At 64.4% G+C, this 44,576-nt stretch carries 42 protein-coding genes; 25 read left to right on the plus strand and 17 right to left on the minus strand.

Going from position 1 to position 44,576, the window contains the following annotated elements:
- Window positions 1-216: 216 nt before the first annotated feature.
- Window positions 217-1,275 (minus strand): Rpn family recombination-promoting nuclease/putative transposase, encoded by a 1,059-nt coding sequence (locus RKP46_RS18075; RefSeq protein ID WP_311107913.1) that lies wholly within the window; start codon window positions 1,273-1,275, stop codon window positions 217-219.
- A gap of 72 nt (window positions 1,276-1,347) precedes the next feature.
- Window positions 1,348-3,021, minus strand: coding sequence for a hypothetical protein (locus tag RKP46_RS18080; protein WP_311107914.1), 1,674 nt, complete (start codon window positions 3,019-3,021; stop codon window positions 1,348-1,350).
- A gap of 132 nt (window positions 3,022-3,153) precedes the next feature.
- Between RKP46_RS18080 and mutL the strand changes: the two genes are divergently transcribed.
- The 3 genes from mutL (at window position 3,154) to RKP46_RS18095 (ending at window position 6,509) form a co-directional block, all read left to right on the plus strand.
- Window positions 3,154-5,088 carry a DNA mismatch repair endonuclease MutL gene (gene mutL, locus RKP46_RS18085; RefSeq protein ID WP_311107915.1) on the plus strand — a complete coding sequence of 645 codons (1,935 nt, stop codon included), beginning with the start codon at window positions 3,154-3,156 and terminating at the stop codon, window positions 5,086-5,088.
- Complete coding sequence (gene miaA, locus RKP46_RS18090) at window positions 5,085-6,041, plus strand: tRNA (adenosine(37)-N6)-dimethylallyltransferase MiaA (RefSeq protein ID WP_311107916.1); 957 nt, start codon at window positions 5,085-5,087, stop codon at window positions 6,039-6,041. The genes mutL and miaA overlap by 4 nt, the downstream gene beginning before the upstream one ends.
- Window positions 6,042-6,212: 171 nt before the next feature.
- Entirely contained in the window at window positions 6,213-6,509 is a 297-nt protein-coding gene (locus tag RKP46_RS18095) for a DUF3579 domain-containing protein (RefSeq protein ID WP_311100687.1), read from the plus strand.
- Window positions 6,510-6,600: 91 nt separating this feature from the next.
- Here RKP46_RS18095 and murA read toward each other — a convergent pair whose 3' ends face one another.
- The 10 genes from murA to RKP46_RS18145 all read right to left on the minus strand — a co-directional run bounded on the left by murA (window position 6,601) and on the right by RKP46_RS18145 (window position 13,607).
- Window positions 6,601-7,866 carry a UDP-N-acetylglucosamine 1-carboxyvinyltransferase gene (gene murA / locus RKP46_RS18100; RefSeq protein ID WP_311107917.1) on the minus strand — a complete coding sequence of 422 codons (1,266 nt, stop codon included), beginning with the start codon at window positions 7,864-7,866 and terminating at the stop codon, window positions 6,601-6,603.
- A complete protein-coding gene (locus tag RKP46_RS18105; RefSeq protein ID WP_311107918.1) occupies window positions 7,859-8,104 on the minus strand; it encodes a BolA/IbaG family iron-sulfur metabolism protein in 246 nt (81 codons plus the stop codon). The genes murA and RKP46_RS18105 overlap by 8 nt, the downstream gene beginning before the upstream one ends.
- Before the next feature lie 3 nt (window positions 8,105-8,107).
- Window positions 8,108-8,860, minus strand: coding sequence for an ABC transporter permease (locus RKP46_RS18110; RefSeq protein ID WP_311107952.1), 753 nt, complete (start codon window positions 8,858-8,860; stop codon window positions 8,108-8,110).
- Window positions 8,860-9,786 carry an ABC transporter ATP-binding protein gene (locus RKP46_RS18115; protein ID WP_311107919.1) on the minus strand — a complete coding sequence of 309 codons (927 nt, stop codon included), beginning with the start codon at window positions 9,784-9,786 and terminating at the stop codon, window positions 8,860-8,862. Before RKP46_RS18115 ends, RKP46_RS18110 begins: the two co-directional genes overlap by 1 nt.
- A 32-nt stretch (window positions 9,787-9,818) precedes the next feature.
- The gene (locus tag RKP46_RS18120; RefSeq protein WP_311107920.1) at window positions 9,819-10,112 is read right to left on the minus strand and encodes an STAS domain-containing protein; all 294 of its coding nucleotides are present in this window, start codon (window positions 10,110-10,112) and stop codon (window positions 9,819-9,821) included.
- Complete coding sequence (locus RKP46_RS18125) at window positions 10,109-10,723, minus strand: ABC transporter substrate-binding protein (protein ID WP_311107921.1); 615 nt, start codon at window positions 10,721-10,723, stop codon at window positions 10,109-10,111. Before RKP46_RS18125 ends, RKP46_RS18120 begins: the two co-directional genes overlap by 4 nt.
- Window positions 10,724-10,790: 67 nt before the next feature.
- Window positions 10,791-11,501: a VacJ family lipoprotein gene (locus tag RKP46_RS18130; RefSeq protein ID WP_311107922.1), complete on the minus strand. Its 711-nt coding sequence runs from the start codon at window positions 11,499-11,501 to the stop codon at window positions 10,791-10,793.
- Window positions 11,502-11,518: 17 nt separating this feature from the next.
- Window positions 11,519-11,989, minus strand: coding sequence for an outer membrane lipid asymmetry maintenance protein MlaD (mlaD, locus tag RKP46_RS18135; RefSeq protein WP_311107923.1), 471 nt, complete (start codon window positions 11,987-11,989; stop codon window positions 11,519-11,521).
- On the minus strand, window positions 11,989-12,801 hold the full coding sequence (gene mlaE / locus RKP46_RS18140; protein ID WP_311107924.1) for a lipid asymmetry maintenance ABC transporter permease subunit MlaE: 813 nt from the start codon (window positions 12,799-12,801) through the stop codon (window positions 11,989-11,991). The genes mlaD and mlaE overlap by 1 nt, the downstream gene beginning before the upstream one ends.
- A complete protein-coding gene (locus tag RKP46_RS18145; protein WP_409194165.1) occupies window positions 12,798-13,607 on the minus strand; it encodes an ABC transporter ATP-binding protein in 810 nt (269 codons plus the stop codon). The genes mlaE and RKP46_RS18145 overlap by 4 nt, the downstream gene beginning before the upstream one ends.
- Window positions 13,608-13,737: 130 nt before the next feature.
- Between RKP46_RS18145 and RKP46_RS18150 the strand changes: the two genes are divergently transcribed.
- The 12 genes from RKP46_RS18150 (at window position 13,738) to RKP46_RS18205 (ending at window position 28,516) form a co-directional block, all read left to right on the plus strand.
- The gene (locus RKP46_RS18150; RefSeq protein ID WP_311107926.1) at window positions 13,738-15,210 is read left to right on the plus strand and encodes a sigma-54 dependent transcriptional regulator; all 1,473 of its coding nucleotides are present in this window, start codon (window positions 13,738-13,740) and stop codon (window positions 15,208-15,210) included.
- Window positions 15,210-16,556, plus strand: coding sequence for an AAA family ATPase (locus tag RKP46_RS18155; protein WP_311107927.1), 1,347 nt, complete (start codon window positions 15,210-15,212; stop codon window positions 16,554-16,556). The genes RKP46_RS18150 and RKP46_RS18155 overlap by 1 nt, the downstream gene beginning before the upstream one ends.
- An 85-nt stretch (window positions 16,557-16,641) precedes the next feature.
- Window positions 16,642-18,462 carry a type II and III secretion system protein gene (locus tag RKP46_RS18160; protein WP_311107928.1) on the plus strand — a complete coding sequence of 607 codons (1,821 nt, stop codon included), beginning with the start codon at window positions 16,642-16,644 and terminating at the stop codon, window positions 18,460-18,462.
- Window positions 18,459-19,766 carry a tetratricopeptide repeat protein gene (locus RKP46_RS18165; protein ID WP_311107929.1) on the plus strand — a complete coding sequence of 436 codons (1,308 nt, stop codon included), beginning with the start codon at window positions 18,459-18,461 and terminating at the stop codon, window positions 19,764-19,766. The genes RKP46_RS18160 and RKP46_RS18165 overlap by 4 nt, the downstream gene beginning before the upstream one ends.
- 51 nt (window positions 19,767-19,817) lie before the next feature.
- Window positions 19,818-21,530 carry an ATPase, T2SS/T4P/T4SS family gene (locus RKP46_RS18170; protein WP_311107930.1) on the plus strand — a complete coding sequence of 571 codons (1,713 nt, stop codon included), beginning with the start codon at window positions 19,818-19,820 and terminating at the stop codon, window positions 21,528-21,530.
- A gap of 4 nt (window positions 21,531-21,534) precedes the next feature.
- Window positions 21,535-22,737, plus strand: coding sequence for a type II secretion system F family protein (locus RKP46_RS18175; protein WP_311107931.1), 1,203 nt, complete (start codon window positions 21,535-21,537; stop codon window positions 22,735-22,737).
- A 7-nt stretch (window positions 22,738-22,744) separates the two neighbouring features.
- A complete protein-coding gene (locus RKP46_RS18180) occupies window positions 22,745-24,289 on the plus strand; it encodes a hypothetical protein (RefSeq protein ID WP_311107932.1) in 1,545 nt (514 codons plus the stop codon).
- A complete protein-coding gene (locus tag RKP46_RS18185; RefSeq protein WP_311107933.1) occupies window positions 24,286-24,888 on the plus strand; it encodes a hypothetical protein in 603 nt (200 codons plus the stop codon). The genes RKP46_RS18180 and RKP46_RS18185 overlap by 4 nt, the downstream gene beginning before the upstream one ends.
- An 87-nt stretch (window positions 24,889-24,975) precedes the next feature.
- Window positions 24,976-25,410 carry a hypothetical protein gene (locus RKP46_RS18190; RefSeq protein WP_311107934.1) on the plus strand — a complete coding sequence of 145 codons (435 nt, stop codon included), beginning with the start codon at window positions 24,976-24,978 and terminating at the stop codon, window positions 25,408-25,410.
- Window positions 25,411-26,355: a hypothetical protein gene (locus RKP46_RS18195; protein ID WP_311107935.1), complete on the plus strand. Its 945-nt coding sequence runs from the start codon at window positions 25,411-25,413 to the stop codon at window positions 26,353-26,355.
- Entirely contained in the window at window positions 26,352-27,107 is a 756-nt protein-coding gene (locus RKP46_RS18200; RefSeq protein WP_311107936.1) for a prepilin-type N-terminal cleavage/methylation domain-containing protein, read from the plus strand. Before RKP46_RS18195 ends, RKP46_RS18200 begins: the two co-directional genes overlap by 4 nt.
- Before the next feature lie 125 nt (window positions 27,108-27,232).
- Window positions 27,233-28,516 carry an adenylate/guanylate cyclase domain-containing protein gene (locus tag RKP46_RS18205; RefSeq protein WP_311107937.1) on the plus strand — a complete coding sequence of 428 codons (1,284 nt, stop codon included), beginning with the start codon at window positions 27,233-27,235 and terminating at the stop codon, window positions 28,514-28,516.
- Here the strand turns inward: RKP46_RS18205 and RKP46_RS18210 are convergent.
- Entirely contained in the window at window positions 28,507-30,240 is a 1,734-nt protein-coding gene (locus RKP46_RS18210) for an ATP-binding protein (protein ID WP_311107938.1), read from the minus strand. The two genes, RKP46_RS18205 and RKP46_RS18210, sit on opposite strands and share 10 nt — an antisense overlap.
- Window positions 30,241-30,425: 185 nt before the next feature.
- On the opposite strand from RKP46_RS18210, the gene RKP46_RS18215 reads away from it, so the two are divergent.
- The 7 genes from RKP46_RS18215 to RKP46_RS18245 all read left to right on the plus strand — a co-directional run bounded on the left by RKP46_RS18215 (window position 30,426) and on the right by RKP46_RS18245 (window position 35,522).
- Window positions 30,426-31,145: a prepilin-type N-terminal cleavage/methylation domain-containing protein gene (locus RKP46_RS18215; protein WP_311107939.1), complete on the plus strand. Its 720-nt coding sequence runs from the start codon at window positions 30,426-30,428 to the stop codon at window positions 31,143-31,145.
- Between the two features lie 234 nt (window positions 31,146-31,379).
- Window positions 31,380-32,363 (plus strand): KpsF/GutQ family sugar-phosphate isomerase, encoded by a 984-nt coding sequence (locus tag RKP46_RS18220; RefSeq protein WP_311107940.1) that lies wholly within the window; start codon window positions 31,380-31,382, stop codon window positions 32,361-32,363.
- Entirely contained in the window at window positions 32,364-32,918 is a 555-nt protein-coding gene (locus tag RKP46_RS18225) for a phenylphosphate carboxylase subunit delta (protein ID WP_311107941.1), read from the plus strand.
- The gene (lptC, locus tag RKP46_RS18230; RefSeq protein WP_311107942.1) at window positions 32,915-33,493 is read left to right on the plus strand and encodes an LPS export ABC transporter periplasmic protein LptC; all 579 of its coding nucleotides are present in this window, start codon (window positions 32,915-32,917) and stop codon (window positions 33,491-33,493) included. The genes RKP46_RS18225 and lptC overlap by 4 nt, the downstream gene beginning before the upstream one ends.
- 11 nt (window positions 33,494-33,504) lie before the next feature.
- Window positions 33,505-34,119 (plus strand): lipopolysaccharide transport periplasmic protein LptA, encoded by a 615-nt coding sequence (gene lptA, locus RKP46_RS18235; protein ID WP_311107943.1) that lies wholly within the window; start codon window positions 33,505-33,507, stop codon window positions 34,117-34,119.
- Window positions 34,120-34,388: 269 nt separating this feature from the next.
- Complete coding sequence (locus RKP46_RS18240) at window positions 34,389-34,940, plus strand: phasin family protein (RefSeq protein ID WP_300331631.1); 552 nt, start codon at window positions 34,389-34,391, stop codon at window positions 34,938-34,940.
- A gap of 33 nt (window positions 34,941-34,973) precedes the next feature.
- On the plus strand, window positions 34,974-35,522 hold the full coding sequence (locus RKP46_RS18245) for a phasin family protein (protein ID WP_311107944.1): 549 nt from the start codon (window positions 34,974-34,976) through the stop codon (window positions 35,520-35,522).
- A gap of 75 nt (window positions 35,523-35,597) precedes the next feature.
- Here RKP46_RS18245 and RKP46_RS18250 read toward each other — a convergent pair whose 3' ends face one another.
- Window positions 35,598-36,353 (minus strand): molybdopterin-binding protein, encoded by a 756-nt coding sequence (locus tag RKP46_RS18250; RefSeq protein WP_311107945.1) that lies wholly within the window; start codon window positions 36,351-36,353, stop codon window positions 35,598-35,600.
- A 35-nt stretch (window positions 36,354-36,388) separates the two neighbouring features.
- The gene (gene hrpA / locus RKP46_RS18255) at window positions 36,389-40,363 is read right to left on the minus strand and encodes an ATP-dependent RNA helicase HrpA (RefSeq protein ID WP_311107946.1); all 3,975 of its coding nucleotides are present in this window, start codon (window positions 40,361-40,363) and stop codon (window positions 36,389-36,391) included.
- A gap of 507 nt (window positions 40,364-40,870) precedes the next feature.
- On the opposite strand from hrpA, the gene yiaA reads away from it, so the two are divergent.
- The 3 genes from yiaA to ahpF all read left to right on the plus strand — a co-directional run bounded on the left by yiaA (window position 40,871) and on the right by ahpF (window position 43,739).
- Window positions 40,871-41,326, plus strand: a complete 456-nt coding sequence (gene yiaA, locus RKP46_RS18260; protein WP_311107947.1) for an inner membrane protein YiaA — start codon at window positions 40,871-40,873, stop codon at window positions 41,324-41,326.
- Between the two features lie 166 nt (window positions 41,327-41,492).
- On the plus strand, window positions 41,493-42,056 hold the full coding sequence (ahpC, locus tag RKP46_RS18265) for an alkyl hydroperoxide reductase subunit C (protein ID WP_311107948.1): 564 nt from the start codon (window positions 41,493-41,495) through the stop codon (window positions 42,054-42,056).
- A gap of 123 nt (window positions 42,057-42,179) precedes the next feature.
- The gene (gene ahpF, locus RKP46_RS18270) at window positions 42,180-43,739 is read left to right on the plus strand and encodes an alkyl hydroperoxide reductase subunit F (RefSeq protein WP_311107949.1); all 1,560 of its coding nucleotides are present in this window, start codon (window positions 42,180-42,182) and stop codon (window positions 43,737-43,739) included.
- Here ahpF and RKP46_RS18275 read toward each other — a convergent pair.
- Together RKP46_RS18275 and RKP46_RS18280 are read right to left on the minus strand one after the other, a co-directional pair.
- On the minus strand, window positions 43,732-43,872 hold the full coding sequence (locus RKP46_RS18275; protein WP_311107950.1) for a hypothetical protein: 141 nt from the start codon (window positions 43,870-43,872) through the stop codon (window positions 43,732-43,734). The two genes, ahpF and RKP46_RS18275, sit on opposite strands and share 8 nt — an antisense overlap.
- 216 nt (window positions 43,873-44,088) lie before the next feature.
- Window positions 44,089-44,576, minus strand: a 488-nt coding sequence (locus tag RKP46_RS18280; RefSeq protein WP_409194166.1) for a nicotinate-nucleotide diphosphorylase, incomplete at its 5' end; no start/stop codon positions are given.

Genomic DNA, 44,576 nt, shown 5'->3' on the forward strand with positions numbered 1-44,576 from the left:
GGCCTGGCGCAACTCGTCGCCAGTCAAGCGATCGACGCTCGCCGCCTGCGCCAGGGAGCGCAGCAACGTGCGTCGCCCTTTCTTCCCCCAGAATACAAGCAGCGAGAGGTGGTGCCTGAACGCCTATGACATGGTGAAAGACGTGAGCGAAGAGGGCGCGCGGCGGGCTCCTGCGACAGCCTCGGCGGCGTCGCCGGCAAGCGCGGCCGAAGGCGCTCAGCCACGCTCGTCGAACACCGCCTCCAGGCTCGCTGCGTCGAGCACGCGCCGCGCCCAGGTCTCCAGCCGCGCCGGTTCGGCGTCGGCCAGGCGGGTCTCGACCCAGGGCGGCAAAGCACCGAAACGGCAATTCAGCAACTGCCTGAGCAGCCGTGCCTGACCCTGCCCGATGCCTTGCTCGATGCCTTGCTCGATGCCTTGCTCGATGCCTCGTTCGATGCCTCGTTCGATGCCTTGCTCGATGCCTTGCTCGATGCCTTGGCGAATCCACTTCTCTCTGGCCTGCTGTTCCCATTCCTCGGCTATCGTCAGCATCAGTTGTCCTCCATCGATGAAAGTTTGCGTCACGGCCTGGCGCAACTCGTCGCCAGTCAAGCGATCGACGCTCGCCGCCTGCGCCAGGTAGCGCAGCAGCGTGCGCACGTAGTCCAGCCCGCTCGAACTCTGCGCCAAGTCGCGCAGCAGCGCCAGGATTCCCGGCAGGCGCTGGCGCAACTCGTCGCGCAGGACGTATTTCAGCGTGAGCAGCGCAGTGTGCAGGACGACCGCGCCTTGCAGTTCGTCATCGCGGTACTGGCTCAGGTCGACCAGTTCGTACACACACGCCGGAACATACGCCTGCAATCCCGGCACGGCGTCCACCTCCTCGGCAAACTGGCGGCTGATGCGCCAGCGCGTCGCGCCATGGTAGACGACAACCGGTAAGACCAGCGGCAGACGGCCCGAATTCCCTGCGTTCAACCACTGTTCCCAGATGCGGACGCGGTAGCGCAAAAGGTCGAGGCTGATGCGTGGCTCGAGGTAGCTCTTGTGTTCGAACAGTACATGCACAAAGCTGACCCCGCCAGCGCATTGATCGACCGCGTACAGCAGGTCGGCCGGGTGCAGCGCCAGATCGACATCGAGAAACGAGTCCCTGGCCGCGCGCAGAGTCTTCCAGTCGAGCGCTGCACTCGCCGCCACCGGCAGAAAACGCTGCAGAAATTCCGCTGCCACCTCGGTACGTCCGAACACCGCCTTGAAAAAGCGATCGTGCGGGCTGTGCAAAGCCGTCATGCGTGCATGCTCCGTTCATCCGCTGCAGCTTCGATGCTAGCACGGCGCGCGCGACGCTGCCGGTTGGCGCGCTCAGCGCAGCGTGCGGCGCCCTTTCTTCCCCCAGACGGCAAGCAGTGAGGCCAGCTTTTGGCGCTGCGTCAGGCGTTCGTCGGAAAGCGCTTCGAGGAAGTCGGACAGCGCCTTCGATTTGACGACGGCGAAGCCGGTGAGCAGAGCCGAGGGGATGGCGACGGCGGTGAAGAAGACGATCTTTTCGAGCAAGGACGAGGCGGCAGCGTCGATCAGGTTGATTCCCAGGAAACCGGTGGTGATCGTTGCGACCAGTCCGGCGGTGGTGACGACGGTCAGGCGGACGACGGTATTGGCTTGTCGGCGCAGGCTGTCGCTGTCGAGGTACTGGCTCATGTCCTGGATTTCTTCGCGCAGTTCGCGGTAGAGCTGCTCGCTGCCCAGATGGTCGCGCGTCATCGTGAAAATGGCGCGCGCCTGCGCCTGGTCGGAGATCTCGGTAAACCAGTAGCGATGCGTGAAACGCAGGAAGACTTCGAGGATTTGGCGAATCGCCCGCTTGAAGCGCTTGACCGACTCGGCGTTGCCGATCTGCAGCCGGTTGAGTTCGCTGACCAGACGGTCGGAGAGCATCAGCAGCGCCGCCTTGTGGAAGTGCGGGATGAGCGCGAGCAGGAAGAACTGGTGGCGAAACTGGCCGAGCAGGCCGTTCTCGCTGCCGGTGAAGTAGGCGTCGCGCGCGCTGCCGACCATGACGAAGGCGTGCCCGCAGGAGAGCAGCCGGGTACCCGGTTCGGCCGCTTGCGGGTGCCAGTAGCGATCGTGGCAGTACCGCGCTTCGAAGCCGGCGAGATGCTGGTCCGAATAGGGCAGCGAGCCTTTGCGGCCAGGCCCGGCGACGAATACCAGACGAGCGAAATCGCCCCGGCTGAGGCTTGCCGGGTCGTCGAGCGCCAGGTAGGCGAGCAGCGGCATGCGGTGGTATTCGATCTGCCGGTAACGGACCGGGCCCGCTTCGTCGGAGTGGTGAAAGACCAGAGGCCGGAGAAGGAATTCCCAGTGCGCGGCGATGCACGGAGCGCGGAAGCGGCTGACGAAAGCGAGGTATTTCTGCCGTTCCTCGTAGTCGGAAACGGCAAGCACACGCCCGTCGGCGGCGATCCATTCGCTGCGCCGCAGGCAATGGCCGCGGCTCCCATCTTCGTCCCAGTACGGCGGATAGGCGCGCCCGAAGCGGAAAAGCGTGTCCTGCACGCGCGCCAGGCCGAGATCGTCGGCGGCGATTTCGAGCGCCAGGATGACGACGTCGATGTCGTAGAAGAAATAGAGGTCGAGATGGACGACGGTGAAATCGAGCGGCTGTTCGCTGTCCTTGAAGCTCATGCGCGCGAACGCGATGTCGTAGCGGCGAAAGACACGGATCGGCGACTCGCCGGCGCGCCGGTCGCCCGCCTCGCCGCCGCTTTCGCCATACAGGAAGCGCTGGACGTAGGGCAGGAAGGTGACGAATTCGCTGTAGTGGCGTTGCTGAAACGCCTGCGCGTCGCCGGAAAATTCGTCGAGCAACTCGCGCCAGGGATTGTCGGGGCCGCCTGCGAGCAGCAGCTCGTAGGGCTCGGTGAACGGTGCGTCGTCGGCGAGCGGCATCAGTTGCAGCGGCCAGAGCAGGATCTGGCGGAAGTGTCGCACGCGCTGCTCGGCCTCGGGCTGTGCGGGGGCGCTACTCAGTTCCATCGACTTCTCCTCCTGAGCGAGATGCCGCCGGACGGGTTCCCGGCGAACCGACTTCGCGCCGCGCATTGTATCGCCGGCAGCCCGGCACGCGGACCGACGGCGCGTCTGTGGCCCTGCCGGTATAATCCGCGCATGCCCGCCGCACCCCGCATTCATCTGCTGCCCGAGCTGCTGATCAGCCAGATCGCCGCCGGCGAGGTCGTCGAACGGCCTGCTTCGGTGCTCAAGGAACTGCTCGAGAACGCGCTCGATGCCGGCAGTTCGGCGATCCGCATCGAGCTCGAGGAAGGCGGCGTCAAGCTGATCCGGGTCAGTGACGACGGCTGCGGAATCGCGCGCGACGAGCTGACGCTGGCGCTCACTCGACACGCAACGTCGAAAATTGCTTCGTTGGACGACCTCGAACGCGTCGCCACACTCGGTTTTCGCGGCGAGGCGCTAGCCTCGGTAGCGGCCGTTGCGCACCTGACGCTGACCAGCCGGTCAAGCGGCGAGCGCGACGCCGGCGGGCACGCCTGGCGGCTCGCCGGCCAGCCCGGCGCGGCGCTCGAACCAGCGGCGCTGGCCGCCGGGACGGTCGTCGAAATGCGCGACCTGTATTACAACACGCCGGCACGGCGCAAGTTCCTCAAGTCGGACAACACCGAATTCGCGCACTGCGCGGAAATCGTCCGGCGCACCGCGCTGGCGCATCCGGCGGTCGCTTTCACGCTGACGCACAACGGCCGGCAAAGTTTCCGGCTCACCGCCGGCGAGGCGCGCGAGCGTGTCGGCGCCATCCTCGGCGACGACTTTCTCGCCGAATCGCGTTCCGTCGACGTCGCCGGCGCCAGCCTGCGCGTCGCCGGCCACTGTGCCCTGCCCGCCTATTCGCGGGCCCGCGCCGACGCACAGTATTGTTACGTCAACGGCCGCTTCGTGCGCGACAAGCTGCTCGCGCACGCCGTGCGCGAAGCCTACCAGGACCTGCTGCACGGTAGCCGCTACCCAGCTTACTGCCTGTTCATCGAAGTCGACCCGGCGACCGTCGACGTCAACGTCCACCCGCAGAAAACCGAGGTCCGCTTCCGCGATCCGCGCAGCGTCCATCAACTGGTCTATCACGCGGTACAGCGCGTCCTCGCCAGCCCCTTGGCCGATGGCGGAGGCGCTGCGCGCGCGCTGGCGACCCCTGGCGCGCCAGACGCTTCCTCGGCCGCCACGTCGGATTCGTCGGCTGCTCGCGCAAACCCGGTCCTCGGGGCGTCAGCCGGCGTTTTCGGCACCCGCTTCGGCAGCGCTTTCGGTGGTCCGTTCAAGCCGCTGCCCGAGCGCGCCGCGAGTCTGCCATTTGCCGGGCGTTCTGCCGCCTCGAGCAGCCAGCGACCGACCTTCAGCACACCGCCGGTCGCCGCCGAACCCCCGCTGGCGGCCGATTACGCGGCCTTCGCCCGCGCGCCGGCCGATGCGACGAACGGCGACGGCGCGCCGGAACTGGCGGCGACGCCGCTTCTCGGCTACGCGCTGGGCCAGTTGCACGGCGTCTATATCCTGGCTCAGAACAGCCAGGGGCTGGTCGTCGTCGACCTGCACGCGGCGCACGAGCGCATCCTCTACGAGAAGCTGAAACAGGCGCTGGACGGGCAGAAGCTGGCGACCCAGGCGCTGCTGATTCCAGCGGTGATTCACCTCGAACCACTTGATCTGGCGGCAGCCGACGAGAACGCCGAGACGCTACGCGAGCTGGGTTTCGATCTGGCGGTGGTCGGACCACGCCAGCTTGCCGTCCGCAGTCTGCCCACGCTGCTCGTCGGCGCCGATCCCGCGCCGCTGGTGCGCACCTTGCTCGGCGAACTGCGCACGCACGGCGTGACGCAACTGATGACGACGCGGCGTAACGAGTTTCTCGCCGAACTGGCCTGCCACGGCGCCGTGCGTGCCCGGCGCCAGCTTGCACCGGCCGAAATGAACGCCCTGCTGCGCCAGATGGAAGCCACCGAGCGCGCCGGCCATTGCAATCACGGCCGCCCGACATGGATGCAACTGACGCTGGCCGATCTCGACCGCCAATTCCTGCGCGGCCGATGAACGCGGGCGCGCCGCCTGCTCCGGCGCTGCCGCCGGCGATCCTGCTGATGGGGCCGACCGCCGCCGGAAAGACCGCGGTCGCGCTCGAGCTTGCCCGCCGCTTTCCGGTCGAGCTGATCAGCGTCGATTCGGCGCAGGTCTTCCGTGACATGGTGATCGGCACGGCGAAGCCCGACGCGGCAACGCTGGCCGCTTTTCCACATCGCCTGATCGACCTGATCAGCCCGGAAGAAGCGTATTCGGCGGCGCGCTTCCGGCGCGATGCGATCGCGGCGATGGACGAAATCAGCCAGGCCGGACGCGTGCCGCTGCTCGTCGGCGGAACGATGCTGTACTTCAAGGCGCTGCTCGACGGCCTCGCCGAACTCCCGGCGGCCGACGCCGCGCTGCGCGCAGCGCTCGATCTGAAGGCCGCGGCGCACGGTTGGCCGGCGCTGCACGCCGAGCTTGCCGCGGTCGACCCGGCCACCGCCGCACGCCTGCCGACTACCGACGCGCAGCGCATTCAACGCGCGCTCGAAGTCTTCCAGCTCACCGGACGCCCGCTATCTGCGCTGCTCGCGAGGCGCGAACGGCCACCGCCGACGCACCAGTGTCTCGCCGTCGGTCTGCTCCCGAGCGCGCGCAGCGACTTGCATCAACGCATCGCCGAGCGCTTCGACGGCATGCTGGCGGCGGGTCTGGAAAGCGAAGTCGAACGTCTGCGCAGCACCTATCGACTGCACGGCGAGCTGCCGGCGATGCGCTGCGTCGGCTACCGACAGGTCTGGGAGGTCATCGAGGGGAAAGCGCCACGCGATGAACTGCGCGAGCGCGGGATCTACGCCACGCGCCAACTGGCCAAGCGCCAGATCACCTGGCTGGCCAATACGCTGCGGCCACAGGTCGTCGATTGCCTGGCGAGAGATCTGCCGGCGCGCGTCATGCGGCTGGTCGCGCCACTCTTCGGCTGAGCCGCGGACCGGCATTGCTCCGGCGCGCGTTCCGTCCAGGCGGCATGAGACGGTGAGCGGCCATTCTTTCTGGTAGAATCCGGCGCTCGATGCTGTTTCCGGCCGAACGACGGCAGGCAAGACGCGCCATTGAGACCACTGCGGTGCGCCGCGTTACGACTTCACCAGGACATGACCACTACAACGCACTCCTCGTTCATCATCGTCGGTGTGACGACTTCCGGCAAGCGGTTCCGGCCCAGCGACTGGGCCGAGAGACTCTGTGGCGTTCTCTCGGCTTTTGGCGCCGAAAAGAGAATGCGTTATTCGCCTTACGTCGGGCCGCGCAACCACAAGGGTGAGAAGGCGGTTTTCGTCGATGGGCGCTTGTACGAGATCGAACCGATGGCCTATCGCTTCGTCCTGCATTTCGCCCAGGACAACGACCTGCAACTCATCCAGGACGCAGCGGCAGCCGTCCCGGCCTAGAACGACAAGGCCGGCAGCCGCCAGACTAACGCCCCGCCGGCGCAGCGCAGCGGCGGCGTTTCAATTCGCCGTCCACTCGCGGCGCCACCGTTCAGCGGATCCGCTCGACGCGCGCGCCAAGCTGCCTCAGCTTCTCCTCGATTTTTTCGTAGCCGCGATCCAGGTGGTAGATCCGGTCGATCACGGTCTCGCCTTGCGCGACCAGCCCGGCGATGACCAGGCTGGCTGAAGCGCGCAGGTCAGTGGCCATCACCGTTGCCCCATCGAGGCGCTCGACACCGGTCACCATCGCATTGTTGGCGTCGATCCTGATGTCCGCCCCGAGGCGGATGAGTTCGACGGCGTGCATGAAACGATTCTCGAAGATCGTTTCGCGAATGACTGCCGAGCCCTCGGCGACGCAGTTGATCGCCATGAACTGCGCCTGCATGTCGGTGGGAAAGGCCGGATACGGCGAGGTGCGGACGCTGACCGCCTTCAGTCGGGCAGGGGCTTTCAGCCGGATGGCGTCGCGTTCGGTGACGATGTCGCAGCCGGCGTCGAGCAGCTTGTCGACCACGGCGTCGAGGTAGGCAGCCGAGGTTCTGGTCAGCCTGACCTCACCGCCGGTCGCCGCCGCGGCGCAGAGATACGTACCGGTTTCAATGCGATCAGCCATGATCGAGTGCCTTGCGCCGTGCAAGCGTTCGACGCCGCGAATCCGGATCTTGTCGGTACCAGCGCCTGAGATCTGCGCCCCCATCGAAATCAGGCAATCGGCCAGGTCGACCACTTCCGGTTCGCGCGCCGCGTTTTCGATGATCGTCTCGCCCTCGGCCAGCACGGCGGCCATCATCAGGTTTTCCGTGCCGGTCACCGTCACCATGTCCGTGACGATGCAAGCGCCTTGCAGGCGGCCCTTGTCCGCTGCACAGCACGCATGGATGTAACCGTGCTCGACGTTGACCTCCGCGCCCATCGCCTGCAGGCCCTTGATATGCTGTTCCACCGGGCGTGCGCCGATGGCGCACCCGCCGGGCAGCGAAACGCGTGCTTCACCGTGCCGTGCGAGCAAGGGGCCAAGGACCAGGATCGACGCCCGCATCGTCTTGACCATGTCGTACGGAGCGAGCGGGTTGTGCAAGCCGCGACTGTTCAGCGACACCTCGTCGGGCGCGTGGCGAACGACTTCGACGCCCATCTGTTCGAGTAGCCGCAGCATCGTCGACACGTCCCTGAGCTGCGGGAGGTTGCTCAGGTAGAGCGGTTCAGCCGCCAGGAGACTGGCGCAGAGTATGGGCAGCGCAGCGTTCTTTGCGCCCGAAATGGCGACTTCGCCGCGCAGCGCAGTACCGCCGTGAATCAGCAGCTTATCCATTCAAGGCGCTCCACTCCTCGGGCGTGCGCGTGGTCATCGACAGTGCGTGCAGTTCGCCACTGTCGAAATGCGCGCGCAGCACCTGGTTGACCTGCTGCTGCCGTTGCACGCGGCTCTTGCCGGCGAAATCCGCACTGACGATCAGGGCGGCGAAATGCTGGCCGTCACCGGTCACCTGCAGATGCTCGCAAGGCAGCGCTTCGGCGATGATGGCGTGGATGGTTTCGGGAAGCATCATGTTTCAGGACCTCAGTTTGTAACCACTTCTGAGCAACGCCAGCGTTGCCGCGGAGACCAGCAGAAAACTGGTGAGAACGACTGCCAGACTGACTTCGGGCGGCACGTCGGAAACGCCGAAAAAGCCGTAGCGGAAACCGTCGATCATGTAGAACACCGGATTGAAGCGCGAAACGTTCTGCCAGAAGGCGGGCAGCGAGTGTATCGAATAGAAGACGCCCGAGAGCATCGTCAGCGGCATGATCAGGAAGTTCTGGAAAGCCGCCAGTTGATCGAACTTGTCGGCCCAGATTCCGGCGACCATTCCCAGCGCTCCCATGATGCCGCCACCGAGAACGACGAAGACGAGAATCCATAAGGGCGAGGCGAAATCGGGAACGGCAAACCATAGGGTCACCAGGAGAACGCCGATGCCGACCAGCAGGCCGCGCAGGATGGCGGCGACGACGTAGGCAAGGAAGAATTCGCCATAGGAAATCGGCGGCAACAGAACGAACACGACGCTGCCGGTGACCTTCGACTGGATCAGACTCGATGAGGTGTTGGCAAAGGCGTTCTGCAGCGCCGACATCATGACCAGACCGGGAATCAGGAAAGCCGTGTAGGGTACGCCGTGAACCTCGACGTGCCGGTCGAGGACATGCGAAAAAATCAGCAGGTAGAGCAAAGCGGTGAGCACCGGCGCGGCAACGGTCTGGAAACTGACTTTCCAGAAGCGCAAGACCTCCTTGTAGAGCAGTGTGCGGAAACCGATCATCATGCTGCGCGCGCCCCGCCACTGTCGCTACTGCTTTGCATGACGCCGAGAAAGACGTCTTCGAGATCGGCCTGGCTCAGCCGCAGGTCGTCGATCAGGCAGCCGGATTGGCGCAACGTCGCCAAAACCGGCTCAATCTCGCCCAGGCGGCTGAGGTGGAAGCTCCAGCTCCCCTCGCCGCCAGTCGCCCGCGCGTGCAGTTCGGGCGGCAGCCGCGTCGCACCAGCCAGGCGTACCGTCAGCGTCTGCCCGGCAAAACGGGCCAGCAGGTTGCTCGTCGTGTCGAGCGCAACGATGCGCCCCTGCTTCAGCATGGCGATCCGACTGCACAGCGCTTCCGCTTCCTCGAGGTAGTGCGTCGTCAGGATGACCGTGTGCCCATCGCGATTGAGCCGACGAATGAACTGCCACAGACCCTGGCGCAACTCGACGTCCACGCCCGCCGTCGGCTCGTCGAGGACGATCACCGGCGGCTTGTGGACCAGCGCCTGGGCGACCAGAACGCGACGCTTCATGCCGCCCGAAAGGCGGCGCATGTTGACTTCGGCTTTGCCGGTCAGGTCGAGGTTGGCGAGAATCTCGTCGATCCAGTCGTCGTTGCGCCGAATGCCGAAGTAGCCCGACTGGATGCGCAAGGTTTCGCGCACCGAGAAGAAGGGGTCGAAAACCAATTCCTGCGGCACGACGCCAAGCAGCCGGCGGGCAGCGCGGTAGTCGCTGACGACATCATGGCCGAGAACCTCGAGTCGGCCGGCGTCGGGACGGACGAGACCGGCCAGACAGGAAATCAGCGTCGTCTTGCCGGCGCCATTCGGCCCCAGCAGACCGAAGAACTCACCTTCGCCAATCTGCAGCGAGACGCCGGCCAGCGCCTGCAACGAAGAGAAGCGCTTCTCGACCCGATCAATCGATACGGCAACGTTCATGCCTGGGGAGTCGACGGAGCCACCTGGCGCCATCAGGCGAGCGGCAGGAGTTCGGACACTCCGTAGAGTTCGGCCAGGCTGAGCATGCTGGCTGGCGGGTTGACCAGGCGCACGCCGACGCCCTGCCGGGCGGCCGTGCGCAACCAGGCGAAAACAACGCTCAGGGCTGACGAATCGACCTCCTGCACCTGACCGAGGTCGATCAGCACGCGTTCGCTCGGCGGCACAGAACGCAGGCTGTCACGGCCGGCGGCGAGCAGGTCCGCCGCGTTGCCGATGAGCATCGGGGCGCTGACGCGCAGCGTGTCGTTGTCGCGAGCAATCATTTCTTTCCGGATTCAAGCTGCTTGTTCCGGTTGACCAGCATCTGGATCAGGCCGTCGATTCCGTTGTTGCGCACCTCCTGGCCAAAGGTGTCACGGTAGTTGGTCACCAGGCTGACGCCGGCGACGATGACATCGTAGACCTTCCATGTATTTCCCTGCTTTTCCAGAGCATAGTCGAGTTGCACCGGCTTGCTGCCAGGCTGCAGGATTTCGGTCTTGATCAGGACGTCGCTCTCACCCGCCTGCAGCTTGCTCGGCTTGTAGGCAACGGTCTGGTTCTTGTACGAGGTCAGCGCGTTCGAGTAGGTCCGCACGAGCAGCGTCTTGAACTCGTCGGCGAGGCGCTTCTTCTGTTCCGGCGTTGCCTTGTTCCAGTCGCGCCCGACGGCAAGCGCGGTCATGCGCTGAAAGTTGAAATACGGCAAGACCTTGCTGTCAACCAGGTCGATCGCCTTGCGCGTGTTGCCCCCCTGAATGTCCTTGTCCTGGCGAACGATGCTCAGCACATCGTCAGTCACCTGACGGACCAGTGCATCGGGTGACACCTCCTGCGCCAGGGCGACAGACAGGCTGAGAAAAAGGGCGACAAGGAGCGAGCAGAACGATTTCATGAGATGGTTCCCAACCAGAAAGGCTAGTGGCTTAACGCAGCATCGCCGTGACGGACGACGACAACGATCACTCCTCCGGGCGCAACCGCGGCGGGTTGCCGTCGTAAATCTCGCTGCGCCGATGCTGCAGATAGGCGTCCCTGATGTAGTTGTACTTGTCGAAGGCGGCCTCCTCGACCACCTTGTCGGTCGGCAGCAAGCCCGCCCGCACATCGATGATGCGCGTTCCCATCAGGCTGTTGCGCAGGGGAACGCGCTCGATGCGCGCCACCGGATCGTAGAAGATGTCGACACCCCAGCCGAGCGTATCACGCGTCGTCCGCGGACCGATGATCGGCCAATAGAAGTAAGGGCCGTCGGGCACTCCCCAGCGCCCGAGCGTCTGACCAAACTCCTCGTTGTGCTTGGCCAGCCCCATTTCGCTGGCGACGTCGAAAGCGCCGCCGATGCCGACTGTCGAGTTGATCAGCACGCGCCCGACATCGGAAACCGCCTGCTCCGGCTTGCCCTGCAACAGGTTGTTGACCGCTGTCCAGCCGTCCCAGATGTTGCCGAAGAAGTTGCCGATGACCACCTTGAGCGGCAAGGGAGCGGCCGCATCGTAGCCTTGCGCGACCGGCTTGACGACGACATCGATCCCCTCATTGACGGCAAACATCGCTCGATTGAACGATTCGAAGGGGTCTTTCGGGTTATTCGCAGTCGTTGCGCAACCGCCGCAAGACAAAGCGAGCACCATCACGACAGCGGCAAGTGGAGTTGACTGGCCTTGTTTCACTGGATTCCCTCCCTCCTTCAGTTGCCGCCAGGCCCTTCGGACGCCTTGTTGAACATGAACTGGCTGATCAGCTTTTCGAGCACCACGGCCGACTGTGTCTTGGCAATGGCGTCACCGGCTGCGAGCATCTTCTCATCGCCGCCGGGATCGAGGCCGATATACTGTTCGCCCAGCAGTCCGGCGGTGAGAATCAAGGCAAACGTATCCTTGGGAAAACGATAGCTGCCATCGATCTGCATGGTCACCACGGCTTCATAGCTCTGTGCGTCGAAGCGGATGTCGGTGACACGCCCGACGACGACGCCGGCACTCTTCACCGGGGCGCGCACCTTGAGACCGCCGATGTTAGCAAACTTGGCGGTAAGCGCATACGTTTCGGCGAAATTTGCCCCCGACAGATTGCCCACCTTGAGCGCCAGCACGAGCAGGGCAGCCATTCCCAGGGCGACGAAAAAACCGACCCAGAGGTCGAGTACCTTGCGACTCATCAGGCCTCCCGGAACATGAATGAGGTCAACACGAAGTCCAGCGCCAGGATGGCGAGCGCCGACTTGACGACAGTGCTCTTGATCGAGCCAGAAACGCCTTCCGCCGTCGGTACGGCGTCGTAGCCCTCAAAGACGGCGATCAGCGAGACGGCAATGCCGAAGACGAAGCTCTTCACGATGCCACTCCAGACGTCGAAGCGAAAGTCGACCGAGGCCTGCATCTGCGACCAGAAAGCACCCTCGTCTACGCCGATGAAGACGACGCCGATCAGATAGCCGCCGAAGACGCCGGTGCTCGAGAAGATCGCGGCGAGCAGCGGCATCGACAGCACGCCGCCCCAGAAGCGTGGGGCAACGACGCGGGCGATCGGGTTGACCGCCATCATGTCCATCGCCGTGAGCTGCTCGGTTGCCTTCATCAGTCCGATCTCGGCAGTGATCGAAGACCCGGCGCGCGAAGCGAAAAGCAGCGCAGCGACCACCGGACCGAGTTCGCGGACGAGCGACAAGGCGACGAGAACGCCGAGCGCCTCGGCCGAGCCATAGCGCTGCAGCGTTTCGTAGCCCTGCATGCCGAGCACCATGCCGATGAACAGGCCGGAGACCATGATGATCAGGAGCGACTGGAAGCCCGAGAAGTAGATCTCGCGCAGCGTCAGGTGCAAGCGCCGGAACGACTGCCCGGAGCAGAACAGCAGCATGACGAAGAAGCGGCTGGCGAAACCCAGTCGCTGCAGCGCGTTGTTGACCGCTCGGCCAAGGCCGCCGATGATCGCCGGCAATGACCAGGGCTGACGCGGCGGCTGGTTCATGCGCGACCGTCCGCCAGCAGTTCGGCGGCCAGCGGAGTGGCCGGATAGTGAAAGGGAACCGGCCCGTCCGCTTCGGCGAAGACGAACTGATGCACGAACGGATGGCGGGAGGCCCGGATCTCGTCGGGCGTGCCGAGGGCGACGACCTTGCCGTCCGACATGAAGTAGATGAAATCGACGATCAGCAGCGATTCCTGAATGTCATGAGTGACCATGATCGTGGTCGCGCCGAGCGCGTCGTTCAGCTTGCGGATCAGTTGGCCGATGACGCCGAGCGAAATCGGGTCGAGGCCGGCGAAGGGTTCGTCGTACATGATCAGCATCGGATCGAGCGAAATCGCCCGCGCCAGCGCGACGCGGCGCGCCATGCCTCCGGACAGTTCGGCCGGCATCAAGCCATGCGCCCCGCGCAGGCCGACCGCGTTGAGCTTCATCAGAACCATGTCGCGAATCAGTTCTTCCGGCAGCGTGGTATGTTCGCGCATCTGATAGGCGACGTTGTCGAAAACCGAAATGTCGGTGAACAGGGCACCAAACTGGAAGAGCATGCCCATTCGCCGCCGCAAGGCATAGAGATCGGCACTGCTCAGCGCCGGAACCGACAGGCCGTCGACCCGAATCTCGCCGCGGCTGGGTCTGAGCTGGCCGCCGATCAGTCTGAGCAGCGTCGTCTTGCCACAGCCTGAGCCGCCCATGATGGCCACCACCTTGCCACGCGGAATCGCCAGGCTGATTCCGTTCAGGATGACCCGGTCGTCGTAAGCAAAATCAAGGTTCTCGATCTCGACGAGGTTGTCGGCAGGCACTGCGCATTTCCGGCAAAAAGGACCGTGCATTATACCTGAGCGCATTCATCGTCGACGTGAATTACTTGGCGCTAATATAATTGTGGAATAATGCACATTTATCGTTTTCTCCTGTGCGGACAGGCATTACATGCGCTCACTGCCGAATCACTCAAGCCTCGACAAGCCTCTCCTGCTGCTGGTCGATGACGATCCGCTGATTTGCGACGGCTTGAGTCTGACCCTGAGCGGACGCTTCGAGGTCGTCACCAGCCAGGCGCGTTCACCCTGCCTGCAGTTGCTCCGGCAGTTGCGCAGAGCACCCGATCTGGCCCTGATCGACCTTGGCCTGCCGCCGCTGCCACATCGCCCGGACGAGGGCTTTGCGCTGATCGCCGAACTGCTCAGGCTGTCGCCCGGGATGCGCATCGTCGTCCTTTCCGGACAAAGCGACGAGGGCAACGCGCGCCACGCGCGCACGCTCGGCGCAGCGGAATTCGTCGGCAAGCCATGTCATCCGGCAGAACTGCAACAGGTGCTCGAACGCGCGCTCGCCTTCCACTCGGTTACCGGCGCCAGCGGTGCGGGCAGTGCTGGTGACGCGGGGTCACCGCTGATCGGCAGCAGTCCGGCCATCCAGAAGCTGTGGGTCCAGTTGCGCCAGTACGCCGAGCTGCCTTTCCCGGTGCTGATCGAAGGCGAGTCGGGCAGTGGCAAGGAGATCATCGCGGCGCGCTGCCTGCATCACGATACGCGCCGACGCAATCGACCGTTCCTGGCGCTCAATTGCGCCGCGATTTCACCCAACCTCGTCGAAGCGACCCTGTTCGGCTACGCCCGCGGTGCCTTTACCGGCGCCATCGCAAGCAAACCGGGCTACTTCGAAGACGCCGGCGAAGGCACGCTGTTTCTCGACGAAATCGGTGAACTGCCGCTTGAAGTCCAGGCGAAGCTGCTGCGTGTGCTGGAAAACGGTGACTACCAGCGTCTGGGCGAAACCCAGCGGCGCGTCAGCCAGGCCCGCATCATCGCAGCGACCAATCGGGATCTGCGCCAGGAGGTGAAGTCGGGCGCCTTTCGGGCCGACCTCTACCACCGCCTGTCGGTCTGTTCGATCAGCGCACCACCCTTGCGCGAAATGGGCAACGACAAGATCGTCCTGCTCGACCACTTCCGCCGGATCTACGCCGAACAGGCGCAGCAGGCCGCCTTTACCCTGAACGATCAGGCGACCGCTCGCTGGCTCGCCTATGATTTCCCGGGCAACGTTCGCGAACTGCGCAACATCGTCATCCGCCTGACGACCAAGCATGCCGGACAGGTGGTTGATCTGGCCCGCCTGGAAAGCGAACTCGATCTGCCCGACGAACCACTGGCGAGTGCGGCGCCGAACGGCGCAAGCGGCGGCGAAACGACGAGCGAGGCGATCGTCGCTGCCGCCACGCGGCGCCTGCGCCAACGCGAACCGTTCAGCCTTGACCGTCTGCTCGCAGCGACTGAACGCGGCTACATCGAAGCTGCGCTCAAGCTGGCGCACGGCAACGTCAGTCAGGCTGCCCGACTGCTCGGCCTGCACCGGACGACGCTCTACAATCGGATGGAATCCTCAGCGCGGGAGGACTGATGTATCTCGATCACTTTGGTCTGCGCGAACCCCCGTTCCGCATCACGCCGCACACCGAGTTCTTCTTTTCGGGTGCCAACCGCGGCGCCACACTCGACGCACTGCTCTACGCCATTACGCACGACGAAGGTATCGTCAAGGTCAGCGGCGAGGTCGGCAGCGGCAAGACGATGCTCTGCCGAATGCTGCTCGAAAGGCTGCCGGCGAACGTCGAAACGGTCTACCTGGCCAACCCGATGCTGACGCGCGACGAGATTCCTTTGGCGCTTGCCGCCGAACTCGCTCTTCCCTTGCCGCTGGAGCGCGGCCAACTCCTGCTCGGCGCTCTGCACGATCGTCTGCTGGAGATTTACGCCGGAGGACGACAGGTCGTCGTTCTGGTCGACGAGGCACAGGCCATGCCGCCGGAAGCGCTCGAAGAAATCCGCCTGCTGTCGAACCTCGAATCGAAACAGCACAAGCTGCTGCAGATCGTCCTCTTCGGCCAGCCCGAACTCGATCAACGCCTGAGCGCGACGGACCTGCGCCAGCTCAACGAACGCATCACGCACCGTTTCCGCCTCGCCGCGCTGTCGCGCGACGATGTCGGCGTTTACCTGGACTTTCGCCTGCGCGCCGCCGGCTACCACGGTCCCGCCCCGTTCACGCCCGCCGCGGTCCGCTTGATCAGCCAGGCTTCCGAGGGATTGACGCGAAGAATCAATATCCTCGCCGACAAGGCGCTGCTCGCGGCGTATTCCGAGGGGAAGCACGAGATCGGCCGGCGAGAGGCCATGGCGGCGATCCAGGACGCCGAGTTCAGGCCGCTTGGCGGTCGCCGCACCTCCCGCCTGATCTGGGTGGGTGGAGCAACAGTCGCCACCATCATCGGCCTGGGCGCACTGATCGCCGCGCAGAGCGAACTGCGTCACCTGCTCCCGGCGTCGACCGACACGGGGTCGGCGACCCGCGTGCCGTCCGCAGCAGCCGGCAATCTCGAGGCGTCTGCCTCCCCCCGGCCGACGATGTCGCTCGCCGAGCGCATTGCGGCGACCGACGAGTGGCTGCAGAAGACGCCCGACAGTCACTCGTTCATCCAGTTGCTGCTCACCGACGCCGACAACGAGCGCGAAGTGGACAGCTTTATCGGCCGCCAGGCCGGCGTTCTCGATGCCCGCCAGATTCGCGTCTATCGCGCGACCATGGGAGGACGAAATCGCCTGGGCGTGATCTATGGCGATTACCCGACGCGGAGCGCGGCCAACGCCGTACTTGCGGCGCTGTCGGAAAACCTGCCAAGCGGCAAGCCTTACGTCCGCTCGGTCGGCAAGCTGCGCCAGCCACTCCGCGAAGACTCCCGGAAGTGAGTTTCAAGCGCTAAAAATCATGAACTTGTGCGCGCGCCTGAGCGTGGTATCATCACCCCATCGTCTACCCGGAGGTGAGTCGAGCGTGTTCGCGCCATTTTTAGGCGTCGTCCTGTCCCTGCTTCTGCTGGCAGCGTGCACGCCGACGACACTGAGCGGTGGGCCGTCGCGCGGCCATCTGCAGGATTCGGCAACCAGCGCCCGCCCCAGCGGACCGATCCCGCAGCCTGTCCAACAAAGCGTATCGCTGCCCCGGCCGCGCGCCGTCGGCAGGACCGAGACTTATAGCGTCGTGGTCAACAACGTCAACGTGCATGACCTGCTGTTTGCCCTGGCGCGCGATGCGCGGCTGAACGTCGACATTCATCCGGGTCTGACCGGCGAGGTGACGCTGAACGCGATCGACCAGACGCTGCAGCAATTGCTCGTGCGCATCGCCAAGCAGATCGACATGCGCTTCGAACTCGACGGGCCGAACCTGGTCGTCATGCCCGACACGCCGTACCTGAAGAACTACACGGTCGATTACGTCAACATCGCGCGCGACGTGACCGGCACGATCTCGACCAACACGCAGATCTCGACCAGCGCGCTGGCCACCGGAGGCGGCGGCGCGGCGAATGCGAATACGTCCCGCCTGCAGATCGAAAACAAGTCGAAGAACCGCTTCTGGGAGTCGCTGGAAAAGAACCTGAAGGACTTGCTGCACGAGACCGACAAGGTATTTCCGGAGGGCTCGACCGAGACGGTCACCGAGCAGGCGGCGACGCAGAGCACCACCGGTACCGGCGCCCCGGCACCAGTCGTCAGAGCGCCACGCGGCAGCCCGGTGCAGCCGACGCTGGCGGCCAGTCCCAATCCCGCGACCTTGCAGAACAGCGGGGCGACGGTGGTCAAGCGCCTGACCTTCCGCGAAGCCGCGTCGGTCATCGCCAACCCGGAAGGTGGCGTGATCACCGTGCGGGCGACCAGCCGACAACACGAAAAGGTCCAGGAGTTCCTCGATCGGGTGATGGGCAGCGCCCGCCGCCAGGTGCTGATTGAAGCAACGATCATCGAGGTGACGCTGAGCGACGGCTACCAGCAGGGAATCGAATGGAGTCGCCTGCGCAGCGACAACAGCGGTTTCACGGTCAACAAGCCGGTGCTGACGACCAATGTACCAAGCGCCGTAACGCCCTACATCATCAAGTACGGGAACACGAATCCGCTCAATCTGATGACCACGGTCGAGCTGCTGCGCACCTTCGGCACGGTCAAGGTGCTGTCCAGCCCCAAGCTGGCGGTGCTCAACAATCAGACGGCGACGCTCAAGGTGTCCGAGGACTTCGTTTACTTCAGTGTCAAACAGGACATCGTCCCCGGCAATACCAATACCAATGCAACGGTGACGACCACGACCACGCCGCAATCGGTTTCGATCGGCTTCTTCATGAGCCTGACGGCGCAGATCAGCGATAGCGGAACGGTCACCCTGAACGTTCGTCCGTCGATCTCGAGCATTGCCGAGCTGAAGCAGGATCCCAATCCCGACCTGGCCAAGAACAACATCAAGAATCTGGTGCCGCAAATCCGCACGCGCGAAATCGAGTCGGTGTTGCGCATCGAGAGCGGCGACATCGCCGTCCTCGGCGGATTGATGGAAGACCGCCTGGACAACCGCACCGGACGGGTGCCGGGTCTCGGCGACCTGCCGTTCATCGGCGAAGTCCTGAACAATCGCGCCAACTCGTCGGCGAAATCGGAACTCGTCGTCCTGCTGCGCCCGACGGTGATCAGGGACGCCTCGCTGGAAGGCGATTTCAGCAATTTCCGGGACATCCTTCCGAAAAAGGACTTCTTCCGCAGCAACCCGGTCTTCCAGCCCTTCTCGCTGCCTGAAACGACGCCGGAGCCGCTGCAGTGAGCCTGTTGATGGATGCCCTGCGGCGAGCTGAAGAAGCCAAGCGGCAGATCGGCTCGACTCCCCGGCCGGCGACCGCCGAGGCACCGCCGGAACTCAGCCTGGACCCGCTGGAGCCAACCGCGCCTGAACCCGAACCAAGGCTGCCGCCGCTGGCTCGCCACCTGGAATCGGTCGACGCCGATCTGGCGGCCGCCGCCGAGTCGCAGAGCAAACGTCCGCCGGCGGCGGAAATCAGGACGCCCAGCCGGCCAACTCAGGGCGCCGAGGCGAGCGACCCGCGCGCAACGGCACGCAAGGTATTCGCTGCCAAGCAGTCGGTCCGCACACGTCCGGCGCTATGGCCGATTCTCGGCCTGCTCGCAGCGTTCGCGCTGATCATCGGCGGCTATTTCTGGTGGCAACTGCAGACGCTTGACGGCAAGCCGCCGATACCCGCGCCGCTTCCGCCAACCGCCGTCCCGGCGATGCCCGGCACAACCGCCAGCGAACCGCCACCGGCGCTACCGGTAACACCAGCCGTTCCCGCTGGCGCGCCGCCTGCGGCAGAAGCAAGTGTGCCCAACACGAGCGCAGCCGCGCTGCCGACGGCCGAGACCGCGGCGCCGCGCGTACGCCCGTCGTCAACAGCCGCGCCGACAAGCACCGCCCGGCTCGATGCGGCTGACCGGGAGATGAGTCCCTCAGTGCCGCACGCCGCCCGCGTACACCTGCGCCCAAGTGCAGCGCGGCCACCCGAGCCCGCCGAGACGATGCTCGCGCTGGCCTACGAAGCCTGGCTGGCCGATCGCCTGGACGACGCACAACGCGCCTACGAGCAGGTCCTGCGCGCAGACCCGAAGAACGCCGACGCGCTGCGCGGCCTGGCGGCGATCGCTCTCCGCCGCGGTCAGAACGAACGCGCGCACCAACTCTACCTGCGCGTGCTCGAGTCCGACCCAAGCGATGCGACCGCGCAAGCCGCCCTGGTCAATCTGCGTGGAGCCGGCGACAGCGGCCAGACGGAAAGCCGCCTGAAGACCCTGCTCGCCAGCCAGCCCGAGGCGGCGGCGCTGCACTTCGCCCTGGGCAACCATTACGCGCGTAGCGGCCGCTGGGGCGAAGCGCAGCAAGCGTATTTCGACGCCTGCCGGCTGGAGCCCGAGAACGCTGACCATCTTTACAACCTGGCGGTCAGCCTCGACCACTTGCGCCAGACGAAGCTTGCGGCGCAGTACTACGGCATGGCGCTGGTTGCTGCCGACAAGCAACCGAGCGCTTTCGACAAGAGCCTTGCCGCCCGGCGAATCCAGGAGCTACAGCCGTGAGCCCCGCGTACGCCCTGCCCTCACCGACGCTGACCAGCGGCTGATCCGCGCATGAAGCCCTCCCCGACGCAGAGCCACGCGAAGCCGCTCGGCCAGGTCCTGATCAACAAGGGCATCCTGAGCGAAGACCAACTGCGCATTTCGCTGCTCGAGCAGATGAAATCGAACCAGCCGATCGGCAAGCTGCTGGTCTCGCTGGGTTTCGTCTCCGAAGCAACGCTGCGCGACGCGCTTTCGGAAAGCCTGGGCAAACAGAGCATCGACCTGAGCAACGCGATCGTGGACGCTTCCGGTCTCAAGCTCATCCCGCGCGAACTGGCCAAGCGCCACCATCTGCTGCCGCTCGATTACGATCCGGACGGTCGACGGCTGACGATCGCCATTGCCGACATCAACGACATCGTCGCGCTCGACAAGCTGCGCGGACTGGCTGGCGACGAGATCGAGATCGACACGCTGCTCGCTGGCGAGACGGAAATCGATCGTGCGATCGATCAGTCGTACGGGCACGAGTTGTCGATCGACGGGATTCTGCATGAGATCGAAACCGGAGAAATCGACTTTCGCGGCCTGCAATCGTCCGCCGATGAATACAGCCAGCCGGTCGTTCGCCTGATCGACTCCATCCTCACCGACGCGGTCAAGCGCGACTCATCGGACATCCATTTCGAGCCGGAAGCGGGTTTTCTGCGCATTCGCTACCGTATCGACGGAATGCTGCGCCAGATTCGTTCGCTGCACAAGACCTACTGGCCGGCCATGGCAGTGCGCATCAAGGTGCTGTCGGGAATGAACATTGCCGAAACGCGCGCACCGCAGGATGGTCGCATCTCGCTCAACATGCGTGGCCGTCCGGTTGATTTCCGCGTTTCCGTGCAGCCGACGATCCACGGTGAAAACATCGTCCTGCGCATTCTCGACCGGCAGAAGGGCATCGTGCCGCTCGACGGGCTGGGTCTCGCCGATCGGCAACTCGATCAGCTCAAGCTGATGATCGCCCGGCCAGAGGGGATCGTCTTCGTCACCGGGCCGACCGGCAGCGGCAAGACGACGACGCTCTACTCGATACTCAACCACATCAACTCCGATGGGGTAAACATCATGACCCTCGAAGACCCGGTCGAGTACCCGATGACGCTGGTCCGCCAGACTTCAGCAAGCGAGTCGCTGAAGCTCGACTTCGCCAGCGGCATCCGCTCGATCATGCGCCAGGATCCGGACATCATCCTGGTCGGCGAGGTTCGCGACGCGGACACTGCGGCGATGGCTCTGCGGGCAGCGATGACCGGACATCAGGTCTACTCGACGCTGCACACCAATTCGGCGATCGGCGCCATTCCGCGGCTGCTCGACATCGGCGTCCTGCCCGACATCATGGCCGGCAACATCATAGGCATCATCGCGCAGCGTCTGATCCGCCGCCTGTGCCTACGCTGCAAGGTCCCCTACCAGGCGGAAGCGCACGAAGCACACCTGCTGGGCAGCCTGACCGACGGCGCGCGGCCGATCATCTACCGACCGAGCGGCTGCGAGCGCTGCGACTTTCAGGGCTATCGCGGCCGCATGGCCATCATGGAATTGCTGCGCGTCAATGGCGACATGGACGAGCTGATCGCGCGCCGCAGCACGGTGCGCGAAATGCGCCAGCTCGCCATTCGCCAGGGTTTCGCGACACTCGCCGACGACGGCCTGCGCCGCGTGCTCGACGGATCAACCTCGCTCGAAGAGGTCGGCCGGGTCGTCGACCTGACCGACCGGATGTAGGTCGATGCCACTGTACAGCTACAAGGCGGTCAACCCCGACGGACGCACCGTTCTCGGACGGATCGACGCAGTCAACCTGGTCGATCTCGACATGCGCCTGCGACGAATGGAGCTCGACCTGGTGCGCGGCGCGCCCGTCGGCAACCGCCGCCTGTTTGCCGGCGACCGTGTGCCACGCCAGGAACTGATCCACTTCTGCTTTCACCTCCAGCAACTGGTGCGCGCCGGCGTTCCCGTGCTCGAAGGGCTGTCGGACTTGCGCGACAGCGTCGACCAGCCGCGCTTTCGTGAAGTCGTCGCCAGCCTGATCGAGGCGATCGAGGGCGGCCAGACGCTCTCGCAGGCAATGGAAGCGCATCAGCGCGTCTTCGACGGCATCTTCGTCAGCCTCGTACGCGCCGGCGAGACCAGCGGCCGGCTGCCCGAAGTCCTCAAGAGTCTGCACGAATCGCTGCGCTGGGAGGACGAGCTCGCCGCCCAGACGAAGAAGATGATTGCTTACCCGGCTTTCGTCGGGACAGTTGTCCTCGCCGCTACGGCGTTCCTGATGATCTACATGGTTCCCCAGCTCAAGTTGTTCGTCAAGAACATGGGGCAGACCCTGCCGGCACAGACACAGGTCCTTTTTTTTGTTTCGGATCTGCTCGCCGGCTACTGGTACGCCTTGCTGCTCGTCCTCGCCCTTGCCATTCTCGCCTTGCGCCTCGTCCTGCAAAAGAACCCGCACGCGCGCTACCACTTCGACCACATCCTGCTCGAACTGCCCCTGGTTGGTCAAATCCAGCGCAAGATCATCCTCTCGCGCTTTGCGAACACCTTCGCCCTGCTCTTTGCTTCCGGCATACCGATCATCGAATCGATCCGCGCCACGCAGGGCGTCGTCGGCAACCTCGTCATCCGGAAAGGCCTCGAGCGCGTCGAGCAGTTGATCGGCGAAGGAAACAATGTGACCGGAGCGTTTCAGCAGACCGGCTTCTTTCCACCGCTGGTCATCCGCATGCTGCGCGTCGGCGAGAATACCGGCGCACTCGACGAGGCACTGGCCAACGTCAGCTACTTCTACACGCGCGACGTGCACGAGTCGGTTCAGAGGATTCAGCAACTGATCGAGCCGATGCTCACCGTCGTCATGGGCTGTCTGCTCGGCTGGATCATGCTTTCGGTGCTTGGCCCGGTCTACGAGGTCATCAGCCGGATCAGGCCCTGAGCACGCCATGCCCAGTCGCCGCCTGATCTACCTCACTGCACACCAGGCCGTCGTCTTCGCCTGGCAAGGCGGCCGACTGGGCGAAGTACAATCGTTCCCGGCGAGCGACAGCGGACATGCGCAGTTTGCCGATCATCTCGCCGACCACGCGCGGAGCATTTACCTGTTGCTGGTCAACGTCGCCGAAGAGGGCTTTCAGACTGAAACGATTCCGCTCCTGCGCCAGGCTGATCGCCGGGCGATCGTCGAGCGCAAGCTTGGCCAGATCTTCTTCAACGCGCCACTGACGACTTCGCTGTCGCTCGGCTACGCCAAGGCTCGGCGCAAGGACGAGCGAGTCCTGCTTGCCGCGCTCACCGACCACGCCTTCCTTGCCCCGTGGCTGGCCAGGATAGCTGCCGCCGGCGCACCCCTCGCTGGCATCCATTCGCTGCCGCTGCTCGGACCACTACTGTTGCGCGCGCTGGCCATCGGCGACGAACGCTGCCTCCTGCTGAGCATTCAGGATCAGAGCATCCGCCAAAGCTATCTGGAGAACGGACGTCTGCACTTCAGCCGACTGACGCCGCTGCACGGCAATGATGTCGAGGAGGTCGCGCAAAGCTTTGCCAGCGAAACGCTCAAGCTGCAGCAGTATCTGGTCAGTCAGCGCCTGTTGACGCGGCAGCAGCCGATCACCGCCTATCTGCTCGCGCACGCCGACGCGCGCCGAGCGATCGAGCGCCGTTGTATCGACACCGGCTCGCTGTCGTTCGTCATCCTCGATAGCGACGAAACGGCCCGCAAGTGCAAGCTCAAGACGGCACCACCGGACAGCCGCTGCGAAACGATCTTCCTCGGCCTGCTGGCGAACGCGCCACCGCGCGAACAATTTGCCAACGATGAACAGCGGCACGACTACCACCTCTGGCTGCTACGCTCGATCCTGCGCAGCGCCGGCGCCGCTGCCCTGGCCGGCTGCCTGCTTCTCGCCAGCACCGAGGTGCTCGACACTTACTCCTTGCACGACCAGATGCGCAGCTTGCAGGAAGAGACGGAAGCAGCGCGCCGGCGCTACGACGAGATCGTCAGAACCTTCCCCCCGATTCCCACGACCACCGACAACCTGCGCGCGGTGGTCGAGCGCTACACCGAGCTCGAACGCCACAGCCCGCTGCCCGAGGCGGCATACCGGATGATCAGCCGCGCGCTGGCGCTCGCCGGCCCGGTCGAGCTGGAAGCGATCGAATGGAAGATGGGTGGAGCACCAGCATCGGCGGAAGGCGTCAGCGAGGGGCTCGAAGAGCGCGGCCGAGAGCCTGGCGGCGAGCGCGAGACAGTCGTCGTGCACGGCCGAATAGGCGCGGACGAGGCGAGCAATCCACGTCAGGTGCTGCAGGTGCTGCATACGTTTGTCAACGCGCTGCGCGGCAACTCCGGGCTGGATGTGGTCGTCCTCAGGCAACCCTTCGATGTCGCCTCGGGCAAGTCACTGAAGAGCAGCAGCGCCGACCTCGATGACCGCCAGCCACGCGGCTTCAGCGTCCGGCTCAGTCGGGCAGCCGGTGCATGAAACTCGGCCGCGCTGATTTCCCGAAGCTTCGCTTCAGCCTGATGGCAGCGGCACTGATGCTGGCGGCCGGCACGGTCGCCGTCTATCTCTCGCATACCAACCGGGAGGCGGCCCAGGCAGCCAGGGATGCCGCCATCGCGGAACGCAACGAGGCAGAAGGTAAACTGCAGCAGGTACGCCAGGAAGAGGCCGACATCAGGCAACGTTCGCTCGTCTTCAAGGCCCTGGAGGCGCGCGGGGTGATCGGCGACGAGCAGCGCCTGGAATGGGTCGAACTCCTCAAGGACCTGCGCGGCAAGTACCGCTTGGCCGACCTGCAGTATGAAATAATGCCCCAGCGTCAGCTCGAGGGCAATCCGGCGGGCGGCTTCATCTTCTACGCCAGCTCGATGAAACTGCACGCCAAGCTGTTGCACGAAGAAGATCTGACCCGCCTGATCGGCGACCTGCGCAGGGATGCCAGAGCGCTGATACGGGTCCGCATCTGCAATCTGGCACGGTTGTCCGCGGAAACCGAAGAACGCAGCAAGGGCTTGGCCAATTTGTCAGCCGACTGCGAAATCGACTGGTTGACGCTACGCGACAGTGCAGCGAGATAGGCGCGCGCGATGAACCAAGCAGGCCGATGGCAACGCGCTATTGCCCCTGACGGGCAGAAGCAGCACCCGTTTGACCGAGGCCTTCCGATGAGCCGAGGTGGGCGCTGGCTCGCCCTCGCCCTGGCGCTTGCAGCAGGCTCGCCCGGCGCAGCGGCTGAACCGCTTGGGCGCCTGTTCTTCAGCGCCGAGCAACGACAGCAGTTGGACCGCCGGCGAGAGATGAATATCCTCGAGCAGAAGGAAGTCGCCGCCGAACCCAGCCTGACGATCGACGGCGTAGTGCTGCGCAGCAGCGGTCGGCGGACGACCTGGGTCAATGGGATCCCGCAAGACGAACGGCAAGCTGGGAGCAAGGTGACAATCCGGCCGCAGGCGACCGATCCGGGCAGGGTAGTCGTCCGCACGAGCGATGCACGCACCGTCGGCGCACGCGTCGGCGACACCCTCAACCGGCAGACGGGCGAGGTGACGGATGGCCTGAACGGCGGGCGAATCAGCGCCCGACCAGGCGCTGCGCGCTAGATGGGGCACGCTTGCCCGAAACAGCCGTGCCACCCGGCGCACGGCCGCGAACACGGAGCGGCTCTCCTGCTCCTGATGTTGCTCGCCTTTCTCGCTGCCTCTAGCTGGGTGATCCAGCAGCGCGGCGGCGAATCGGCGACCAGCGCGCGTGGCGCCGTCGACCGCACGACGCGCACCGCTCTTGCTCAGGCGAAAGAAGCGCTCCTCGGGCGCGCTGCCAGCGATGACAATCGACCCGGCAGCCTGCCTTGTCCGGACACCGACAACGACGGCGACAGCGAGATGTTCGCTGGTGTGCAGTGCCGCGCCTACGTCGGCCGCCTGCCGTGGAAGACGCTGGACATTCCCGAAGCGCTGGACGGCAACGGCGAACGTCTGTGGTACGCGCTCTCCGCCAACCTGCGTGACCACCCGAGCGCGCAGCCGATAAACGCGCAGCAGACGGCGCAACTCTCGCTCGACGGCAGGCCGAATATTGCGGCCATCATCTTCGCTGCCGGAGGTTCGCTCGCCGGCCAGAACGGGCGGCCGAGCAATGCCCTGGCCGATTATCTCGACGGCACAAACGCCGACGGCGACACTGCCTACGCCTCAGCTCGCGCGTCGCCGACGTTCAACGATGCCGCCCTGGCGATCACCCAGGAGGACCTTTTCCGCCCGGTCAAGCGGCGGGTTCTCGCCGAGGTTCGCGGTTCGCCGACGACCGCGGGCCTGCGCCGGTACCGCGCCGAGCAAGGGGCGTTCCCCTGGGCGGACAGCGGCGGCGACGGTTTTGCCGACAATGGCGAGGCGAACGGCAGCTTGCCCTACCGCGAGCTGAACATGATGCCGGCGCAGGCCTGGCTGAGCGACAACGCCTGGTTGCCGCTGATCGCCTATCAGCGCGTGAACGCCGACCTCGTGCGCATCGCCATCGGCAACGCCACGCTGGACGTCGTCCCTTGAAGTCGCCGCCCGGCCTGATGATCGCTCGCCGCGGCCAGGCACACGCGCGGCGGCTCGCGCAGGGTTTCTCGCTGGTCGAGATGGCCGTCGTCCTGGTCATCGTCGGGCTGCTGCTCGGTAGCGTGATCGTGCCGCTGTCGGCCCACCTCGAGCAGCGCCAGTACAACGAAACGCAGCAGCAGATCAACGACGTGCGCGAGGCGCTGTACGGCTTCGCGATGCTCAACGGCCGCTTGCCGCGTCCGGCGACAAGCGCCGCCGATGGCCTCGAAAACCCTGCCCCTTGTGCAAACGACGCGGCGTGCACGGGATTCATCCCGTGGACGACCTTGGGCGTCAAGAAGAGCGACGCGTGGAACAAGATCATTCGTTACAGCGTCACGCCGGCCTACGCCAACGCGGCGTTCACGCTGACGACGGCGGGCAACAAGAGGGTGCAGACACGCGACGCAGCCGGCAACACCAGTTTCCTGATCGGCAGCGCCGGGGGCTGCTCGCCGTGCGCGCCGGCCGTCGTCTTCTCGCATGGCCGGAACAACTGGGGTACGCGCGAGGATGGGACTCCCCTGGCTGACGGCTCGGCAACCAATCTCGACGAGGACGTCAACGCAGCCACACCGCCGACCAACAATTTCTTCGCCCGTCTGCCTTCGAGCAATCCAGCGGGCGGCGGTGAGTTCGACGATATTCTGGTCTGGATTTCTCCGTTCATTCTGATCAACCGGATGGTCTCAGCCGGCAGGCTGCCGTGAGCCACCGCATGCGCCACCGCCGCCAGCCCTGACAGCAAACCGGCGGCGCTCGCTCGCATTGACGCCGGCGAGGATTCTGGAGTCCAATAGCCCGATGCCCTGCTCCGCCACCCGTTGACGATGTAATGAGTCCGCAATCGACCTTCCTGGCCCGGCTGCGCAGCGCTGGCACGACTCCGGAAGACTCCGATGACCTGCGGCTGCAGAAGTCCCTGCTGTTCTTCGCCACCGGCTTGATCACACTGGCTTCGATGGTCTGGCTGCTGATCTATCGACTGATCGGGCCGCAGTATTCCTCCAACCTCCCGTTTGGCGTTCAGTTGCTGCTCGTCGGCAACCTGCTCATCTACGTCCACACGCTCAACTTTCGCGTTTTCCGGGCGACCCAGCTTGGCCTCTTCCTGATCATCCCCTTCGTCGCGCAATGGAGTATCGGCAGCTTCACCGACGCCAGCGGGATCAGCCTGTGGGCACTGCTCGCCCCGATCGGTGCGGTCATTTTCGTCGGGCCACGCCAGTCGGTCGTCTGGTTCCTCGCCTATGTCGCCTTGACAGTCGCCTCGGGTGGAGTGGAGTACTACCTGATCGACGCCTGGGCAACGGACACGGAAAGCGTTCCGGCGCAGACCAGCACGTTCTTCTTTGCCCTGAACTTCGGCGCCATGTCGGCCATCATCTATCTCCTGCTGCGCCACTCCGACAGCGAAAAGCACCGCGTGCAGGAGCGCCTGCGCGAAGCGCATCGCCTGTTGCAGTGTGAGCAGGAGCGTTCGCAGCGACTGCTCCTCAACGTTCTGCCGGGGGCGATTGCCGAACGTCTGAAGAACAGCGATCAGCCGATCGCCGACGGCTTCCCGGAGGTCTCGGTGATGTTTGCCGACATCGTGGACTTCACCCGGGTCGCCGAAGGACTCACACCCCAGCAGGTATTCGCCATGCTGAACAAGATCTTTTCCTGTTTCGATGAACTGGCCGAGCGCTTCGGTCTGGAGAAAATCAAGACGATTGGTGACGCGTACATGGTTGCCGGCGGCCTTGACGGAAGCGGCAATTGCCTTGCCGCACTGGCCGACATGGCGCTCGCCATCTGCTCGGTCCTGCAGCACGACTTCAGCATCAACGACCGGCGCCTGGCGGTGCGCATAGGCATCGCCAGCGGCCCGGTGGTTGCCGGCGTCGTGGGTAAGAAGAAGTTCATCTATGACCTGTGGGGAGATACGGTCAACATCGCCAGCCGAGTGACCAGCGAAGCAATTCCGGGTATCGTTCAGGTCGACGCGCGCAGCTATCAGTGTCTGCACCAGGACTTCGCCTTTCACGAACCGCGCGCGATTCAGGTCAAGGGCAAGGGAAACATGGTTGTTTACGGCCTGATCGGTCGCCGCACGCCGGCCGACGATCAGGGCTGAGCAATGGTGCAGCAATCATCGCCAACGGGCCTGGATGCGCGGCGCAGCTCGAAACAGACGCGACCGCGAACGTTGCTCGCCAAGCGCAGACAAAAACCGCAGCTGGCCGCTTCCTGCGCCGACTGATAAAGACCGATTCCCAGACCGCCGGCCGAGGCTACCGGCGCCTGCAGCAGATCAGCCAGCACTTCGTCACCGATCGGTTCACCGTTGTCGCAGACGCTAAGCAGCGACGCGTCCGCGGTAAGCACGACGCGAACGTGCAGATCGCCGCCGGGGCTCGCTTTGCCGAGCGCATTGTGCAGCAGGTTGTCGAGCACCGCGTCGAAGAGCACGGCCGGCACCAGAGCATCGCGGGCGAAGTCGACTGCCGTGAAGCCGACCGGCGAATGCGCGTAGCGCTGCTGCTGAATCCGCCACCATAGTTCTGCCGACAGCAGACCGCCGGGCTCGCTGTGCGGCTGGCGCAGCTTGTTCAGCGCATGCTGCAGGCGCTGCGTGATCTGCGGCAGTTGCCGTTGCAGGATAAGGTCGCAGCGTTCGCCGTCGTCCCGGCTCGCCTGCACCAGGTAACACAGATTGTTGAGCGACTGCAGCAGATTCTTCACGTCGTGCGTCAGCCGCGCACCCGTTTCGTGAATCGCCCGCATGTAGCCAAGCTGTTGCAGTTCGCGTGCGCGCAACTTCGCCACATAGTGCTCATTGGCCAGACGAGCGAGCAGGTGAAAATGCCAGACGAGCGCCGGGCTGAGGCGGTGCCGCGTGTACAGACTCAAATGCAGGGGCTGGCTGGCGAAATCATGACTGAAGCGGGACGAACTGCCGAAGGTCCCGCGGCGCGCCCCGGCACTCCATGCGCCACCTGCCACCCAGGGCAGATCGAGCATCTCAGCCAGCGCCTGCGCGAGAAACTTATCGGGATCGATCTCCTGCGCGGCCAGCGTAGTCAGACGATGGAGCCAGTTTTCCAACGGCAGGCCAATGCTCAGCAAGTAGCGTGAAAAGAAGACGCCGATGCCGGTAAAGCCCGGTCGGGTGTTCCAGGCCCAGCCGATGAGGAACAGGACGGCGGCCATGGCGAGCAGCGTATCGACCACTGCCGCCAGGTAGCTGATCCCTTCGAAGAGCATGAAAGCCAGACTGCCGAGGACCAGAACAGCGATCAACAGAAAGATGAAAAGGCTGTAGAACAGGTCGATCATGCCACCGCTGCACCGGTCGCTGACGCCGGAAAACGGCAGCAGGGTCATCAGCAGCAGAACCACCGGCATCCCCCAGGCGAACTCTCGATCGAGCGACGGCCCCAATTGCGTGCTCTCGGGCACGGCGCGCGGGACCAGTTCGAAAAGCAGAGCAGCCAACAGGTAGGCAAAGGCGGCGAGATAGAAGACGCGCGTTGGTCGATGATCGATGAACATCACACGTCCACCGACCAGGGCGGCGAGCATGACCACCCAGACGATCAGCAGCCAGTCGCCATACCAGATGATGCCGCCACCAAGGACGAGTGCCATCACCGTCAGCCCACCCAGATCGATCTTGCGCTCGGCATAGACGAAGGGCTGCCAGAGAATGAACAGCCCGACGTCGACCAACCAGCACAACAGGCTGATCGCAGCATCGGCACGGCTGACCAGGGCCAAGTGGAGCAGCGCGAGCAAGGCCGTGACGAGCCAGCGCTGGCGTTCGTGCAGGGCCGTCCCCAACTGCTGCAGAGCGGTCACGCGCGGCGCCCGGTACGACCCGAATGTGACATAGTGCACACGGCGAAGGCAGTCGGACTCTCGACACGAGTGTCGGAATATGGACAAATGCCGCTTCTTGCGGGGCTCAATCTGCCTGCCAAGGCTGGCATGGAACATGCTCCTTTGTGCGGGTCACGATGTCTCGAAACAATACGGAGAAGAAGATGAACCAGTTGCGCAAACAGCAGTCGGGCTTCACCCTGGTCGAAATTGCCATTGTACTCGTCATCATCGGCCTGCTTCTGGGCGGGGTCCTGAAGGGCCAGGAGCTGATCAACAGCGCCAAAGTCAAGAACATGGTGAATGATTTCCGCACCGTCTCGAGTCTGGTCTATGCCTACCAGGATCGTTTCAAGGCCTTCCCGGGCGACCAGACGGCGGCGCAGCTCACCGACGCGTTCGGCGCCGCTGCCGCGGCCACCCCGTGCGCACCCGCCGCAGCCGGTCTGTGCGCGCAGAACAACGGCCGCATCGACGGCAACTGGAACGCGGGCGGCGCCACCGGAACCGGAGTCGCCACCGAGGAAAGCTCTCTCTTCTGGCAACACGTACGCCTGGCCAATCTGGCCAGCGGTCCGACCGTCCTGACCGATGTCGGCTACCGGATGCGTAACGCCGATGGCGGCTTCGTCGGTATCGAGAGCGGCGTCAACGCAGCCGGTGCCGCGGCTCCCTGGATCCAGGCCATGCGCGGCTCGTTCTTCGTCTGCTCGCGCGGAATTCTCGGGCGCTACGTCAAACAGATCGATTCGACGATGGATGACGGCAACACGGCAACCGGCTCGGTGCGCGCCGTTCTCGACACGGCAGCCCGTGGCACTGCGGCGGTCGCCACCGCGGCCATCGTCGATGGCTCGTCGTACACGGTCTGCGCCGGGTTCTGACGCGGGACACGATGCGCCAGCCCTAAACCAGCCCTAAGCCAACCGTAACCGTCTGCGCCGACTCGCGTTGCGCACGCGAGTCAGGCTTGCCCCGCACGAGCTGCTGCCCCACCGGTGCAGCAGCTTTTCTTTGCGCGCTCGACCGAGCACACCGGGCATCACGGCAGGACGGGCTCGGGATCAGGCAGCCAGAGGCTTCTGCTATACTCGTCGGATGACACGCGCCGCACGCTCATGAGTCAACCCTTGCCGTCAGCCAAGGCACTCGACCTTGCCCGCCAGGTTCTGCGCATCGAAGCAGCGGCCGTACTGGCGCTGAGCGAGCGGCTCGACGGAGCATTCCTCGACGCGCTGGCGCTCATCCTGAACTGCCGCGGACGGGTCGTCGTCAGCGGCATCGGCAAGTCGGGCCACATCGGCCGCAAGCTGGCCTCGACGCTGGCCAGCACCGGAACTCCGGCGTATTTTGTCCACCCGGCGGAAGCCAGTCATGGCGACCTCGGAATGATCACGCGCGATGACGTGCTGATCGCCCTGTCGAACTCCGGTGAGAGCGCCGAACTGCTGACCATCGTACCGATCGTCAAGCGCCAGGGCGGCAAGCTGATCAGCATGACCGGCAACGACCGATCGTCGCTGGCGCTCGCCGCCGATGTTCATCTCGACGCAGCCGTCGCGCAGGAAGCTTGCCCATTCAACCTGGCACCGACCGCGAGCACGACCGCAGCGCTCGCAATGGGTGACGCGCTGGCCGTTGCGCTGCTTGATGCGCGCGGCTTCGGGCGCGAGGATTTCGCCCGTTCGCACCCCGGCGGCTCGCTCGGCCGGCGCCTGCTGACGCATGTACGCGATGTCATGCGCAGCGGCCCGGCTACACCGCACGTATATCCGGAAACGCCGCTGTCGGCAGCCATCCTTGAAATGTCGCGTGGCGGCATCGGCATGACGACAGTCGTCGATGAGCAGCAACGGGTGATCGGCATCGTGACCGACGGTGACTTGCGCCGCGCCTTTGCGCGCAACCTGGATCTGCGCACCTTGTCCGCTGCCGACATCATGGGCCGGCGGCCGTACACGATTGGCCCGGACAAACTGGCTGTGGAGGCAGTGGAGATGATGGAGCAATTCAAGATCAACCAGTTGCCCGTCGTCGACGGCAGCGGCCGGCTGCTCGGCGCGCTCAACATGCATGATCTCTTCCAGGCCAAGGTGATCTAGATGAGGCAGGTCGCGAGACACACGCACGCGGTCGATTGCGCGCGCCGCGTGCGATTGATGGCCTTTGACGTCGACGGCGTGCTGACCGACGGTTCGCTCATCTACAGCGACGAGGGAATCGAACTGAAAGCCTTCAATACGCTTGACGGGCTGGGCCTCAAACTGTTGCAGCAGGCGGGAATCGGCGTTGCCATCATCACCGGCAGACGCGCGCCTTGCGTCGAGCTGCGTGCGCGGGATCTTGCCATCCCGTATCTGTTTCAAGGCGTTCACGACAAGCTGGAAGTCATGCGCGCACTGCTCGACGAAGTCGGCCTCGGCCTGGCCGAAGCCGGTTACATGGGCGACGACCTGATCGACCTGCCGGTGATGAGCGCCTGTGCCTTCTCGGCAACGCCGAGTGACGGACAGGCCATCGTCAGGCAGCATGCGCGACTGACCACGGCACGCGCTGGCGGCCGCGGCGCCGTACGCGAAGCATGCGAATTCATCCTCGCGGCGCAGGACAAGCTGGCCGCCGCCTGGGCCCCGTTTCTGCCGAAGGACCGCCAGTGAAACAATGGAGTACGGCAGTCCTGCCGCTGAGCATCCTGCTCACGCTGGCCGCGCTGACTTTCTGGTTACGCTACGCCACCGAATTCCCGGATACCCATTCCGACGGCAAGCACCGTCACGACCCGGACTATATCGTCAGCGAGGTCACGGTACGCAAGCTTGACAAGACGGGAATGCTGCGCCACACGCTGTTTGCCGAGGAACTGCGCCATTATCCGGACGACGACTCGACCGAGTTGATCAAACCAACGCTGGTCCACGTGCAGCCCGGAAGGCCGCGACTGACCGTCAAAGCGGCGCATGGCCGTCTCACCTCGCAAGCCGAGCGCGTCGACCTGCGTGAGGATGTCGAAGTCCACCGCGAGGCTGACGGCAAGCATGAGGCCTTGTTGGTCAGCACCACCGAACTGACCGTCCTGCCCGACGAGGAAAAGGCTTTTACCAAGAGCAAAGTGGTGATCACTCAGGGAAAATCGTCGATTCAGGGAGTCGGGATGCAGGTCGACAACAAGCTGCGAACCTTCGTCCTCGAAGCGCAGGTCAACGGGCTGATCGACAGCCATAGGGTCAAGTGAGAAACATCAACATGAAAATCAACTACTGTGCCAGCCTCGCCTCGTGTCTCTTGCTCGCCCTTGCCTTGCCAGCGCACGCCGAGCGCGCCGATCGCGATAAGCCGATCCACCTGGAAGCGGACCGGATGAGCATAGACGACATCAAGAAGGTCCAGGTCCTCGAAGGACGGGTCGTCCTGATTCAGGGAACGATCGAGATCCGGACCAACCACCTGGTCGTCACGCAGGATGCTGATGGCTTCCAGAAAGGAACGGCAACGGGCGGGTCAAACGGGCTGGCGCGATTTCGGCAGAAGCGCGACGGTCGCGACGAATACATCGAAGGCGAAGCCGAGCGCATCGAGTACGATGCACGCAGCGAAAAGGCCGAGTTCTTCAATCGTGCCTGGGTACGCAGCGGGCTCGACGAAGTGCGTGGCCAGTATATCTCCTACGATGGGCTGAACGAATCCTATCTGGCAACGACCGGTGGTGCAGCAAAGAACGCCGGCGGAGGCAGTCCAGCCCGCGTGCGGGCAGTCATTCAGCCAAAGAGCAAGGGAAAGGCGGAGGCGGCCCCTGGCACCCAGAAGGCTGAGCCCTTGCTCCTCAAGCCTGCCACGAACGTAGCGCCCAGAAGCGATTAGACCGACGCGGGCCGCCAGGCGGCCGGTATTGTCGCGCAGCAACATCCCGCTTTGCCGCAATAAAAAGTCCGGACAAGGACAGGATAGTCCTTTTTATTAACCGCATACCCTTTTTTGTGCGGCGCACAAAAAAGGCTTGACAAGCGGCAGAAGAGGTCTATAATCGCCGTCATGGTGCAGTGCAGCAAAGAACTTGGCCCCTGATTCGGGCATCGGCAAACGAGACCTGCCGTTGTTGTGTTGTGCCTCTTTTCTTAAGGAGATTGACCATGTTCACCACCCCCGAGCAATTCGCCGCCGCCAACAAGGCTTCCGTTGACGCCATGCTGACCCTTGCCAATACCGCCCTGGCAAGCGCTGAGCGTATCGCCGCGCTGAACCTCAACACCGCCCGCTCGATGCTGGAAGACGGCGTTGCCAATGCGAAAGCGATGCTCGGCGCCAAGGATGCGCAGGAATTCTTCGCCGTGCAGGCTTCTCTTGCCCAACCCAGCCTGGAAAAGGCGGTCGCCTACACGCGCAGTGTCTACGAGATTTCCGCGCAGTCGAAGGAAGAAATGTCGAAACTGCTCGAAGCGCAGTTCGCCGAGTTCCAGAAGCAAACGCTGGCGCTGCTCGAGAAGGCAACGAAGAACGCGCCGGCCGGCTCCGATGTCGCCGTTTCAGCGGTCAAGTCGGCCATTTCGGCCGCCACTTCAGCTTTCGACAGCATGAACAAAGCGGCCAAGCAGGTTGCCGAAATCGCCGAAGCGAACGTCGCCGCGGCGACCAACGCAACGGTCAAGGCGGTCGGTGCAACGGCTGCCAGCGTCAAGAAGTAAGTCCGGTCACGCTTGTCATTCACGGAGAGACTCATGAGCAATATCGATCTCGAACAACTGGCTCAGAGCCAGAAAGCCAACGCCCAGGTCATGATGACGCTGGTTCGCACCGCTTTTCATGGCCTGGAGCAGTTGTCGGCGCTCAACCTCGCGGCCAGTCGCGAGCTGTTCAATTCCAGCACCAGCGGCGCTCAGCAATTGCTGAACGTCAGAAGCCCGGAAGATCTGAAGGATGTTGCCGCATCGGTTGCCCGGCCGAACGTCGACAAGCTGCTCGAGTACTCGCGCAACCTGTACGAACTGGCGGCCAACATGCAGCGCGAAATCACCACGGTGATGGAAGAACAGTACAACAACGTGCGCCATAACGCTTCCGGCCTGATCGAGAAGACGGGCCTTGCCAGCCCGGTCGGCGGCGAAGTTTTCGGCGCCGCAATGAAGCAGATGATGAACGCCTCGACCACCGCTTTCGAGAATATCTCGCAGATGGCCAAGCAGATGACCGACATCGTCGACACCAATGTCAAGGCAGCGACGAGCGCAACTGCCCAAGCCGCGGCAGCGCTGACGCCCAAGAAATAGGCCGTTCGCGCAGCGCGTCACGCCTGACCAACCCCGGCACTCGCCGGGGTTTTTGCTTGGCCGGCCGGCGCACGGTCAAGCGCGCCACTGCCAGACAATCTGCCGCCGTTCCACTTCCTGCCGAATGCTGTCCATCGCCCGATCGACCAGCGCCGGCTCACCTTCGACGCCCAGCTCGAGATGCCGCCGCTGGCCATCGTCGCCCATCGACGGCAGGCTGAACAGCCGCAGGCTCGGGTAGTCGGCAACGATACTCTGCATCAAGTCGAGCAGCGCACTTTCGTAGGCATTGGCGCCGGTCAACAGAAACGCTTTCTCGACCTTTGGCTGGCGAGGAAACAGGTCGGCATGGAAGCTGTCCAGCGCCCACTCCGCCATCGGATGCGCCATCTGCGGAAAACCCGGTAGGAAGTAGTGTTGGCGCACGTGGAAGCCGGGAATCCGGTTGAACGGATTGGGCACAATGTCGACGCCGCGCGGGAAGGTGCCGAGAAGCAGGCGAACGGCGGTCGTTTCGTCGCCGAAACGGGCGCGGATTTCGCGCTCGGCGTCCGGATGCACGACGAGGTCGACGGCCAGTGCCTCCGCCGCTGCCTGCCGCGTGTGATCGTCGGGTGTGTTGCCGATGCCGCCGAAGCTGAAAACGATGTCCCCCGCCGCGAAACTGCGGCGCAGCGTAGCCGCGATGCGCGCGCGCTCGTCACCCAGATACTCGACCCACGACAGGCGCAGGCCACGCGCCGCCAGCAGTTCTGCGATGGCGGAAAAGTGGCGATCAGGCCGCTTCCCCGAGAGAATCTCGTCGCCAATGATCAGGGCTCCGAAGGTCATCGAATTTCCTTTCTCGTGGGTGGCAGGGGTCGCGCTCACAGCGTCTCCCACATCTTCTGCAAACGCTTGCTCGAAACGGGTACCGGCGTGCGTAGTTCCTGGGCAAAGAGCTGCACGCGCAACTCCTCGAGCAGCCAGCGAAATTGTTCGAGTTGCGGCTCGCGGACGCCCTGTTTGGCGCGCAGCGTCGCGCGCCGCTGGTAGTTGGCCCAGAGCGGCGCATACTCGGCCAACAAGCGAGCGTCGCGCGCAGCGCCCGGCGCGCCGGCCGCCTTCAGCTTGTCGAGGCGCAGCGCGATGGCCTGCAGATAGCGCGGGTAGTGCTGCAGACGGACGAACGGCGTGTCGGCGATGAAGCGCTTGCCGATCAGTCGCCCGAGTTGCTCTTCGACATCCTGCAGCACGCTGCGGTAAGCCCGACACGCGGGCAGCCTTTTCTGCACCATTTGCCATTCGCCGAGGATTTGCCCGACCAGCCGACAGATCTCCTGCGCCAGCAAGGCAAGGCGTGGCTTCGCCTCGCTGCAGCGCCGGCGAAAAGCGGCCTCGTCGGTCGGCCACGGCTCGCCCAGGCAGGCGCGGGAAAAAGTGACTTCGATCAACTGCCGGCGCAGATCGTCGAGCGTTCCCAGCACCATGAACTGCATCGCCATCTGGGTCAAGCCCGGCAGGTTCTTTTCGAGATAGCGCACCTGGTCGCGCAACTGCAGCATGCAGAGTCGGCGCAAGCCGCCCGGGTGCTGGCCTTGCGCTTCTTCCAGCGAATCGAAAACGACCAGTGAAACGCTGTCGCCCTCGTCGACCAGCGCCGGATAGCCGACCGTCGGCTGGCCGCCGCTGCCGACCGTCTCGGCCATTTCCGGCAGTTCGCCGAAGACCCAATCGGCCATCCGGCGGTACTCGCCCGGGGTTTCGTGCAGTTGGCAAAACTCGTCCTTCGCCGCCCGGCCCCACTCGCTGCGCAACTCGGCCAGCTTGCGGCTCATGCCGATCTGTCGCCCGCCGTCGTCGACCAGGCGGAAATTGAGTTGCAGGTGGGCGGGCAAGGCATCCGGACGAAAGGCGTCGGGGGTAATCTCCCAGCCACGCGCGTTCAGCCCGCGCGTCTGCAGAATGAAGCCGATCAGCGCGCTGAGCAGAGGTTTGTCAGCCGGCTCGACCCGGGCGACGAACTCGCCGGCAAAGGCGGGCAGCGGCACCAGCTTGGCGCGAATCCGTTGCGGCAAGGTCTTCAACAGAAGCTCGACCTTTTGTGCCAGCAAGCCCGGCACCAGCCACTCGCAGCGCGCCGCCGGAAGCTGATTGAGCTGGGCGAGCGGCAGCGTCAGCGTGACGCCATCGCGTGGACTGCCGGGCTCGAAGTGATAGCAGAGCTCGTACTCGTTGCCGGCGATGCGCAACGCGTGCGGGAAAGTTTCGGTCGTGACCCCGGCCGCTTCGTGCCGCATCAGGTCGGCGCGCTGCAGGTAGAGCAACTGCGGGTGTTCGCGCTCGGCGTCCCGTCGCCAGTCGTCGAAGCTCGCACCGTTGTAGGCGCCGACGGGCAGCAGGCGATCGTAGAAGGCAACGATCAGTTCATCGTCCACCAGGACATCGGGCCGGCGCGACTTGTGTTCAAGCATCTCGATGTCGAGGACGAGTTGCTGGTTGTGCGTGAAGAAGCCCCAGCGCCGTGCGTATTCGGGACTGACCTCGCCGGCGACGAGCGCCTGGCGGATGAAGATGTCGCGCGCCGCCGCCGGGTCGAGCGGACCGAAATGCACCCGCCGGCGCGGCTCGACGACGATCCCGTAGAGCGTGACGCGTTCGAAAGCGACCACCTGCATGGCCGACTTTTCCCAATGCGGGTCGAACCAGCTCCGCTTCAGCAGATGCGCACCGACGCGTTCAAGCCACTCGGCTTCGATGCGCGCGACACAACGGGCATAAAGTCGCGTCGTGTCGCTGATCTCCGCGGCGACGATCCACTTGCCGGCCTTCTTCTGCAACGCCGAAGCGGGATGAATCGCGAAGCGGATTCCACGCGCGCCCAGATAGAGCGCAGAATCTTCCGACTTGCAGCCAATATTGCCCAGCAGACCGGCAAGCAGCGCCCGATGGATCGCCTCGTAGGTCGCCGGCAACTGGTTTTCCCGCCATTGCTGCTCGGCGGCAAAGGCGTGCAGCTGCGCGTGGATGTCGCGCCATTCGCGCATGCGCAGCGGCGACAGGAAGCGTTCGCGGCAGGCGGCGTGCAGCTTGCGTTGCGACTTCCGATGTTCGATCTCGTTGTCATACCAGTCCCAGAGCTTGAGCCAGGAGAGAAACTCGGAGCGCTCGTCGGCCAGTTGCCGGTGCGCCGCATCGGCGCTTCCCTGGCGCTCCTGCGGCCGCTCGCGCGGGTCCTGGACGCTCAGCGCGGCGGCGATGATCAGCACCTCGCGCAGGCAGCCTTCGTCGCGTGCCGCCACGACCATCCTCGCCAGACGCGGATCGAGCGGAATCTTCGCCAATGCCTGACCGATCGGCGTCAACGCGTACTCGCTATTCACTGCTCCGAGCTCGAGCAGCAACTGGTAAGCGTCGGCCACCGCCTTGCGCGGTGGTGGATCGAGAAAGGGAAACTCCTCGATGGCGCCCAGACGCAAGGCCTTCATGCGCAGGATGACGCCGGCGAGCGATGAACGCAGGATTTCGGGCTCGGCGTAGAGCGCTCGGGCCAGATACTCGGGCTCGTCGTAGAGGCGGATGCAGACCCCAGCGGCGACCCGCCCGCAGCGTCCCGCGCGCTGGTTCGCCGACGCCTGCGCGATCTTCTCGATGTGCAGTTGCTCGACCTTGTAGCGATACGAGTAGCGCTTGACGCGCGCCAGGCCGCTGTCGACGACATAGCGAATCCCCGGCACGGTGAGCGAAGTCTCCGCGACGTTCGTCGCCAGCACGATGCGCGAGCCCACGTGCGGCTTGAAGATGCGTCCCTGCTCCTCGGCCGACAACCGGGCAAAAAGCGGCAAGATTTCGGTATGCGGCGGATGCTGCTTGCGCAGCACTTCGGCCGCTTCGCGAATCTCGCGTTCGCCGGGAAGGAAGACGAGAATGTCGCCCGGTCCGCCGCGATGCAGCTCGCTGCACGCCTCAGCGATCGCCTGGTAAAGGTCGCGCTCCTCGTCGTTGCCTGCGTTCGCCTCGCCCGTGTTGCTCGTATCCAGCGGTCGATAGCGCAACTCGACCGGATGCAGCCGCCCCGAAACCTCGATCACCGGAGCGCCGGAGAAATGGCGGGAAAAGCGCTCCGCGTCGATCGTTGCCGAGGTGACGATCAGCTTCAGATCGGGCCGCCGCGGCAACAACTGCTTGAGGTAGCCGAGCAGAAAATCGATGTTCAGGCTGCGTTCGTGCGCCTCGTCGATGATCAGCGTATCGTACTGCTCCAGCCAGGGATCGCTTTGCGTTTCCGCCAGCAGAATCCCGTCCGTCATCAGCTTGAGGTAGGCCTCGGGCGCGCTGCGGTCGCTGAAACGCACCTTGTAGCCGACCAGCCGGCCGAGTTCGCTATGCAGTTCGTGGGCGATCCGCGCCGCGGTGCTGCGCGCGGCGATCCGGCGCGGCTGCGTATGCCCGATCAGCCCACTCACCCCGCGCCCAAGTGCAAGACAAATCTTGGGGATCTGCGTCGTCTTGCCGGAACCGGTCTCGCCGCAGACGATGACCACCTGCTGCTGGGCGATCAGTGCGGCGATCTCGTCACGCCGGGCATTGACCGGCAGATCATCGCAAAATTCCGGCTTCGGCAAACGCGCGCGACGCTCGGCAAAGGCACTGCGCGAGCGCGCGAGGAGAGTCTCGCGCTCGGCCAGCAAGGTCTCCCGGCGGACCCCGAAAACGTGCCGAAGATCGCGCGCCAGCGCGCCCAACCGACGCCGATCGCTGACCAGGCAATCGCCGAAGGCCGGCGTCTGACCGGCCGCGCCGCGCCGCCGGGGCGCCTCCCTGCCCTGGGCGGGCTGCGGATCGCTGGCTTCAGGCGGCATGGGCGAAGGCACCGACAACCAGCGGCGTAACTGCCGCGCAGACCGACACGGCAGGCAAGCGCCAGCACAGCTCGGCTTGGCAAGCCGGAACCATGGCACGAGGCAGCGAACGAACGCCAGGGACTGGCGGGCCGCTGATCATCGCGCGCACCAGCGACGCGCTCACGCCGCGCCCTTGCAGCCAGGCGTTGGCACACATTTCAGCCCCGCGGAACGTATCGATTGCTCATCGAGCCATGGTAACGACTGTGCGCGGATCACGGCAAGAGCCTGGCGTGATCGCCGGCAGGAATTGGCAAACCAGCGGCCGCGCGCCAAACCGCGAAACAGAACGAATTCGCTGACCCGGCAGGCGAGCACGCGGTGCGCGATGATCGACGGCGAGACCCCGAACGCCCGCCCCTTGACGACCTGAACCCCTTCCTTTATAAGGAGAAAACAGCGTGCGCAATGGACGCGACGTTGTTCACCATCGCTTGACGCAGCGAAACCCTTGAGGGGCAGAATATGAAACCACAGCCGCAGAAACCCACGGCAGCATTCATCGGTGCCTCCTGGCTGGCCTTGCTGGTTGGCGCATCCGGGTTCATTTCCGGGCTCTGGAATGCAGAGATGCCGGTATATGAAAAGGGCTACTACTTTACCGTTCTGATGTTCGGGCTATTCGCCGCCGTCTCGCTGCAGAAGGCGGTGCGCGACCGCCTGGAAGGGATTCCGGTAACCAACCTCTATTTCGGCCTCGCCTGGCTGGCGGTCGGCATGGCGATTCTCCTGCTCACCGCCGGTCTGTGGAACGTGACGCTGGCAATGAGCGAGAAAGGCTTCTACGCGATGGCCTTCCTGCTCAGCCTGTTTGCCTCAGTCGCCGTTCAGAAGAACGTGCGCGACATGGCACTGTTCAAGGACGAAGGCCCACTGGCGGATGAGAATGGCAACAACTCATTGGAAACACTGAACCGATAGCGCGCCCCGAGGCGACGACGGTATCCGGCGCGCGCGGACGTACCGATAGCCAGCCGCTATCTGACGAATTACCAGAATCAATTGGAACAATTATCGCAACTCGACTACGATGCGTTCCGTCGCATGACGATTCGTTTCCTTCACTGAACTCAAAGGAGAGCTCACGATGTCCTTGATCAATACCGAAATCAAGCCCTTCAAGGCAACCGCGTTCCACAATGGAAAGTTTGCTCCGGTGTCCGACGCTGACCTGAAAGGCAAGTGGTCGGTCGTCGTCTTCTACCCGGCTGACTTCACCTTCGTCTGCCCGACCGAACTGGGCGACCTGGCCGATCAGTACGACGCTTTCCAGAAGATTGGCGTCGAGGTCTATGCCGTATCGACCGACACGCATTTCACGCACAAGGCCTGGCACGATGCCTCGGATACGATCAAGAAGATTCGCTACCCGATGATCGGCGATCCCACCGGAACGATCACGCGCAACTTCGGCGTCATGATCGAAGAAGAGGGTCTGGCGCTGCGCGGCACCTTCGTGATCAACCCGGAAGGAGTCATCAAGGTCTGCGAGATTCATGACCTCGGAATCGGCCGCGACGCCAAGGAACTGCTGCGCAAGGTGCAGGCCGCGCAGTACGTCGCCAGCCATCCGGGTGAAGTCTGCCCCGCCCGGTGGACGCCGGGCGAAACGACGCTGAAGCCGTCGCTGGACCTCGTCGGCAAGATCTGAGCGCGCTGCGTCCGTGCTGCCGGAAGCGTTCCGGCAGCACGGCGAATGCTGCAGCGCAAAGGGGCCGCGCGGGCGAGCCGCCTGCCGGCCCCTTTTTCACGCCACTCGTAAAGGAAAACAGACATGTTGGACGCCAACATCGCCAATCAACTGCGCAGTTATCTGGAAAAGCTGCAGCGGCCCATCGAGTTGATCGCGGCCCTCGATGAAAGCGAGCAAGCCGACGAGATGTGGACGCTGCTGCAGGAGATCGCTGCGCTTTCACCGAAGATCAGCCTGCGACAGGACGCTGCGGCAGACCGCCGACCGTCGTTCTCGGTCGGCCAGCCGGGCGAAGCAGCGCGCATTCGCTTTTCTGGAATCCCCATGGGGCACGAGTTTACTTCGCTCGTCCTGGCGCTACTGCAAACTGGCGGCCACCCGCCGAAAGCGGATGCCGAACTGCTCGCGACGATCCGGGCCATCCCGGGAACGTTCCGCTTCACCACGTTCATTTCCCTTTCGTGTCATAACTGCCCGGAAGTCGTCCAGGCACTCAACCTCCTGGCGGTGGTCAACCCGGGGATCAGTCACGAGATGGTCGACGGCGCGCTCTTTCAGGACGAGATCGAGGCGCGCCAGATCATGGGCGTACCGACCGTCCTGCTCAACGACGAACACTTTGGCCAGGGCCGGATGACGCTGGAGGAAATCGTCGGGCGCCTGGACACAAACGCCCAGCAACGCGAAGCGGAAAGGATTACGGCGCGCGCGCCCTTCGACGTGCTGATCGTCGGCGGTGGGCCAGCCGGAGCGGCGGCCGCGATCTACGCGGCACGCAAAGGGATCCGTACCGGCGTCGTCAGCGAACGCTTCGGCGGACAGGTACTCGACACGCTGGCGATCGAGAACTTCATCTCGGTAAAGGAAACCGACGGACCGCGCCTCGCCGCCGGACTGGAACAGCACGTGCGCGAATATGAAGTCGACATCATGAACCTGCAACAGGCGGCGGCCTTGTTGCCGGCGGATGCCAGCGGACTGCACACCGTACGCCTGACGAGCGGTGCAACGCTGCGCAGCAAGACGGTGATCATTGCCACTGGCGCCCGCTGGCGTGAGATGAATGTTCCCGGCGAAAGGGAATACCGCGGCCACGGCGTCGCGTATTGCCCGCACTGCGACGGACCCTTGTTCAAGGGCAAGCGGGTTGCCGTGATCGGCGGCGGCAATTCTGGCGTCGAGGCGGCGATCGATCTGGCTGGCGTCGTCGCCCACGTGACGTTGATCGAATTTGAAGCGATGCTGCGCGCCGACGCCGTCCTGCAGAAGAAGTTGTTCAGTCTGCCCAACGTGCAGGTCCTCACGTCAGCCCTGACCAATGAAGTCACCGGCACTGGTGGCAAGGTCGATGGCCTGGTGTACACTGATCGGCCGAGCGGCCAGAAGCAACGCATCGATCTGGAAGGCGTTTTCGTACAGATCGGCTTGCTTCCGAACAGCGACTGGCTGAAGGGAACGATCGACCTCTCGCCACGCGGCGAGATCGAGATCGACGCGCGCGGAGCAAGCTCGCTACCCGGCGTCTTCGCTGCCGGCGATGTGACGACCGTGCCCTACAAACAGATCATCATCGCCATGGGTGAGGGAGCGCGTGCCGCACTCGGTGCGTTCGACCATCTCATCCGGACGTCTGTCACCTGAGATAGATGACTGCCGGAAAGACCGCCGCGGCGAGCACCAGGACCAGCCATTCAAGCTTGTGGCGTGCCAGAAAGCCAGTGAAATGCATGATCAGAATCGAAATGGCCAGAATGTAGAACAGCGCGAAAAGCATCAGACAACCCTTTCTTCCTTGACGCCGACCGGCGCCGACGAGCGCGGCTGCCGCCTGCCCAGCAGCACGCCGGCGGAGCTGCAAAGGCGCGACCGGCAAGCGCAGCAACGCCAGCTTGTCACCGGCGGATTTCCCGCACCCGCCACGCGGCGCCGGCGATCAGCGGCTGCCGCAGCGTCGGTCGGCTGGCCATCCGCGCGTCGCTGGCACGCCAAGCTAGACCTGGAAGCGCATCGACAGGTCCAGCGCGTGCACGTCCTTGGTCAGCGCACCGATCGAAATCCGATGTACACCGGTTTCAGCGATCTGACGTACATTGTCTAGACTGACGTTGCCCGACGCCTCGAGTACGGCGCGCTCGCCAGCGAGCGCCACCGCCTGGCGCATCTGGTCGAGCGTCATGTTGTCGAGCAGGACCATCGTCGCCCCGGCAGCGAGCGCTTGCTGCAACTCGGTCAGCGTCTCGACTTCGACCTGAATGAACTGACAAGCATCGACCGCCTGCTCGGCAACCCGCCGCGCCGAATCGATTGCACCGGCGATGCTGCCCGCGGCAAGGATGTGGTTTTCCTTGATCAGAATGCCGTCGTAGAGTCCAAGGCGGTGGTTGCCGCCTCCGCCGCAGCGCACCGCATATTTTTGCGCCAGGCGCAAGCCGGGAACCGTCTTGCGCGTATCGACCACCTGCGCTGCGGTGCCGGCAA

The organism is Accumulibacter sp. (assembly GCF_031732815.1).
GTDB lineage: Bacteria > Pseudomonadota > Gammaproteobacteria > Burkholderiales > Rhodocyclaceae > Accumulibacter.

Excerpts from the sequence above, each read along its gene's own strand:
- RKP46_RS18155 (WP_311107927.1), top strand. The coding sequence starts at position 15,210 with ATGTATCTCGATCACTTTGGTCTGCGCGAACCCCCGTTCCGCATCACG.
- RKP46_RS18190 (WP_311107934.1), top strand. The coding sequence starts at position 24,976 with ATGAGCCGAGGTGGGCGCTGGCTCGCCCTCGCCCTGGCGCTTGCAGCA.
- murA (WP_311107917.1), bottom strand. The coding sequence starts at position 7,866 with ATGGATAAGCTGCTGATTCACGGCGGTACTGCGCTGCGCGGCGAAGTC.
- RKP46_RS18170 (WP_311107930.1), top strand. The coding sequence starts at position 19,818 with ATGAAGCCCTCCCCGACGCAGAGCCACGCGAAGCCGCTCGGCCAGGTC.
- RKP46_RS18110 (WP_311107952.1), bottom strand. The coding sequence starts at position 8,860 with ATGATCGGTTTCCGCACACTGCTCTACAAGGAGGTCTTGCGCTTCTGG.
- RKP46_RS18125 (WP_311107921.1), bottom strand. The coding sequence starts at position 10,723 with ATGAAATCGTTCTGCTCGCTCCTTGTCGCCCTTTTTCTCAGCCTGTCT.
- RKP46_RS18080 (WP_311107914.1), bottom strand. The coding sequence starts at position 3,021 with ATGGAACTGAGTAGCGCCCCCGCACAGCCCGAGGCCGAGCAGCGCGTG.
- RKP46_RS18205 (WP_311107937.1), top strand. The coding sequence starts at position 27,233 with ATGAGTCCGCAATCGACCTTCCTGGCCCGGCTGCGCAGCGCTGGCACG.
- ahpC (WP_311107948.1), top strand. The coding sequence starts at position 41,493 with ATGTCCTTGATCAATACCGAAATCAAGCCCTTCAAGGCAACCGCGTTC.
- RKP46_RS18195 (WP_311107935.1), top strand. The coding sequence starts at position 25,411 with ATGGGGCACGCTTGCCCGAAACAGCCGTGCCACCCGGCGCACGGCCGC.
- RKP46_RS18075 (WP_311107913.1), bottom strand. The coding sequence starts at position 1,275 with ATGACGGCTTTGCACAGCCCGCACGATCGCTTTTTCAAGGCGGTGTTC.
- RKP46_RS18220 (WP_311107940.1), top strand. The coding sequence starts at position 31,380 with ATGAGTCAACCCTTGCCGTCAGCCAAGGCACTCGACCTTGCCCGCCAG.
- RKP46_RS18215 (WP_311107939.1), top strand. The coding sequence starts at position 30,426 with ATGAACCAGTTGCGCAAACAGCAGTCGGGCTTCACCCTGGTCGAAATT.
- mutL (WP_311107915.1), top strand. The coding sequence starts at position 3,154 with ATGCCCGCCGCACCCCGCATTCATCTGCTGCCCGAGCTGCTGATCAGC.
- RKP46_RS18240 (WP_300331631.1), top strand. The coding sequence starts at position 34,389 with ATGTTCACCACCCCCGAGCAATTCGCCGCCGCCAACAAGGCTTCCGTT.
- RKP46_RS18175 (WP_311107931.1), top strand. The coding sequence starts at position 21,535 with ATGCCACTGTACAGCTACAAGGCGGTCAACCCCGACGGACGCACCGTT.
- RKP46_RS18245 (WP_311107944.1), top strand. The coding sequence starts at position 34,974 with ATGAGCAATATCGATCTCGAACAACTGGCTCAGAGCCAGAAAGCCAAC.
- RKP46_RS18225 (WP_311107941.1), top strand. The coding sequence starts at position 32,364 with ATGAGGCAGGTCGCGAGACACACGCACGCGGTCGATTGCGCGCGCCGC.
- RKP46_RS18095 (WP_311100687.1), top strand. The coding sequence starts at position 6,213 with ATGACCACTACAACGCACTCCTCGTTCATCATCGTCGGTGTGACGACT.
- RKP46_RS18150 (WP_311107926.1), top strand. The coding sequence starts at position 13,738 with ATGCGCTCACTGCCGAATCACTCAAGCCTCGACAAGCCTCTCCTGCTG.
- RKP46_RS18115 (WP_311107919.1), bottom strand. The coding sequence starts at position 9,786 with ATGAACGTTGCCGTATCGATTGATCGGGTCGAGAAGCGCTTCTCTTCG.
- mlaD (WP_311107923.1), bottom strand. The coding sequence starts at position 11,989 with ATGAGTCGCAAGGTACTCGACCTCTGGGTCGGTTTTTTCGTCGCCCTG.
- ahpF (WP_311107949.1), top strand. The coding sequence starts at position 42,180 with ATGTTGGACGCCAACATCGCCAATCAACTGCGCAGTTATCTGGAAAAG.
- RKP46_RS18185 (WP_311107933.1), top strand. The coding sequence starts at position 24,286 with ATGAAACTCGGCCGCGCTGATTTCCCGAAGCTTCGCTTCAGCCTGATG.
- lptA (WP_311107943.1), top strand. The coding sequence starts at position 33,505 with ATGAAAATCAACTACTGTGCCAGCCTCGCCTCGTGTCTCTTGCTCGCC.
- RKP46_RS18105 (WP_311107918.1), bottom strand. The coding sequence starts at position 8,104 with ATGATGCTTCCCGAAACCATCCACGCCATCATCGCCGAAGCGCTGCCT.
- miaA (WP_311107916.1), top strand. The coding sequence starts at position 5,085 with ATGAACGCGGGCGCGCCGCCTGCTCCGGCGCTGCCGCCGGCGATCCTG.
- yiaA (WP_311107947.1), top strand. The coding sequence starts at position 40,871 with ATGAAACCACAGCCGCAGAAACCCACGGCAGCATTCATCGGTGCCTCC.
- mlaE (WP_311107924.1), bottom strand. The coding sequence starts at position 12,801 with ATGAACCAGCCGCCGCGTCAGCCCTGGTCATTGCCGGCGATCATCGGC.
- RKP46_RS18120 (WP_311107920.1), bottom strand. The coding sequence starts at position 10,112 with ATGATTGCTCGCGACAACGACACGCTGCGCGTCAGCGCCCCGATGCTC.
- RKP46_RS18250 (WP_311107945.1), bottom strand. The coding sequence starts at position 36,353 with ATGACCTTCGGAGCCCTGATCATTGGCGACGAGATTCTCTCGGGGAAG.
- RKP46_RS18275 (WP_311107950.1), bottom strand. The coding sequence starts at position 43,872 with ATGCTTTTCGCGCTGTTCTACATTCTGGCCATTTCGATTCTGATCATG.
- RKP46_RS18180 (WP_311107932.1), top strand. The coding sequence starts at position 22,745 with ATGCCCAGTCGCCGCCTGATCTACCTCACTGCACACCAGGCCGTCGTC.
- hrpA (WP_311107946.1), bottom strand. The coding sequence starts at position 40,363 with ATGCCGCCTGAAGCCAGCGATCCGCAGCCCGCCCAGGGCAGGGAGGCG.